Genomic DNA, 57,671 nt, shown 5'->3' with positions numbered 1-57,671 from the left:
TCTTTCCAGCGCTTCTGGGCAATTACCCACGGCAGCACGCCAATCACCGGTACCGCCAGCGCCAGGAAGCCTTTGGTCATCACCCCCATCCCGCAGGCCAGCCCAAGCAGCACATAGCCACCCGCTTTTCCGGCAACGGTTTGGGCCTGTGACGCCAGCCAGAAGCTGCACATCGCCGCCACCAGCCACAGGGTGATGATAGGATCCAGCACCGCATACGTGCCGATGCCATACACCAGGAACAGGGTCAGGAAGATAAGACCGGCGAAAATGGCTGTCCGCTTATCTCGCCAGAGACGCCAGGCCATCCAGATGACCAGCAGCGCCGCTACCCCGGTGGAGAATATGGACCCGGCGCGCACGGCAAGGTTCGTGTGCCCGAACAACAACTGCCCGATACTGTTGATCCAGTAGCCAGCAATCGGTTTTTCAAAATAACGCAGCCCCATAAAATGCGGGACAACCCAGTCTCCGGATGCCAGCATTTCGCGGCTGATTTCCGCATAGCGCGTTTCATCAGGCTGCCAAAGCAGACGGACATCGACCGGAATGAGGTAGTAAACGATAAACAGTGCGAGAAGCGCTAAGCCATAACGGGCTGTTTTCATGGGACCGGACTCACGGTTTGTTGATAGCCAAGCCAGCCTTCCCGGCCAGCCATTTCATTGCGTACGACTTTACCCACGGGCAGGGTGCTGAGGTCGTCCGGCAGCAGCTCGCTCAACGGGCAGAATTCAATGCCCTCCTGAGCGGCCATCGTCAGCAGTTCATCGAAATCATGCTGATACGCAATCCCTTCCACTTCGGCATGGATGGTATACACCGGCGTACCGGCGTCACGATGGATGCGATCCAGAATGTAGCGATTGAACTCATCAGCCTTCACCTCGCGCCCGACCACTTCATCCCAGGTGGGAAGCGTGACCGGAATTTGCACGGTACCGTAGCGATTTTCGCCTAACAGCGGCAAAAAGGGCCCGGTTCCGCGGCAATCGCTGTTGTAGCGAAACGCGAAGGCTTCTTTGGCTTTCACGACGCGCTGATCCGCACGCCATCCCGCCACGGCGGAGCAGCGCACGGGCTGGCCGGTAATCGCCTCCAGCTCCAGCATTCCACGCTCGACCTCACGGGACAGGCGCGGGATATCCCAGACGCCAGCCCAGGCCTGCCAGGCATGGTGATCCCAGGCATGCAGGCCGACCTCATGTAGCCGGGCCGCCTCACGGATAACGGCTTCATTACCCGCGCCGATGCGTCTGCCGGGCCAGGCGGTGCCGGCCAGCAAAATATCCCAGCCGTAGAGGGATGCTGCGCGCGAGCGCAGCATTTTGAACAGAAATGCCGGTTTAACCAGACGCCATAAATGGCGTCCCATGTTGTCAGGCCCCACGCTGAAGAAAATGCTGGAACGCACACCGTGCTTGCTCAGCAGTTCCAGCAGTTTGGGTACGCCGTCACGCGTTCCCCTGAAGGTGTCGACATCAATGCGTAAACCGACTTTTTTCATGAGTCCTGTTCCGACAGCTCCACGGTGCGCAGGAAGAAATCGAGCGTCTCATCAATGGTCAGCTCCATCTTCACCGTCGGCGTCCAGTTCAGGCAGCGCTTCGCGTTGCGGATGCTTGGCTTACGGTGCTCAACGTCCTGATACCCTTTGCCGTAGTAGCTGCTGCTTTCCACTTCGCGGAAACCGGCAAACGGTGGGAATTTATCGCGCAGCGGATGGCGTTCAAAGCTGGCCAGCAGCATCTCTGCCAGCTCGCGAATGCTCGCTTCGTTGTCCGGGTTACCGATGTTGATGATTTCACCGTTGCAGCGGTTATCTTTGTTTTCGATGATGCGGAACAGCGCTTCGATACCGTCGCTGATATCGGTAAAGCAGCGTTTCTGTTTCCCGCCTTCGATAAGCTTGATTGGCGAGCCTTCCACCAGGTTCAGGATCAGCTGGGTGATCGCACGGGAGCTGCCGATACGCGCCGCGTTCAGGTTATCCAGACGCGGGCCCATCCAGTTGAACGGACGGAACAGGGTAAAGCGCAGGCCCTCTTTCTCACCGTAGGCCCAAATCACGCGGTCCAGCAGCTGTTTGGAGACGGAGTAAATCCAGCGCTGTTTGTTGATCGGCCCGACCACCAGGTTGGAGGTGTCCTCATCGAAGTTCTTATCGGTACACATGCCGTACACTTCGGACGTGGACGGGAAGATGATGCGCTTGTCGTATTTCACGCAGTCACGGATGATCTTCAGGTTCTCTTCGAAGTCCAGCTCGAACACGCGAAGCGGGTTACGGGTGTACTCAATCGGGGTGGCAATGGCGACCAGCGGCAGCACCACGTCGCATTTTTTAATATGGTATTCGATCCACTCGGAATGGATGCTGATGTCCCCTTCCACGAAGTGGAAACGCGGGTTGCCGAGGAAACGACTGATCGCATCTGAGCCAATATCCAGACCGTAGATTTCATAGTTATCGTCTTTGAGCAGACGTTCAGTCAGGTGGTTACCGATAAAACCGTTCACGCCGAGGATCAGCACGCGGGTACGGCGTTTGATGGCAACAACCGGCGCGCTAGTGATCAGCGCCCCGGCCACCAGACCCAGAGACTGCGCCAGCTGCGTGCCCTGAACGTACAGGCCGTTGTCGGTTTGTCCGGTGACGATCTCCAGCGCCTGCTCGCCGCAGCTCACAATCAGCGGAGAGACAGAGACGACGGTGCCCGGTTTGGCGGCAGGGATGTCGTCACGCACGCGGGATTTCCAGACGATAAATTTGCTTACGCCAGCAAAGCTGTACGCGCCCGGCCACGGGTCGGTCACGGCGCGCACCAGGTTGTGCAGCTGGCGAGCGGGCTTGTTCCAGTCCAGACGACCATCTTCCGGCGCGCGGCGGCCAAAGATGCTTGCCTTACTCTCATCCTGCGCGGTCTCGCTGAAGGTGCCGCTGAGGATAGCTGGAAGTGCATCGCGCAGCAGCGCCTGTGCTGTCGCATGCAGCTTTTGATGCAGCTGCAGCGCGGTTTCGTCAGCATCAATAGCGACCTTCTGCTGTGCCACGATAGCGCCCGCATCCGCACGGCGCACCATGCGGTGCAGCGTCACGCCCGTTTCCGTTTCACCGTTCACCAGCGCCCAGTTCAGCGGGGCGCGGCCACGGTAGGCAGGCAGCAGAGAGCCGTGAAGATTAAAGGCGCCTTTTGCGGCCAGACCCAAGATCTCGTCGGAGAGCAGGTTGCGATAGTAGAACGAGAAAATCACGTCAGGCGCGAGCGCGCGGATGCGATCCACCCACAGCGGGTGGTTTACGTCGTCCGGCGCGTAAACCGGGATCCCACGCTCGGCGGCGATACGCGCCACAGAGCCGAAAAAGTTATTCTCTCCGGCCGTGTCCGGATGGGTAAAGATTGCAGCAATGTCATAGCCCGCTTCCAGCAGGGCCAGCGTGCCCGTGCACCCCATATCGTGATAGGCAAATACAACAGCTTTCATGGGTGAATTTCCTCTTGAGATGCTTTGTGTTCCTGACGGACAACACGTTGAATAAAGTAGCGCGGACGCGCGCGAACATCGTTATAAATTCGGCCAATGTATTCACCGAGGAGGCCCATCCCGACAAACTGGGCGCCGATGAACATAAACAGCACGGCAAAGAGCATGAAGACCCCTTCCGCCGCCCACTGCGGGCCAAAGACCAGTCGCAGTACCACCAGCAGGACGGACAGCGCAAACCCGGCCACGGCGATAATGCTGCCGAAAACGCTCAGCAGACGCAGCGGTGTAGTGGTCAGGCAGGTGATGAGGTCATACATCAGGTTGATGAGACGCATAAAGCTATACTTCGATTCCCCGTGCTCGCGCTCGGCGTGCAGAACCGGAATTTCCGTTGCCTTACGGGCAAAGGTGTTGGCGAGGATCGGAATAAAGGTGCTGCGCTCATGGCAATGCAGCATGGCGTCGACAATATGGCGGCGGTAGGCGCGCAGCATGCAGCCGTAATCGCCCATCGCTTTGCCGGTCGTGCGCTGAATCAGTCGGTTAATCGTGCGTGAGGCCAGCTTGCGGAACAGGCTGTCCTGACGGTTCTGGCGAACGGTGCCAACCACGTCATAGCCTTCATCGGCTTTGGCGACCAGGCGCGGGATCTCTTCCGGCGGGTTTTGCAGGTCAGCGTCCAGGGTGATGATCAGATCGCCCGTGACGTGGCTAAACCCCGCCATAATCGCCGAGTGCTGGCCGTAGTTGCGGTTGAGCAGCACGGCCACAATGTGGCTGCCTTCAGCCTGCGCGGCCTCGGTCAGCATCAGCGCGGAATTATCGCTACTGCCGTCATCCACCAGCAGAATTTCGTAAGCCTTGCCCATCGTGTCGCAGGCGGCCGTTGTACGGCGGATCAGTTCGGGCAGGCTCTCCTGCTCGTTATAAACCGGGATGACCACGGAAACTTTTTGTACAGGCGGTGCACTGAACATATCAATGTCCTGCAAGCTGATGGAGTGCGGTAATGACACGGGTTGTGTCGTCATGAGTCATATCCGGGAAAAGAGGGAGGGAACAAATACGCGCGCTATTCCATTCAGAATTCGGGAGCGATACATCAGGAAAACGCTCGCGGTAGTATTTTTGGGTGTGCGCCGCGCGGAAGTGGAGGCCGGTACCGATGCCTTTCTCTTTCAGCGCCGCCATCAGGTTGTCGCGGGAAATTCCACAGCGCGCTTCATCAACGCGAATAATAAACAGGTGCCAGGCGTGCACGTGCGGCCATGACGGAATGGTGAGCGGCTGGAACGGCGTATCGGCAAGCTCCCGCAGGTAGCGTTCGGCGATTTCCTGGCGGCGTCTGTTGGCCTCTTTCAGCTTGCCTAACTGCACCAGCGCCAGCGCGGCGTTGATGTCTGCCAGGTTGTATTTATAGCCCGGCGCGATCACTTCCGCCTGCGGCGCACGACCGTGCGTCTGGCGGTCATAGGCATCTACGCCCAGGCCATGGAATTTCAGACTGCGGATCCGCTGCGCCAGCTGGGCATTATCCGTGACGACTAAGCCCCCTTCCGCGCAGGTCATATTTTTAATGGCGTGGAAGGAAAAAATCGCCGTCCCTTTCCAGCCCACATGACGGTTCTTGTAGTACGTTCCGGCGGCATGGGCCGCATCTTCAATAACCGGAATACCGTGACGTTCGCCGATGGCATGAATAGCGTCGATTTCACACGGCGCACCGGCATAATGAACGGGAATAATGGCTTTGGTACGTGGGGTAATGGCGGCTTCAACGGCTTCTGGCGTCACCATTAATGTATCTTTGTCCACATCGATCATGACAGGCGTGGCACCCAGCAACACGATCATATTCAGCGTGGACACCCAGGTCTGGGAGGGGGTAATGACTTCATCGCCCGGGCCAATATCCAGCGCCATCAGCGTGACGTGCATACCCGCGGTAGCTGAACAGACGGCAATCGCATGCTGATTCCCGGTAAGTTGACAGAATGCCTCTTCAAGTTCCTGATTCTTAGGCCCCGTGGTGATCCAGCCCGACATCAAAACGTCCTGAAGCGCCGCAATTTCCTCAGCGCCCATCGACGGTCGCGAAAAAGGCAGAAAATCACTCATTATTAATTTCCTTGCTGTATTAAAGGCGTCATCTTTTACTGCGCTGTCGTAATGGGCAGCTCAATGGGATCATGCAAGATGGTTATTAAATAAAGACCAAATAAAATTAAGTCGCTATACCCGTTATGTCAACAAACCATCAACTGAAGCAAAAGTAGCGTCGTTTTCTTAGGAAAAAATTAAGACAGGCGAGAAGCAGAAGGGAAACAGCACATAGAAGAGAATAGAAAATCGTTTTACAACAGCAAGATAGTGATTCTAACTATTTTTTTTGTTTTTTGTGGGTGGACTCACAGCGATTACTCTACTATTTCATTTCGTTTACATTAAAATTATAAGAAAAGTAAATGAATACTCAACCAAAATAAAAATCCCGGAGGTTTGGGGGGAATTCCGTCATCCTCCGGGAACTTTCTATTAATATCAATTGTCGCGCATTTAACTGTCGCGCTTAGTTAAGATTAGCAGGAAAATCATTCGGCAATTCACTGGCCGCGCAGGCGATAACGCTTTCATTATTGGCACCGCAGTCGCGCACAAAGGTGATCGTGGCAAATTCATCAATCACTTCAGTTGGATACGCCGGACCCGCATCGCGATAGCTGTTCATCAGCGGAATATGGTCGTTCTGGAAGCAGACGGTTTTTTCCGGGTTGTTCATGACCCAGCGTGGGAAGAAGATGGTGCCGTGGAACAGTTTGTCGCCCAGGTTCACGATCAGGCTGACGTCGGTACCGGTTGGCTCGGTCCAGGAAATTTTATAGATGCTTTCCCCTACCCGCACGATGTAAGCCTGCTGATCTTTCACCCAACGGTTGGCCACGAGACCGCTGTGAATACGGTAATCAAGCGTGGTCTCATTTTTTACATAAATCTCGTAGTTCCAGCCGTTATCGTAAGTATAAACAAGGTGTTTGCCAACGAAGCCGCTTAAGTCGTGTTTGTCGAAGGTGTTCATAAGATGTCTCCTTTGTTTTGATGAGACGATCGTACCCCTTCAAAAAATGAATGAATAACGCTATGTTTTAATCAAATTCATCCAAATTTTAGATAAATTATGCACAAGACGACGCTGGAACAATGGTCTTTACTGGAACGAGTCGTGGAAGCGGGCAGCTTTGCCAAAGCCGCGGAAGAAACCCACCGCAGCCAGTCCTCGGTGAGCTATAACCTGTCGCTGCTGCAGGAGCGGCTGGGCGTGGCGCTGCTGGTCCCCGAGGGGCGACGGGCGGTGTTAACCCCGGCCGGAGAACTGCTTCTCAACCAGGTTAAACCGCTGCTGAAAGCGTTTTCGTACGTTGAGACGCGCGCAGCGACCCTTCGCAACGGGATGCGCACGCGGTTGGATCTGGTGGTGGACTCCATTTTCCCGCGCCGCCGCCTGTTCGCCATCCTGCGTCAGTTCCAGCAGCAGTATCCGCAAACCCAGGTCCGTCTCACCGAGGTGCTGGAAAATACCCGCGCCGACGCCATTAACGACGAAGCCGATGTGATGATCTTAACCCGCCGCCAGGACATTACCGGGCTCGGCGAATGGCTGATGAATATCGACTTTGTTGCCGTGGCCCATCACCAGCATCCCCTCTTTCACCTCGACGCGCCGCTAAATGATGAGATGCTGCGCCCGTGGCCGCTTATCCAGATTGCGGACAGCCAGCCCGCCGCGCGTGCTGCCGGTGAGTCGTGGACCTTCTCCACCATCGATGCCGCCATTGAGGCCGTCGTCTCACAGGTCGGCTACGGCTGGCTGCCAGAGGAACGCATCCAGACCCAGCTGGATCAAGGCGTACTGAAACGCCTGCCGCTGAGCCACGGCGCGCGCAGGGCAACGCCGCTTCACCTGATTGTAAAGCGCACCCTCGCCCCGCTTGATGAGCAGGTTGAGACGCTGTTGCGCCTTTTTAGCCAGGAGCCGTCATCCTCACCTGCTACGCTTTAAGGTCCGAACGTTTAAACGATAAGGAGCAGATGATGAAAATCGACTTTACGGGGAAAGTGGCGCTGGTGACCGCCTCAACCGGCGGGATCGGGTTCGCCATTGCCAGAGGTCTGGCAGAAAGCGGTGCGGAAGTGATCGTCAATGGCCGCAGCACGGAATCGGTGAATAAAGGCATTCAGCAGCTACAGCAGGTGGTTCCGGGCGTGCAGGTGCGCGCCGCGATTGCCGATCTCAGCACGGCGGAAGGGGTCGAATCGCTCCTGAAGGTGGCGAATAACGTCGATATCCTGGTCAACAACGCCGGGATTTACGGTCCGCAGGATTTCTATGCCACCGACGATGAGACCTGGGAGCGCTACTGGCAGACCAACGTGATGTCCGGCGTGCGTCTGTCCCGCGCCCTGCTGCCGGGCATGGTGCAGAAAGGCTGGGGACGCGTGGTGTTTATCTCCTCCGAGTCGGCCTGCAATATCCCGGCGGATATGATCCACTACGGCGTGACCAAAACGGCGCAGCTCTCGCTGGCGCGCGGTCTGGCGAAGTTCGTGGCGGGAAGCGGCGTGACGGTCAACAGCGTACTGCCTGGCCCGACGATGTCAGACGGTTTCGCAGAGATGATGAAAGATGAAATCGAAAAAACCGGCAAGTCGCTGGAGCAGCTGGCGAAAGAGTTTGTGATGGCCAACCGCCCCAGCTCGGTTATCCAGCGCGCGGCCACGGTTGAAGAGGTGGCCAATATGGTGATTTATGTCTGTTCGCCACAGGCCTCCGCCACCTCGGGCGCGGCATTGCGCGTCGACGGCGGCGTCGTGGATGACATCATCTGACGCTAGGCCGCACTGCCTGCGATCCGCCGGGCGGTAATGTAGTGCGCCTGCCAGTAATCATCAGTCAGGGTTGAGACCGTTACCCCCTGGCTGCTTGAGGCATGAATAAACTGGCTATTGCCAATATAAACGCCGACGTGCTTGCGGTTGGGGCCGGTCTGGAAGAAGACCAAATCCCCCGCCTGCAGACGAAATTGCGCGACCTGCACGCCGCGATGGATCTGTTCACTCGTCGTGCGCGGCAAATTAAGATGCGCCGCATCGGTGAACAGGTGCTGCACGAGCGCGGAGCAATCCACCCCGCGATGCGTGGTTCCGCCCCACTGGTACTGGGTGCCTTTCCACTTCTGGTATTGATCGAGAATGCGCGAGCGCAGCGGGCCTGTTTCCGGATGCACCAGCGCAGATTTCGCCGGTGATAGTGCCAGCTCGCTGTTCATCGATAACATCGACGCTGGAAGTTGAAAACTCATTGCAGAAAACGAAGCAAAACTTAACGTGAGGATTGAAATAAGCGATCTAAGTGTCATATCAAGAAAGAAATAGTGAGTGAGTTTTTCCTTACCTGTGGGGCCCAATGGTTCCCCGAAATATCTTGCGATGTGGCGATAATATAGACAGTTCGTTTTTTCACCAATCCTTATCGAGGCCAAAAATGGACTCACTTTGAGATCGCAAGTTCGAGAAAAAAATGGTGGTGGTATAAGGACTGTCGAGGTAAAGCAGGTAAACTGATCCGCAGAATGTGTATTTCAGCTAAGACGTATTTATGACCAATATGATTGCCGACGAGACGGTGGCAAAATCCAGCGTGCTCTCTGTCTTTGACTTTGATGGGACATTAACGCACCACGACAGCTTTATTCCTTTCCTGCGTTTTGCCTTCGGTAAACGTTACTTCGCGGGCCGCCTGGTGCGTATGGCGCTGCCCACGCTCCACTGCGTGCGTCGCAAGCTGACGCGCGATGAGCTGAAGGAAGTGCTGATTAAAACGTTCCTGACGGGCGTGGATGAACACTGGCTGCGCCAGCAGGCGGAAGCCTTTTGCGAAAAATACTGGAACAAGCTGATGCGTCCCGAAGGGGTTCTGGCGGTGGCGGCAGAGGTAAATTCCGGTGCGGAGGTAACCATCTGTTCCGCGTCCCCGGCGCTGGTGCTCCAGCCGTGGGCGGATAAGCTCGGCATTAAGCTGATTGGCACGCAGCTGGAAGTGAAAGACGGCAAGCTGACGGGGCGCATCACGGGCAATAACTGCCGCTGCGCCCAGAAGGTGGCAAGGCTGGAAAAAGTGTATGGCGATCTGAACGCCTATCACCTGCGCGCCTGGGGAGACACCCGCGGCGACCACGAGCTGCTGGCGGCGGCGCAGGATCCGCACTGGCGGCACTTCCATCACCCGCGCAAGCGCCGGAATTCACCGATTAAGGGTTAGGTGCGGTCTGGTGCCTTCACCCCGGCCCTCTCCCACAGGGAGAGGGAGAAAAGCGATGCATCAGGCAGTACGTTTCCCCGGGAACATCACGCTCGCAATAATCCCCAGCGCCAGCACGCCTAATACCACAAACAGGCTGGCCGTCGCGCCAATGCTGTAGCCGTGGTGCCAGAAGTGGTCGGTGGCATTTAACCCCAGCTTGATCGCCACGAAGAATAGCAGCAGCACCACGGCTTTCTCGAGGTGCACCAGATACTGCTTCAGCGCCTCCAGCACGAAGTAAAGCGTACGCAGGCCGAGAATGGCGAACATCATGGCGCTGTAGATAATCAGCGGTTCGCGGCTCACGGCAATAATGGCCGGCACGGAGTCAAACGCGAACATCACGTCAGAAAGCTCGACGACGGCCACGCAAAGCAGCAGCGGCGTCGCATAGCGCTTTGCCTTCTTCACGCGACCAACCATCACGTCCTGGTTTTCCGGCTTCTCCAGCTCCGCATCCACCTCTTTCTGCGTCAGAATAAAGGCGTTGCTGCTGATTTTCGGCCAGACCGGATAAAAGCGCTTCACCAGACGATAGGCGAGATGACCCGAGTAATCTTCCACTTCGTCACTCTCTTCATTGCGTTTGAGCATCATCACCGCCGTCCAGCCGACGACCAGCGCGAAAATCACCTCAACGTACGGCCCCAGGCTTAACAGGCTTGTCCCAATCGCCACAAAGATGCCGCGGAAGACAATCGCCCCCAGCACGCCCCAGTAAAGCACGCGGTGACGGTACTTATCCGGCACGCCGAACCAGGCGAAGATCGCCATCATCACAAACAGGTTATCGACGGAGAGCACCTCTTCCAGCGCGTAGCCGGTGAGGAACAGGCTCGCCATCTCGGCGCCGTGGTGAACATACAGGAATCCGGCGAAGGCCATCGCCATCATGACCCAGAAAATGGACCACATCGCCGCGCTTTTCAGCGAGACAGGTTTATCGTGACGGTGCATAAAGAGGTCGATAAACATCGCCCCAACGGCCATCACCACAAAGACAACAACGGTTTCCGTCGGGAAACCGAGATGAGCAGCAGACATACAAAACCCTTTTGGCAGACAAAACACAACACCATGCAAACTGGCGTAAACCAGGAACAGAAAAGGGCGGGCCGTTAATCAGCCTCTTCGCCCTCAAAATCGCAGCCTTCTGGCCGCGCAAGGAGGGGTACTTTACCTTACCCGACGGGGTTCGTGCATCTGCCGTTTAGGCGCTCATACCGCGCAAACGCTGCAGCACCGCCACCAGAACCGCCACGGACCAGCCCACCATCAACGCGCCCACCAGCCCTTCCACACCGCCGATGAGCCGCCAGTGCTGGGGTAGCGTGACGTCGCCGTATCCTACCGTCGCGTAGCTCACCAGCGAAAAGTAGAAGCTGGTGTTCCAGTCATTAAACGCGTCGATGGCAGAATAAAACGCAGCAAACAGTCCGGCTTCAAGAAGATGGGCGAAGATCATGGAGATGACGATACCGACGTTGCGTAACACAATGCGTACCGCAGAATCGACTTCTAACGTAATGAATTTTAAAACGCCAAACATCCACAGCGAATGGATCACCACGGTGAGGGTAAGCAAAACAATAATACTGAGTAGCTGCATGAAGCGTGCTCGACCAAAAGGAATAAGGCCCCGCGAACGCGGCGGGGCACCTGGTCGAAGCTTAGTTGAAGGGAGAGGAAAAGTTGGTGCAATAATTGCGTTGCGTGATTATTTCTCTGCCAGCGCCTGTGCGCACGCCCAGCCGCTTGCCCATGCCCACTGGAAGTTGTACCCGCCGAGCCAGCCGGTGACGTCCATCACTTCGCCAATAAAATAGAGCCCCGGCACGTTGCGCGCTTCCATGGTGCGGGACGAGAGCTCATTCGTGTCGACCCCGCCCAGCGTCACTTCCGCCGTGCGGTAGCCTTCGGTGCCGTTTGGCTGAACGCGCCAGGCTGTCAGCGTCTCAACCAGCATCTCCTGCTCGCGGCTGTTAAGCTGCTTGAGCGACACGTCGGGGATCTGCCCCAGCACCTGCAAACATTCTACCAGACGTTTTGGCAGCTGCATTGCCAGCGTGTTTTTTAGGCTTTGATTCGGGTGCGCGGTACGCTGCTCGTTAAGGAACGCGTCGGGATCGCAGTCCGGGAGCAGGTTAACCGTGACGAACTCCCCCGGCTGCCAGTAGCTGGAAATTTGCAGTACCGCAGGGCCGGAGAGACCGCGATGGGTAAAGAGCAGATTTTCGCGGAACACGGTGCCGTCTTCGGCGGTAATGACCGAGGGAACGGACACACCAGACAGCGTCTGAAGCTGTTCGAGAAGCGGTTTATGCAGCGTGAACGGCACCAGCCCGGCGCGCGTGGGCAAGACTTTCAGACCAAACTGTTCGGCAATCTTATAGCCAAACGGGGAAGCGCCCAGCCCCGGCATGGACAGGCCGCCGCTGGCGATCACCAGGCTGTCTGCGCTGACGGTTTCACCGTTGAGCTGCAGCGTGTAGCCCTGGTCGTCTCGGGCGACTTCCAGCACCTCAGTGCGCAGGCGCATGACGACGCCGCCCTTCTCGCACTCGGCCACCAGCATATCGACAATCTGCTGCGCGGAGTCGTCGCAGAACAGCTGTCCCAGCGTCTTTTCATGCCACGCGATGCCGTGCTTACCCACCAGGTCGATAAAATCCCACTGGGTGTAACGCGCCAGCGCAGATTTACAAAAATGACGGTTTTGGCTCAAATAGGCCGCGGGTTCAACATACAGATTAGTGAAGTTACAGCGCCCGCCGCCGGACATCAGGATCTTACGGCCTGGCTTTTTACCGTTATCCAGCAGCAGCACGCGACGACCCGCCTGTCCGGCCATTGCCGCACAAAACATACCCGCCGCACCGGCGCCAATTACCACGGCATCAAACCTTTCCACGTCAAAACCCTCTTTGTTAACTGCCGCGGATTGTAAAGTTTCCTCTGTGGTCACACCAGCGTAAAAAGATATTACAAAGCCATTCCCTTGAAATTTAAAGAATATCCTTTCAGGCACTTTTCTCAAATCAGGTGGTATGTCAAAAAAAGTCTATATTTCACTTTGCCCGCCGTGCATTTGTCCTGGATAATGCGCCGCGTTCATGTCCTCAAAATGGCGTAACGTCCTATGCTACATTTGTTTGCCGGCCTGGATTTACATACCGGGCTTTTATTATTGCTTGCTCTGATTTTTGTACTGTTTTACGAAGCGATCAACGGCTTCCACGACACTGCAAACGCAGTAGCGACGGTTATCTACACTCGCGCAATGCGATCGCAGCTTGCGGTTGTTATGGCGGCGGTATTTAACTTTTTTGGTGTCCTCCTGGGCGGACTGAGCGTTGCGTATGCCATTGTGCATATGCTGCCAACGGATCTGCTGCTTAACGTTAGTTCTGGCCATGGCCTCGCTATGGTGTTCTCAATGCTGCTTGCTGCAATTATCTGGAACCTCGGTACCTGGTATTTCGGCCTGCCTGCATCCAGTTCTCACACACTCATCGGCGCGATTATCGGTATCGGGTTAACGAACGCCCTCATGACCGGTACATCGGTTGTTGATGCGTTAAATATCCCGAAAGTACTGGGGATCTTCGCCTCACTCATCGTCTCCCCTATCGTGGGTCTGGTGGTGGCTGGCGGGCTGATCTTCATCCTGCGTCGTTACTGGAGCAATACCAAAAAACGCTCCCGTATTCACCTGACGCCGGCAGAGCGTGAAAAGAAAGACGGCAAGAAAAAGCCCCCATTCTGGACGCGTATTGCCCTGATCATTTCCGCTATCGGCGTGGCTTTCTCACACGGCGCGAACGATGGTCAGAAAGGCATTGGTCTGGTGATGCTGGTACTGATTGGCGTCGCACCGGCGGGATTCGTGGTTAACATGAATGCTTCTGGCTACGAAATCACCCGTACCCGCGATGCGGTCAACAACGTCGAAACCTACTTCCAGCAGCATCCCGATCTGCTGAAGAAGGCAACCGGCGTTGACCAGATTATCCCTTCTCCGGAAGCCGGTGCCGCAACTGCGCCTGGCCAGTTCCACTGCCATCCGGCAAACGCGATTAACGCGCTGGAACGTGCGAAAGGCATGCTGGGCAATATCGAAAGTTATGACAAACTGACCGTTGAGCAGCGTGGTCAGCTGCGTCGCATTATGCTTTGCATCTCTGATGTGACGGATAAAGTGGCGAAGCTGCCTGACGTGAATGCTGACGACCAGCGTCTCCTGAAGAAACTGAAAGGCGATATGCTCAACACCATCGAGTACGCGCCAATCTGGATCATCATGGCCGTCGCGCTGGCGCTCGGTATCGGTACGATGATTGGCTGGCGTCGTGTGGCGACCACCATCGGCGAGAAGATCGGTAAGAAAGGCATGACCTATGCGCAGGGTATGTCCGCGCAGATGACGGCGGCGGTGTCTATCGGTCTGGCGAGCTACACCGGTATGCCTGTATCCACCACCCACGTACTCTCTTCGTCCGTGGCAGGTACCATGATTGTTGACGGTGGCGGCCTGCAGCGCAAAACCGTAACCAACATTCTGATGGCCTGGGTGTTCACCCTTCCGGCCTCTATCCTGCTGTCTGGCGGTTTGTACTGGATCTCGCTGAAGCTGATTTAATCGGTTGAAGGCGACAAAAAGCGGGTCAGGAAACTGACCCGCTTTTTTTATGCTCAGTGCCAAATCATCAATGCAATCATACTGACCACGACCAGCCCGCACAGGGCGCTGGTCAAAATGAACTGACGACGCAGGCGCTCGCAGCGACGAATAAACTCTTCATCGTGATGATCGCGGTAGCGCTGGTAGTAGATGTATCCCACCAGACGCATCTGCTTGCTGGGCTGTCCATGCGAGGTGAAGAACCCTCCACCGTCCACATACTGATAAAGCAACGGATCGCAACCACGAAGTACCACTAACAGCGCACGTAACGATGAGAAGTAGCGCGCCATATTCACTATGCAAACCACGCATAACGCCCAAAACAATGCGACGGTGCTAATCATACATCCTCCCCGGCGTCCGCCCACGAAGCAAGGCTCCTGAGCTACCGCACCCCAATGCCCTGACAGACAGTTCAGTGAAAGAATGACCAAAAGTCGATCCGGTTCGCGTTTTAATATCCGAACGGCTCATTTAATAGTGTAGGAGATCCGTTAATTTTTTTGCCACAAGGTTAATCGTTATCAACACCAAAGCTTGAAAAATATGTTTAACTGGGCCGTAATGAAAGCATCAGACGACGGCTTTCCCATTTAGTCATCGATAACTTAAGGAAGGAGTAACACTATGGCTTACAAACACATTCTCATCGCGGTAGACCTCTCCCCGGAGAGCAAAGTGCTGGTTGATAAAGCGGTATCCATGGCACGCCCTTACAACGCGAAAGTTTCGCTGATTCACGTTGACGTGAATTACTCCGACCTCTACACCGGTCTGATCGACGTGAATCTTGGCGATATGCAGAAACGCATCTCTGAAGAGACTCACCACGCCCTGAGCGAACTGTCCACCAACGCGGGCTATCCTATTACCGAAACCCTGAGCGGCAGCGGCGACCTGGGTCAGGTACTGGTTGATGCGATCAAGAAATACGACATGGACCTGGTGGTTTGCGGTCACCATCAGGACTTCTGGAGCAAGCTGATGTCTTCAGCGCGCCAGCTGATTAACACCGTTCACGTGGATATGCTGATTGTTCCACTGCGTGACGAAGAAGACGAGTAAGTGCGTTAAATTCCCCTCACCCTAACCCTCTCCCACTGGGAGAGGGAATAGATCGAGGACGTAGGCCGGGTAAGGCGAAGCCGCCACCCGGCTTTTTTTTATTCCGGCGTACCCGGATAAATATCAAACCGGTGTCCTTTGGTGGTCACCGCGTTAGTGGTCGCAACGTCCGCCAGCGGCGGCGCGTAGTCCGGGCGCTTTACCACCACCCGTTTCGTTGCAAGCTGACGAGCCGGCTCCAGCAGGCCATCGGCATCCAAATCCGGCCCCACCAGCGACTGAAATACCCGCATCTCTTTCTTCACCAGCGCGCTTTTCTGCTTATGCGGGAACATGGGGTCGAGATAGACCACCTGCGGACGCGGGGTGATATCCGTCAATGCCGTCAGGCTGGAGGCGTGGATCAGCTGTAGTCGTTCCTGCAGCCACGGGCCGATTTCCGGGTCCGCATAGCCCCGCGCTAGCCCATCGTCAAGCAGCGCAGCGACCACCGGATTACGCTCCAGCATCCGCACGTGACAGCCGACAGACGCCAGCACAAAGGCATCACGCCCTAACCCCGCCGTGGCATCGACCACGTCCGGAAGATAGCTCCCTTTGATGCCGACCGCTTTAGCCACCGCCTCGCCGCGACCGCCCCCGAACTTGCGCCGGTGCGCCATCGCGCCGCCGACAAAATCGACAAAAATCCCGCCGAGCTTCGGTTCGTCGCGCTTGCGTAATTCAAGGTGCGCGGTAGTCATCACCAGCGCCATCAGGTTTTCTTCATCGTGCTCCAGCCCCCAGCGGGCCGCCAGAACAGATAAGGCGCCGTCTCCGGCGCCTGTTTCATCCACTAAGCAGATCTTCACGTAACAATCAGCCTTTGATCCCGTAATGCTCAAGCATCGCATCCAGCTGCGGCTCGCGGCCGCGGAAGCGTTTGAACAGCACCATTGGCTCTTCAGACCCGCCGCGGGTCAGGATGTTATCAAGGAACGACTGGCCGGTTTCGCGGTTGAAGATCCCCTCTTCTTCGAAGCGAGAGAAGGCATCTGCCGCCAGCACGTCGGCCCACAGGTAACTGTAGTAACCCGCCGCGTAGCCGCCAGCGAAGATATGGCTGAAGGCGTGCGGGAAGCGGCCCCAGGTTGGTCCAGGAATAACGGCAACCTGCTTTTTAATCTCGCCCAGGGTTTCAAGGATTTTCGCACCCTGCTCCGGGCTAAACTCCGCGTGCAGTCGGAAGTCGAACAGACCGAACTCCAGCTGACGCAGGATGAACATCGCCGCCTGGTAGTTTTTCGCCGCCAGCATTTTATCCAGCAGCGCTTTCGGCAGCGGTTCGCCGGTCTCATAGTGGCCGGAGATAAACGCCAGCGCGTCCGGCTCCCAGCACCAGTTTTCCATAAACTGGCTTGGCAGCTCGACCGCATCCCACGGCACGCCGCTGATACCGGCCACGCCTGCGGTTTCGATGCGGGTTAGCATGTGGTGCAGACCGTGACCGAACTCGTGGAACAGGGTGATCACCTCGTCGTGGGTGAAGAGCGCAGGCTTGCCGCTCACCGGACGGTTAAAGTTACAGGTCAGGTAGGCGACCGGCTTCTGCAGAGAACCGTCGGCTTTACGCATCTGGCCCACGCAGTCGTCCATCCACGCCCCGCCGCGCTTGTTCTCACGCGCGTAGAGATCGAGGTAGAAGCTGCCGCGCAGTTCGTTTTTCTCGTCATACAGCTCGAAGAAGCGCACGTCCGGGTGCCAGACGTCGATATCGGTACGCTCTTTGGCGGTGATGCCATAGATGCGTTTGACCACCTCGAACAGGCCGTTAACGGCTTTGTTTTCCGGGAAGTACGGGCGCAGCTGCTCGTCGCTGATGCTGTAGAGGTGCTGCTTCTGTTTTTCGCTGTACCAGGCGATGTCCCACGGCTGCAGCTCGTCCACGCCGAACTCCGCTTTCGCGAAGGCGCGCAGCTGGGCCAGCTCTTTCTCACCCTGAGGACGGGCGCGTTTCGCCAGATCGGTCAGGAAGTCGAGTACCTGCTGCGGGTTCTCCGCCATTTTGGTGGCGAGGGATTTATCGGCGTAGTTTTCGAAGCCCAGCAGCTGTGCCAGCTCGTGACGCAGGGCAAGGATTTCCGCCATGACCGGGCTATTGTCCCACTTACCGGCATTCGGCCCCTGATCGGAGGCGCGGGTGCTGTACGCGCGGTACATCTCTTCGCGCAGCGCCTGGTTGTCGCAGTAGGTCATTACCGGCAGATAGCTCGGGATATCCAGCGTTAACAGGAAACCGTCCTGCTCTTTCGCCTCGGCCTGGGCTTTTGCCGCCGCCAGCGCGCTTTCCGGCATACCCGCCAGCTCCGCTTCGTCGGTAATCAGCTTCGTCCAGCCCATGGTGGCGTCGAGCACGTTGTTGCTGTACTGGTTGCCCAGCTCGGACAGGCGCGCGGCAATTTCACCGTAGCGGGTCTGCTTCTCTTTTGGCAGGCCAATCCCGGACAGCTCAAAATCACGCAGGGCGTTATCGACCGATTTTTTCTGCGCCGTGTTCAGTTCGGCATAGTGGTCGCCGTCGCGCAGGTCGCGGTAGGCTTTGTAGAGCCCTTCGTGCTGGCCGACCCAGGTGCTGTACTCAGAGAGCAGCGGCAGGGTCTGCTCGTAGGCTTCGCGCAGTTCCGGGCTGTTTTTTACCGAGTTCAGGTGGCTCACCGGGGAGAAGATACGCCCCAGCACGTCGTCCACTTCGGCCAGCGGCTGACACAGATTTTCCCAGGTGTACGGCGCACCCTGCGCTACCACGCTTTCTACCGCCGCGCGGCAGTTGTCCAGCGATTGCGTAACGGCTGGAACCACATGCTCAGGGAGGATTTTAGAAAACGGCGGCAACGAAAAAGGCGTCAGTAATGGATTGGTCATAAACGCTGTCCTGTTGAAATAGGTGAATGAAGCGCGCATCCGGCGCTGTGCATATGGGATCTAGAATGGGGTTAAGTGTAGAGGATTTCAATGCCGAAGGTTGTCGAAAAACGCCCGGTGGCGCTGCGCTTACCGGGCCTACGGGTAATCTGCGCCGTTCTGCTGTAAACTGTGGCAAATCGTCACTTCAGCGGAATATCATTACCCATGCTCAGTTATCGCCACAGCTTCCACGCAGGCAACCACGCCGACGTCCTTAAACACACCGTTCAGAGCCTGATCATTGAATCGCTCAAAGAGAAAGAGAAGCCGTTTCTCTATCTGGACACGCACGCGGGCGCGGGCCGTTATCAGCTGAGCGGCGAGCATGCCGAGCGTACCGGTGAATATCTGGAAGGGATTGCCCGCATCTGGCAGCAGGACGATCTGCCTGCCGAGCTGGAGCCGTACATCGGCGTGGTGAATCACTTCAACCGCAACGGCCAGCTGCGCTACTACCCGGGCTCGCCGCTGATTGCACGCCAGTTGCTGCGCGAGCAGGACAGCCTCCAGCTGACCGAGCTGCATCCGAGCGACTTCCCGCTGCTGCGTTCTGAATTCCAGAAAGACAGCCGCGCCCGCGTGGAAAAATCCGACGGTTACCAGCAGCTGAAAGCCAAGCTGCCGCCGGTTTCCCGTCGCGGCCTGGTGCTGATCGACCCGCCGTACGAAATCAAAACCGACTATCAGGCGGTGGTGACCGGTATCCATGAAGGCTACAAACGCTTCGCCACCGGGACATACGCCCTGTGGTATCCGGTGGTGCTGCGCGCGCAAATCAAACGCATGATCAAAGACCTGGAAGCGACCGGCATCCGCAAAATCCTGCAGATTGAGCTGGCGGTACGTCCGGACAGCGATCAGCGCGGCATGACCGCCTCCGGGATGATTGTGATCAACCCGCCATGGAAGCTAGAAGCGCAGATGAACAACGTGCTGCCGTGGCTGCATAAAACGCTGGTGCCAGCGGGTACAGGCCACGCCACCGTCAGTTGGATCGTGCCGGAGTAATTGCAGCCATCGGTGGAAACTATTGATTTCAGGTATACAATCGCGGCAATTCACGATTAAGGACAAAAGCTATGACTAAGCATTATGACTACATCGCAATCGGCGGCGGCAGCGGCGGCATCGCCTCCATCAACCGTGCGGCCATGTACGGCCAGAAGTGCGCGCTGATTGAAGCCAAAGCGCTGGGCGGCACCTGCGTGAACGTGGGTTGTGTACCGAAGAAAGTGATGTGGCATGCGGCGCAGATCCGTGAAGCTATCCATATGTATGGCCCGGACTACGGCTTTGACACCACCATCAACCACTTCGACTGGGACAAGCTGATCGCCAGCCGTACCGCCTACATCGACCGTATTCACACCTCGTACGACAACGTGCTGGGTAAAAATAACGTTGACGTCATCCACGGCTTCGCCCGCTTTGTGGACGCGAAAACGATCGAAGTGAACGGCGAGACGATCACCGCCGATCGCATCCTGATCGCCACCGGCGGCCGTCCGAGCCACCCGAACATTCCGGGCGTGGAATACGGCATCGACTCCGACGGTTTCTTCGAGCTGCCTGCCCTGCCTAAGCGCGTTGCCGTTGTCGGCGCGGGTTACATCGCGGTGGAGCTGGCCGGGGTGATTAACGGCCTGGGCGCAGAGGCGCACCTGTTCGTGCGTAAACACGCGCCGCTGCGCAGCTTTGACCCGCTGATCGTCGACACGCTGGTTGAAGTGATGAACGCCGAAGGCCCGACCCTGCACACCAACGCCGTGCCAAAAGCGGTAGTGAAAAATGCGGACGGCAGCCTGACGCTTGAGCTGGAAGATGGCCGCAGCCAGACCGTCGACTGCCTGATCTGGGCGATTGGTCGTGAACCGGCGAACGATAACTTCAACCTCGGCGTGACCGGCGTGAAAACCGACGAAAAAGGCTATATCGTCGTCGATAAATTCCAGAACACCAGCGTACCGGGCATTTATGCGGTCGGCGATAATACCGGTGCGGTTGAGCTGACGCCGGTGGCCGTTGCGGCAGGTCGTCGTCTCTCCGAGCGCCTGTTCAACAACAAGCCGGACGAGCATCTGGATTATAACCTTATCCCAACCGTGGTCTTCAGCCACCCGCCAATCGGCACCGTCGGCTTAACCGAGCCGCAGGCGCGCGAACAGTATGGCGACGACCAGGTGAAAGTGTATAAATCGGCGTTTACCGCGATGTACACCGCCGTCACCTCGCACCGTCAGCCGTGCCGCATGAAGCTGGTCTGCGTGGGCCCGGACGAGAAGATTGTCGGTATCCACGGCATCGGCTTCGGCATGGACGAGATCCTGCAGGGCTTCGCCGTGGCGCTGAAGATGGGCGCAACCAAGAAAGACTTCGACAACACGGTGGCAATCCACCCGACGGCCGCGGAAGAGTTTGTGACCATGCGTTAATCCTGATGCCCCTCCCCGGAGGGGCATTTTTTTTAACATTCATAAATCGTTGCAAAACGAATGCTCCGAAAATAGTGATCTACCGCACATATCCCTCCCCAACTACCGAAGCGAATGTCTACGCTTATAAGACGCCCGGATAAACCTGTCTTTTGAACACACAACCGGAGGTCCCTATCACCATGTTCAACCAGAAACTACAGGCTACCGAGAACATCGAGTTCGAGATTGCAGAAGAGCTGCGCTACGAGACCGATCCCTGCGAGTTGAAACTGGATGAAATGATTGAGGCGGAGCCGGAACCCGAAATGATCGAGGGGCTACCCGCCTCCGATGCGTTGACGCCCGCAGACCGCTATCTTGAACTGTTCGAGCATGTGCAGTCGTCGCGGCTGTTTGCGGACAGTAAAACCTTCCCCGACTGCGCGCCGAAGATGGATCCGCTGGATATCCTGATCCGCTACCGCAAGGTCAGGCGCCACCGGGATTTCGACCTGCGCCAGTTTGTGGAGAACCACTTCTGGATGCCGGAAACGTACGGCACAGAATATGTCTCCGACCCGGGCCTTTCCCTGAAAGAGCACATTGATAACCTGTGGCCGGTGCTGACGCGCGAGCCGCAGGATCATATTCCCTGGTCTTCTCTGCTGGCGCTGCCGCAGGCCTATATCGTCCCCGGCGGGCGATTCAGCGAGACCTACTACTGGGATTCCTATTTCTCCATGCTGGGGCTGGCGGAGAGTGGCCGTAACGATCTGCTCAAATGTATGGCGGACAACTTCGCCTGGCTGATTGAACGCTACGGGCATATCCCCAACGGCAACCGCACCTATTATCTCAGCCGCTCGCAGCCGCCGGTCTTTGCCCTGATGGTGGAGCTGTTCGAGGAGGACGGCGTTCGCGGTGCGAAACGCTATCTGGACCACCTCAAAATGGAGTACGCCTTCTGGATGGACGGCGCGGAGTCGCTGCTGCTTAACCAGGCTTACCGCAGCGCCGTGCGCATGCCGGACGGTTCACTGCTCAACCGCTACTGGGACGACCGTGATACCCCGCGCGACGAATCGTGGATTGAGGACGTGGAAACTGCCCGCCACTCGGGTCGTCCGCCCAACGAGGTGTATCGCGATCTGCGCGCGGGAGCGGCGTCCGGCTGGGATTATTCGTCCCGCTGGCTGCGCGATCCGTCGCGGCTCGCCAGCATCCGCACGACGCAGTTTATCCCCATCGATCTGAACGCCTTCCTGTTCAAGCTGGAAAGCGCTATCGCCAACATTTCGGCGTCGAAAGGAGATAAAGAGACGGCAGAGGCGTTCCGCCAGAAAGCCAACGATCGGCGCGCGGCGGTGAACCGCTATCTGTGGGACGAGGAGAGCGGCTGTTACCGCGATTACGACTGGCGGCGTGAGGAACAGGCGCTGTTCTCGGCAGCCAGCATTGTGCCGCTGTACGTGGGCATGGCGACGCACGAGCAGGCCGAGCGCCTGTCTGATGCGGTCAAAGCGCGGCTGCTGACGCCAGGCGGGATTCTGGCCACCGAGTACGAAACCGGCGAGCAGTGGGATAAACCCAACGGCTGGGCGCCGCTGCAGTGGATGGCGATTCAGGGGTTCAAGCAGTACGGCAACGACTCGCTGGGCGATGAGATCGCCTGGAGCTGGCTGCATACGGTGAACCATTTTTATCAGACGCATCATAAGCTGATTGAGAAGTACCACATCGCCAGCAGTACCCCGCGAGAAGGTGGCGGGGGTGAGTATCCGCTGCAGGATGGTTTCGGCTGGACGAACGGCGTGGTGAGGCGGCTGATTGGGTTGTATGGGGAGCCTTAAGTGGGGTGCGGTCTGGTGCCCTCACCCCGGCCCTCTCCCACAGGGAGAGGGAGAAGAGATCAGCGAATCACCTCATAAATGGCAGTCTGAATGGACTGCCATTTTTTCGAAGCGGCATCCGGCTGTGACTGCGCGCGGCGTGTGGCCATGTCGAGATCGTGCTGCTGGCGTTTCACCACGGCAGGCACGGTGCAGAACGCTTTGAGATACTCTTTACGTACCGAGGTCAGAGACTCGCCGTTCGACATGGCGTGGCTGAGCGTGTTGATGAAACGACGGCACGGCTTCTCTTCCACCATGTTCTGCCGGTAGCGTAACATCAGCTCCAGCACGTCGTCATAGCCTGCCGACATCGCCTCTTCGGTCCAGGAGAGCTTCCAGTCCATGCCGCCCTGCAAAAATAGCAGGGTCACGCGGGTATCGTTGCGGTTAATGGCCGAGCGGAAATTGTTCTCGTCCCAGGTCACCCCCATGCGCGTGAGCGTTTCGCGCGAGGAAGGCGTCTCGCGCATTTCCTGCGGAGGGGCTGCTTCAGCCGCGCTGGCGGTCGCAGGCTGCGGTTTGCTGCTGGTCACCAGCCAGAATCCCCCCGCCACGATGGCAATCACCATGACGCCAACCGCCCCCCATAGCGCACCGGAAATAAGCTGCTCGCGTTGTTCGGGGCTGCGCGGCGCGCGCTGGGTCGGCTTTTCAATGGTGTCACGGACTTCAAACAGATCCCCACCGGTGACCCGATCCATTTTCTGCGCCTTTTCCCAGAAGGTATGCAGTTCGCTGGCATCTACCGCCATAAATCCGGCCGGATTGACGCGCGTTCTCCCCTCTTCAAACGCGCGTTGAACGGGCCGCGCGATCTGCGCGTAATAGTTATCCAGCAGCTGAGTTTGCGCCGAGCTTAGCGTTTTCTGAACGGTGATGCTGTTGCGGATTTGCCGAATGTCGTCGAGGAAGGTTTGCAGCGTTTTGCGCGGTTCAACCAGCAGCGTCAGCATGGACGGGTCGCTGAACAGCGAAGCGTAATAGCGGCTGAACTCTTTTTTATCCACCAGCATCTGCGCCAGTTCGCTGAACATCATGCCGCTCAGAACATCGTTGATCTCGCCAAGCTTCAGCCAGCGCCGTACGCGATCGGCGTTAAACAGAGTCTTCAGATGATTGTTCAGCCGCACCTGATCGGGCCAGGCCTGCTGGATGAGCCCTTTAATCATCAGCTCAATCGCGCGTACCTGCTTTTGCGCCTGCTGCTGCTGCAGTTCGCTTCCCGGCGCCAGGTCCGTGCTGTAGGTCAACAGCGGCTGTTGCAGGCGAAGATGTTCCAGCGCGGTCACAAACCGCATCGCCGCAATAAGCTGGTTTTCACTCACATCCTGTCCGCTTTCATACTGCGGAACGCGCTGCTGCAGCAGGCGCAGCTGGAGGGTAAATTCCGACATCTCGGCATCATTCAGGTTGAGTTTTTTCGCAACGGCTCCCCAGCCGCCCAGAGCTAATCGCGCGCTGTCGAGTTGTTCCAGGAACCAGCGTGGATCTTTGCCCTCAGAAGCATGTACATTCAGAAGAAGCAAAATTTCCACCGACGCATGGCGAATGACCGCCAGACAGTGTTCGAACTGTTCGCGAATATGGTGTGATGTGCTGAGAGTCATTGTTTTCCTTAAGCGACAACGAAGACATCCGGAATGGGCACGAGACGGCCCTTTTTCTTTTTATTTATACGCGGTTAACCATACCTGACTTTCTGTTGAAATAAAGTGACAACCCTAAAATCATTTAAAATGTTTCAGGAGAATCTGAATGCCGGTTTTAATTACCCCTCGCCTTAACTGCTCGCCTCTGCTGGAACAAGACTGGCCCTTTTTTCTGGCGCTCCAGCAGCATCCCGACGTCATGCGCTTTGTGGCGGAGGACCGCCCCGTCGCAGCCATCCGCGAGGCGTTTGATTCGCGCCTGACGCCCTGGGCACCGGGCAGCGCGCACTGGCTTTGTCTCGTCGTACGTGACGCCGCCTCCCAGGCCCCGCTGGGCGTTACCGGGTATATTCATCGGGAGGAGGACTGTGCCGAAGTGGGCTTCCTTTTCGCCCCCGAGGCGCAGGGGAAAGGTTACGGCTTTGAATCCCTGAACGCGCTTTGCGATTACGCTTTTCATCAGGGCGGTATACGTCGACTCACCGCTACCGTCACCGCGGGGAATACTGCTTCAAGACGCCTGCTGGAAAAAGCGCGCTTTCGCCTGGAAGGTGAATTACGCGAGAGTTATTACCTCGCGGGTCGCTGGCAAAATGACTGGTTATTTGGTTTATTACAGCAGGAATACCTGAATAATAATTCCTGATCAACAGCCATTTGGCGGATATTTCTCGAACGCCGTTTCCTCTACAGTGTCGCTATTAAGAGGAAACGAATATGAAAGGTCATGCGCTGAAAATATCTTCTGCCGCCATTGCGTTAATAAAAAAATATCAGGGTCTTTCTCTGGAAAAATATCGTGACGAAAACGGATTATGGGTTATCGGCTATGGCCACGTGCTCCGCGATCGGGCGCATTTTCACGGTCCCATCACGCCTGCCGAGGCAGAAGATTTGCTGCATGACGATATTCAGCGGTGTGAGGCGCTGCTGCGGGAAAGCGTGACACGCCCATTAACCCAACAGCAGCATGATGCGCTGGTTATGATGATATTCAGCTTCGGCGAGATGCCTTCGCTCCCAAACGCGATTTTTCAGGCCGTTGCACGGGTATAGAACAGGGCAGCCTGCGTTCTGTTTTTCACCTCCAGCCGCCGGAAAAGCGCCTCAAGGTGAGCTTTTACCGTGGCCGCACTGATGTTGAGATTGCGTCCAATCTCTTTGTTTGACTCCCCCGCCGCCAGCAATTTCAGCACGTCGCGCTGGCGCTCGCTCAGGCATGATAACGCCTGAGACGACGGCTGTCTGACCCACTCTCCGGGAAAACAGACCATCCCTCTGGACACCGAATCCAGCACGGCGGAAAAGCGCTCCGGGTGGGCATTTCGGGGAATGATGGCCATGACGTTTCGCTGCCGTAACTGCTCAACCCATCTGGCCTCTTTTTTCGCCAGAACCAGAATCACGCGTATCGCCGGAAAGCGTTGCATCATCTCTTCCAGCAAAGCGCTCCCCTCATCATCAATTAAATGCCCGTCAATCATGACGATAGCTGACGGCGAAGCGGAAACCTGCGCCCATAAATCGTCTGCCTGACAGGTCCCTGTCATATCTATTTCCGGAATTAGCGCCTGAAGACTGTGTATCGCTCCGTGAATAAAGAGTGACTGCCTGTCAAACATGATTACTCGCATCGTTTTTCTCCCTCTGAGAATAGCGAAGGGGGATTCTACAGAGGGGTGATTTAAGAAAAAACTCAACGAATGGAGACGTTACAAATCCCCCCGAGTTCTTTATATCTGCCCGTATTTAGACACATTCATATTAAGGATTTCCTTAAGGGGTTCCTTCCCCTTACGCGCGTGCATTACAGGAACATACCGCCTGACACTTCAATACGTTGCGCATTCATCCAGCCCAGCTTATCGCTGAGCAGTGCCGCAACGGCATCGCCAATATCGTCCGGCAGCCCCACCCGCCCCAGCGCCGTCTGCGAGGCCAGCAGCTGATTCAGCTCTGCGTTGTCGCGCACGCGTCCGCCACCAAAGTCGGTTTCAATCGCGCCCGGCGCAATGATATTGACGGCGATCCCGCGCGCGCCCAGCTCCTTCGCCTGATAGCGCGTCAGCACTTCCATCGCCCCCTTCATGGCCGCGTAGGTCCCTGAGCCCGGTTGGGTAAAACGGGCCAGCCCGCTGGAGACGTTGAGGATCCGGCCCCCGTCGTTAAGCAGCGGCAGCAGGCGCTGGGTCAGGAAGAAAGGCCCTTTGAAATGAATGTTCAGCGCCTCATCAAACTGCGCTTCCGTCGTGTCGGTATAGGGCGCATATAAACCCGTTCCGGCATTGTTCAATAAATAGTCAAAGGTATCACGCTGCCAGACGGTTCTAAGGGTTTCCTGAAGCTGTTGGGCAAAATTATCAAAACCCGTGATATCTCCGACGTTGAGCTGTAATGCCGCTGCGTTGACGCCTTTTTGCTGAATTTCATGCACAACGTCCAGCGCTTCCTGCTGGCTACGGTTGTATGTCAGGACGATTCCCGTGCCGTCTGCCGCCAGCTTTAACGCAGCGTTTTTACCCAGACCGCGGCTACCACCCGTCACTAATGCGATACGTTCACTCATCATATACCTCGTTTTGGCTGTTAAGGAGATTGAGAAAGAGCTTATTAGGTGATAGAAAATCAATAAAGATAGGTTAAAGCGCTTCACTGTTTCAGCAGGAACAACAATGAGCTTCCTCTATGGATAAAATTCACGCAATGCAGCTATTTGTCCGCGTCGCGGAACTGGAGAGTTTTTCCCGCGCGGCCGAAACATTAACCCTGCCGAAAGGCAGCGTTTCACGACAAATTCAGGCTCTGGAAAACCGGCTTGGCACCCAGCTATTGCACCGCACCACGCGCCGCGTCAGCCTGACGCAGGACGGCATGGTCTATTACGAGCGGGCAAAAGATCTGCTGGCAAACCTTGATGAACTCGACGGCATGTTTCAGCACGATCCCTCCAGCATCAGCGGCCGTCTGCGCGTGGATATGCCCGTCGGCGTTGCTCGAAATTTAGTCATCCCCAAACTGCCTGCTTTTCTGCAGCACTATCCGGGCATTGAACTGGAACTCAGCAGCAGCGATCGCCTGGTGGATGTGATCCGTGAAGGGTTTGATTGCGTCGTCCGCGTCGGCGCGCTGAAGGATTCAGGGCTGATTGCCCGTCCGCTGGGCAAGCTGTCGGTGATTAACTGCGCCAGCCCGGATTATCTGGCGCGATTCGGCTACCCGGAAACGCTGGACGATTTAGGCTCGCACGCCGTCATCCACTACGCCGCGATGCTGGGAACCCGCCCGCAGGGCTTTGAGTTTTATAACGGCAGTGCGACGCAGTGGATAAAAACGGGCGGGGTGTTAACCGTCAACAGCACGGAAACTTACCAGGCTGCCTGCCTCGCCGGGCTGGGCATTATTCAGGTTCCGCGGGTTGGGGTGCGCGATTTGCTGCGCGCGAAGAAACTGATTGAGATCCTCCCGCAATACCGGGCCGAACCGATGCCCGTCTCCCTGATTTATCCCCACCGCCGCAACCTCTCCCGACGGGTCCATCTGTTCATGGAGTGGCTGACCGAACTCACAAAAGCTTACGTGGACTAGTCGCAAGCTATAATTCAAAAACACATCCAGCTCAACGAAAAGGAAAATGCGCGTGACGCCGGAAAACAATCCGCAACGACCCACCCAACATTTAGAGTATGAGCCCGTCAAAAAGATGGAAACCGGACCTGAAGAGGCCGCCTCGCCAGGCACCGCCAGCAAAGCGCTGGGGACCGTCACCGGCCTTGCCGCAAGAATTCAGCAGTTTCCCATGGTTGCGCATTTGATACGCGCGACCGAGCGCTTTAATGACCGTATGGGAAACCAGTTTGGTGCCGCCATCACCTATTTTTCCTTCCTGTCGATGATCCCGATCCTGATGGTATCGTTTGCGGCGGCAGGTTTTGTGCTCGCGTCGCACCCGACGCTGCTGCAGGATATCTTCAATAAGATCCTGAATAACGTCAGTGACCCGACCCTGGCCAGCACGCTCAAAAGCACTATCAATACCGCCGTTCAGCAGCGTACCACCGTCGGCATCGTCGGTTTGCTGATTGCCCTTTACTCCGGCGTTAACTGGATGGGCAACCTGCGCGAGGCCATTCGCGCCCAGTCGCGCGATGTCTGGGAGCGTAAGCCGCAGGACCAGGAGAAAATTTGGGTTAAGTATCTCCGCGATTTTGTTTCGCTGATTGGCCTGCTTATCGCGCTCATCGTGACGCTTTCCATTACCTCCGTGGCGGGCTCGGCGCAGCAGATGATCATCTCCGCGCTTTACCTTGATTACATCGAATGGCTGAAGCCCGCCTGGCGCGGCATTGGTCTGGCCATTTCCATCTTCGCCAACTACCTGCTGTTCTTCTGGATCTTCTGGCGCTTGCCCCGCCATCGTCCGCGCAAGAAGGCGCTGATCCGCGGCACATTGATTGCGGCGATCGGCTTTGAAGTCATCAAAATCGTGATGACTTACACCTTACCGTCACTGGTTAAATCCCCTTCCGGCGCGGCCTTTGGCTCGGTGCTGGGGCTGATGGCGTTCTTCTACTTCTTCGCGCGTTTAACCCTGTTCTGCGCGGCGTGGATTGCCACCGCCGAGTACAAAGACGACCCGCGAATGCCGGGCAAAACGCACAGGTAACCCCACTCTCGGGCTGAAATTTCAGCCCGATTCATCATTTCAGCATATAAATCCAGTCCGTAACTTTTATTTAACCGAAAACCAGTTTAATTGACTGATATTTAAAATCTGTGAAGCATTTCATAGACGTGTTTTGGCTGGCCTGAAAATTATCCGCTTTTTGTTGCTTTTATCACCAGCGCGCGGCTTTGTTACAGATTGAAATGTCGCTTTTGCTGTGCGTAATATGACCTTTCGTTCGACAAAAATAAGAAAATATTATGCAAGCAACAGCCACCACACTCGACTCGGGAACGGAAAACGTTCCGGTAAACTCGCGCAATAAAGTTGTCGTCGCATCGCTGATTGGCACCGCCATTGAGTTCTTCGACTTTTATATTTATGCCACCGCCGCGGTCATCGTCTTCCCGCATATTTTCTTCCCGCAGGGGGATCCGACGGCGGCCACGCTGCAGTCTCTGGCGACCTTTGCCATCGCGTTTGTTGCGCGTCCGATTGGTTCTGCGCTGTTTGGACACTTTGGCGATCGCATTGGCCGCAAAGTCACCCTGGTGGCCTCGCTGCTGACGATGGGCATCTCCACCGTAGCCATCGGTCTGCTGCCGACCTATGAAACCATCGGCATTCTGGCGCCGGTCCTGCTGGCGCTGGCGCGTTTTGGTCAGGGTCTGGGCCTGGGCGGTGAATGGGGCGGCGCGGCGCTGCTGGCCACCGAGAACGCTCCGGCGCGCAAGCGCGCGCTGTATGGCTCATTCCCGCAGCTTGGCGCACCGATTGGCTTCTTCTTTGCCAACGGGACGTTCCTGCTGCTCTCCTGGCTGCTGACGGATGAGCAGTTCATGAGCTGGGGCTGGCGTATTCCGTTTGTCTTCTCTGCCGTACTGGTGCTGATTGGCCTGTATGTGCGCGTCTCCCTGCACGAAACGCCGGTCTTTGCCAAAGTCGCGGCAGCGAAAAAACAGGTAAAAGTACCGCTGGGAACGCTGCTGACCAAACACGTCCGCGTGACCGTGCTGGGCACGTTTATCATGCTGGCAACCTATACGCTGTTCTACATCATGACCGTCTACTCCATGACGTACAGCACCGCTGCCGCGCCGGTGGGGCTGGGTCTGCCGCGTAACGAAGTGCTGTGGATGCTGATGATGGCGGTGATCGGCTTCGGTGTGATGGTGCCGATTGCGGGCCTGCTGGCGGATAAGTTTGGTCGCCGCTCAAGCATGATTGTGATCACCACGCTGATCATTCTGTTTGCCCTTTTCGTCTTCCCGCCGCTGCTGGGTTCAGGAAGCCCGGCGCTGGTGATGGCCTATCTGCTGATTGGCCTGAGCCTGATGGGGCTGACCTTCGGCCCGATGGGCGCGCTGCTGCCGGAGCTGTTCCCGACGGAAGTGCGTTATACGGGCGCGTCGTTCTCCTACAACGTTGCCTCAATTCTGGGCGCATCCGTTGCGCCGTATATCGCTACCTGGCTGCAGGCGAACTACGGTCTGTTCTACGTGGGCGTCTATCTGGCGGCCATGGCGGCGCTGACGCTGATTGCGCTGCTGCTGACGCACGAAACTAAGCACCAGGCTCTGTAATTCACTGCGGCCTGATGCCCTCACCCCGGCCCTCTCCCACAGGGAGAGGGAGGAAGTCCCGTAGGCCGGGTAAGCGCTGCGCCACCCGGCGAAACAGGCCGCACCTTACTTCTTCATCTGCGACAAAATATTCCGGCACTGATTCGCTTCGCCTTCTGACGGCGAAATCAATGCCAGCAGCGCTGCGGCTGGGGTGACCAGCGTCGCAAGCGCCGCAGCCACTGCGCCACGCGCAATCAACGGTCCGGGCTTCACGCCCGCCTGCGGATTTTTGAAGGTCCCACGCACGTAAAGCGGCGAGCGCAGGGTGATGATACGAATCCCCTTACTTTCCGGGTCAATCGTCAAATCAAGCTGCTCCGAGGCCATGCTGGCGGTACCGGTCACGTTGACCACCGCGTTTTCCGTGTCAAAGGCAAAAATCTGCGGGCGCGCCACGCCGTTAACCAGATCCAGATTGGCCGCCGCGCAGTTCACCCGCACCTCATCATCACCGAAGATCTGCCCGATAACGAAATTACCCACGTTCAGCCCCAGGATCTCCATCAGGTTGCGGCTCACCAGCCCGTCGTTCATCAGTAGCTTCAGGTTACCATTGCCGCTGCCGAGCAGCGCCGCCACAGAGTTCCCCACGCCGCGAATGTCGGCATCACCGTTCATTTCACCGAGGGTTTTCTGCATCAATTCTACGTTCGGCATCAACTCTTTCAGCTTCAATCGACGCGCCTGGATCTCCGCCCGTCCCTGCATCGGCTTCTTATCCCCTTCCAGGTGAATGTTCGAGGAGATCGTCCCGCCCGCCATGCCGAACTTCAGCGGCTGCAGGCGCAGGTCGGCGTTTTTAAGGAGGATATGGGTCGAAAGATTGCTGATCGGCAGCGTGCTGCCATGTTCAATTTTTCCGCCTTTGAAGCGCACATCCGCATCCATCACGTTCCATTTATCCGTCTCAAAGCGCTCATGAGGCAGCACTTTCCCGGCAGGCTGAGGATCTTTCTTCACCTCTTTTGACTTCGTGCCTTTACCGGAGTCGATACCTATCAGCGGGCCTAAGTCGGCCAGACGCAGCTGACGGGACTCAACCTCCCCTTCCAGTTTCGGGCGCGGTTTTCCGGTGGTGTAGGTTAGCGTGCCGTGGATGTCGCTGTCGCCGATCCGGCCGTTGAAATCCCGGTAGTCAAAAACGGACGATTTTTCGGTGTCGATTTTGGCGACCAGATGCCCGTCCGTTTCGAACGGTGGGGTATCCGGCAGCAGTACGCCGGTCAGTTCATACAGCTCGCCCAGCGAATCACCGGCAAATTTGAGCTGAAGGTCGACGCCACCCATATTCATCGGATCGTTGACCGTGCCCACGAACGCCACGCGGGTGTTACCGGAACGGAAGTCCGCCTGCACCGGGAACGGCGTGCCTTCGCTCCGTAGCGCCAGCATGCCGCCTATTTTCCCTTTACCGCTGAGAGGCTGATCGTTGTAGCGCCCTTTTGCCGTCAGGCCGAAGACATAATCACCTACGCTTGCCGCGTCGCCTTTTGCTTTCGTGCCCGTGACCTCGCTAAACGGCAGCGGTTTGCCCAGCGGATCGACCAGGATCTCCACATCAGCCTTGCTGACCTTATCGTCGATGGCGATCCGTCCGCGATCGAAAAGAATATTGTCGAGACGGAATGACCAGGAAGACGGCTGGGCATTCGGATCTTTTTCGCTGTCGCTGGCAAGGTTAAACGTCCAGTTGTTATTTTTTTCTGAGAGTCGGATCAGGCGCGCATCGGGCTGCTGAAGTTTGATCCACGGCAGATAGACCGTTTTGGTGAGGAGCGCCAGCGGAGCCAGCGTGGCTTCAACGCGCGGCAGGTGGATCATTGTGACGTCCGGGATATCCGGCGGGTTGCCGAGGATGATGTCGTCGGCATGGACGTGTGGCCAGGGGATCCAGCTTCGCCAGCCTGGCTCCTCTTTCTGACGCTCCCACACCACCCCTAAATCACCGCGTATGGCGAAGGGGCGGTTCAGTTCGGTTGAGACTTTCTGGTTGATGGTCGGCTTGAGACGGTTCCAGTCAAACGTCGCAATAATGATGGCGACGACCACGATCAACAACAAGAAAATCCCTGCTGTCCAGGAGATTACCCTGGTTGTTCTCGTCATTTTTATCCCCTTTCCTGATGACCTGTTCTGTAAAACTATAGTCCAGACAAAGGGAAGCGGGCTTATCAGAGGGTCGTTATAACGCTATCGAGGCGATCCATGGGTACCGGGCGAGAGAGATAATAGCCTTGCGCCGCCGCTGCGGGAGAGTTTTGCACATCACGCCACTCTTCCAGTGTTTCCACACCTTCAACAATCACGCCCTGGCAATAGCGGTTCATCAGCTGTAATAACAGCGTAAACAGATTCCGCCCTTCCTGGGTCTGACGCAGCATAATGAACAGATCGCGGGCCACTTTAATGTAGTCGTAGCGCACTTCACTCAGGGCGGAGAAGTTCGCCATCCCGGTGCCAAAGTCATCCAGCCACAGCGGGCCGTATTCGCATATCGACGCAAACGAGGAATCCTGCGGCAGGCGGACATGCTCCACCAGCTCAAAACGCATCCACGGCAGAGTGGCGATCAGCTCCTGCAATTTCGCGTTCTGGCGCAGCGCCAGCAGGGTTGGGCCATCGACGTTCACCGAGGCGAGGATATCGTGCCGTTCGAAAAAGGACTGCTTCGTCGCCAGCATGCGAAGCTGCTCTTCCAGCACGTCCAGGCGCTGGCGAACGGCAACTTCGGCAAAATAGCGATCCGGCGCGATGCGCTGAGTAGGGTTTGAGGGGTGCGTAACGACGGTCAAAATCTCAATTGCCATCAGTCGACCATCTGTTCGGTAGATCGGCTGATAGGTGTACGCACGCTCACATTGCAGCCAGTAGCGATGCTCCTGCAAGTTCTCAATACTTGCCTCAGGCGTAGTGCTCAGCCGCTGGATAACCTGCTCTGACTTCATTTCAGATGTCCTGTTGTTGGGATAGCCTTTCTGGACTCGTCACAGGATTATCGGCGCGACAATTGAGAACTTTATGTTCAATTCACCGGGAAAATGAAATTAAGATGACAGAAATGCGCGGGAACACGCGCTGGCTCAAATAAAATAATGGAACGTTGTTTTAATATAGTTGACCGGTTAATTCACTCAGCGCACACTGCTGATAATTCTTCTGTTCAGGTTCACGACTATGTCCAAAAAAATTGCCGTGATTGGCGAATGCATGATTGAGCTGTCACAAAAAGGCGCGGAAGTCAGCCGCGGATTTGGTGGCGATACGTTAAACACGTCCGTTTATATTGCCCGTCAGGTCGCGCCTGACGCGCTTACCGTGAACTACGTTACCGCCCTAGGTACGGACAGCTTCAGCCAGCAAATGCTGGAGGCCTGGCAGAGTGAACATGTTGAAACGTCGCTGATTCAGCGCATGGAAAACCGCCTCCCGGGGCTTTATTACATCGAAACCGACAGTACAGGCGAACGCACGTTTTATTACTGGCGTAACGAAGCCGCGGCCAAATTCTGGCTGGAGAGCGACGCGGCCGCAGCCATCTGCGAAGAGCTGGCGACATTTGACTACCTCTATCTGAGCGGCATTAGCCTGGCGATTTTAAGCCCCGCCAGCCGAGAAAAGCTGCTCTCGCTGCTGCGCGAATGCCGTGCAAACGGCGGGAAGGTTATTTTCGATAACAACTACCGCCCGCGCCTGTGGGCCAGCCGCGAAGAGACGCAGCAGGTCTATCAACAGATGCTGCAGTGCACCGACATCGCCTTCCTGACGCTCGACGATGAAGACGCCCTGTGGGGTGAGAAACCTGTAGAGGACGTGATTGCACGCACGCAGGCGGCAGGCGTGAGCGAAGTGGTGATTAAGCGCGGTGCAGAGTCGTGCCTGGTCGCGGTGGCGGGTGAATCGCTGGTTGACGTTCCGGCGGTGAAGCTTGCCAAAGAGAAAGTGATTGATACCACGGCGGCAGGCGATTCATTCAGCGCGGGCTATCTGGCGATACGTCTGACGGGTGGAACGCCGGAAGCGGCGGCACAGCGTGGGCACCTGACGGCCAGCACGGTGATTCAGTATCGCGGGGCGATTATTCCGCGTGAGGCGATGCCTGTTTAAGTAGGGTGCGGGCTGATGCCCTCACCCTAACCCTCTCCCACAGGGAGAGGGAATGTTCAGGCATTACTGCCCCTGCGGAATATCCGTCGCGTCCGGATGTAAATCATCAGCCGTGGCGGCCTGCGCCGGCTGCGGCGCGGTAGCCATAATGGAATCCCAGGTCTTCTGCAGTTCCTTCATGTCATATTCCGGCTCGCCCTTCGGCTGCAGGAGTATCAACGCCATCTCCTGCGACAGCTGCTGACGGAGGTCCTGATTGAGCATGTCGACGGTCAGACCGTTCAGGAAGTCCTGACGAAGCTTCTGGTACTGTTCCGGCGCAATGTCGACCACCTGATTCTGCAAAGAGCGAATACGCTGGCTGATCAGAATGTCGGTATCGGCGCGAGCGTAGGTCGCAAACAGCTTCTGCAGCTCGAGTTTTTTCTGCGCCACGAGCGCGTTGAATTCCTCTTCGGAAAGCCCCTCTTTACGCACTTTTGCCAGCTCTTTTGCGACCACACCCAGATTGGCATTCAGCTTATCGCCCGGCGATTCAACGTTGATGGCGCATTGCGCACGCTGGAACAGCACGCGGCAGTCAAAGCCAAGACCAATATTCTTCACGTTGTTCTTGCTCAGCGTCTGCTGAACGTGCCAGAACAGCGCTTCACGCGCCAGATCGGCACGCCAGTAGCGCAACATCGCCGCGGACTCGCGGATTGGCTGCCAGGCGTTATCCCACATGATGGAGAGGCGATCCTGACGCACGGCATCCGTCATAATGCTGACAGGCTCTGCACGCAGCGGAGAAAGCGTCGGAACAGGGGCTGGCGTTTCACGCTTGCCTTTCAAATCACCAAACGCTTTGTTGATCTGCTCCACCACCGCGCGGCTGTCCACGTTACCCACCACGATCAGCGTCATCGCGTCCGGGGTGTACCACTTCTGGTAGAACGATTTAACCTGTTCGGCGTCCACCGGCTGTTTCAGCGGTTCGGCCGGATCGTGTCCCAGTAACGTTGAGCCCTTCAGGCGGTAACGCCACCAGCCCTCTTTGGTATCCCCAGGCCAGGTCGCCACCATGTCGCTGTTGCTCAGCGCATAGTTGACGGTGTCCGGCGTAATCGCCAGATTGCCAGAGGCATCGGAGAGATACGTAAGCGCTTCTTTAAGCAGGTCATTACGGTTGTTTGGCAGGCTCAGGTTAAACATGGTGTAGTCATACGAGAGAACGGCCGGGGGGAGCGGGCGTTTCGGATCGATGGCCTGCTGCCAAAGCGAACGCACCTGAACCGCTTGCAGGCTGCCGCTCTGCGTGAGCGCCAGCCGGGGAATGAAATGGCTAAAACCGGTTTGCTGAGTGCTTTCCGAGAGGGAACCGGTATTAATAGACAGACGGATTTCAATACGATCGCTGGGACGTTGCGGAGTGGCTAACACCTGCCACTGAAAACCGTTCGCTAATGTCCCTTGTTGCCAGGCCGGGTCTGGCTGGAGCGCATCTGCCTGCACATAACTGGCTGCTGCCATCATCAGCAAACCGCCGGTTAAGAGTCGAATTTTTGTGCCCTGCATGTGAACCCCTGATCAACATTCCTGGTTAAAAAAGAGTGTTTCGCGACGCGCTTCACTCTTAAAGATGACGATGAAAACACGTCGATTAGACCGCGCGTTCGGCAAAACGTCACGGTCCGAAGTGAAATATACCCAAAAAAAATCTTGTCGAATTATGACAGGTACGAACAGTTATTATGCGCAGGAGCCCGCATCCCGACAAGGGAATACGGGCATTTGTGACAAGATTAAGAGGATAAGCCAGGATTTTTGCTGTCAGTTGAACGGTTATTCAGAGTATCGTCGAGCTTTTTGTGATCCAGCTCTTTCACCCATTTCGCCACCACCACCGTTGCCACGCCGTTACCCACCAGGTTGGTTAACGCACGCGCCTCTGACATGAAGCGGTCAATACCCAGAATCAACGCCAGACCCGCCACCGGCAGGTGACCCACGGCGGAAATAGTGGCAGCCAGCACGATAAAGCCGCTGCCCGTCACGCCTGCTGCCCCTTTAGAGGAGAGCAGGAGCACCACCAGCAGGGTAATCTGATGGAAAATATCCATATGGCTGTTGGTCGCCTGAGCGATAAACACGGCCGCCATCGTCAGGTATATCGAGGTGCCGTCCAGGTTGAAGGAGTAGCCCGTCGGGATCACCAGCCCGACCACCGATTTACGGCATCCCAGCTTTTCCATCTTGTCGAGCATGCGCGGCAGCGCCGATTCTGAAGAGGAGGTCCCCAGAACAATCAGCAGCTCTTCGCGGATGTAACGGATGAATTTGAAGATGTTGAAACCTGTCGCGCGGGCGATGGACCCCAGCACCACGACCACGAAAAGGATACAGGTGATATAGAAGCAGATAATCAGCTGACCCAGCTGCACCAGCGTACCGACGCCATACTTACCGATGGTGAAGGCCATCGCACCGAAAGCACCGATCGGCGCCAGGCGCATGATCATATTGATGATGCCGAAGATGACCTGCGAGAAGCTTTCGATCACGTTAAAGATAAGCTGGCCTTTGCTACCCAGACGGTGCAGGGCAAAGCCAAACAACACGGCGAACAGCAGAACCTGCAGGATGTTTCCGCTGGCGAACGCGCCAATGACGCTGCCCGGAATCACGTCCAGCAGGAAGGCCACCACGCCCTGATCCTTCGCCTGCTCGGCATACACCGCGACCGCTTTGGCATCCAGCGTTGACGGGTCGACGTTCATCCCCGCGCCAGGCTGCACCACGTTGACGATGATCAGACCAATAATCAGCGCAAGGGTACTGACCACTTCAAAATAGAGAAGCGCCACTGCACCGGTACGACCTACCGCCTTCATGCTTTCCATGCCAGCGATACCCGTCACGACGGTACAGAAGATCACCGGAGCGATGACCATTTTGATGAGCTTAACGAACGCGTCGCCAAGCGGTTTCATTTGCGCGCCCAGTTCAGGGTAATAGTGACCCAGCAGAATACCGATGGCGATGGCTGTCAGGACCTGGAAATAAAGACTTTTGAAGAGTGAGGTTTTCATAAGGTGTCCTTGGGAAGAAAAACCACAGGTTTTGTAAGGTTATGGTTAACCTGCGGCTTTAAAATAACACCCACATAACAGGACAGAAATAAACTCAGTTCAAATTTGAAACACAAATGTTAAGAACTTTGAGCTGGCTCGCACAAGCCAGCAACAAAATTACACTTTTGCGTGGTTGTCAGCGCCGGAAAGGTATCGTTGTTCAAAGACATCCGAAGGAACAGCAGGGGCAAAAAGGAAGCCCTGTCCGCTCTCCACGCCCGCCTCTGCCAGCCAGGCGCGTTGCGCTTCGGTTTCAATCCCTTCGGCAATAAGATCGAGGTTGAGGCTGCGCGCCATCTGGATAATCGCCTGCACCATGCTGCTGTCGCCCGGCAGACCGTCGACAAAGGCTTTGTCAATTTTGAGCACGTCCACCGGAAGGGTTTTCATGTGCTGAAGCTGGCGCAGCCCGGCGTATCCCATGCCAAAATCGTCCAGCGCAATGCGAATCCCGGCATTACGCAGCGGCTTCAGGATTGCGACCGCCTCGTTGGGATCGTCAATGCGTCGGCTCTCAGTCACTTCCAGGGTTAACGTATCAGGCTTGATTCGGTAACGATGGATCAGCTCCAGCATCTCTGAAACCATGGTCGGGTGCATAAGCTGCAGGGCAGACAAATTGACCGACAGCGGCAGCGTCACGCCGCGCTCCTGCCAGGCCGCAAGCTGACGGCAGGACTCCTCCAGCACCCAGTAGCCGACGGTAACCATCAGGCCGCAGGACTCAATGCGCTCAATCAGCCCTTCCGGCAGCTCCCATGAACCATCCGGCTGCTGCACGCGCAGCAGCGCCTCGGCGCTTTTCACTTCTCCCGTCAGCAAATTCACCTGCGGCTGCAGCCAGAGGGCAAACTGGCGGTTATCCAGCGCGGTCAGGATGTCGCTTTCTTCCGTCAGGCGCTGCTGCGCCTTTTCCATCTGCTCCGGGTCGAAGAACTGGATCTGGTTTTTCCCTTTGCGCCGAGCGGTAAACGCCGCCGAGAACGCGCGACGATAAAGCTGTTCCGCCGTTAAATCACCATAGTACATGGCGATACCGATGCTGGCGCTCGGGCGAAGCTGGATACCCTGAATGGGCAACCGCTCATTAATGACAGTGAGTACTTGCTGACCTAATGTGATCGCATGCCAGGGCTCTTTTACGCCATTGGCAATCACCACCAGATCGTAACCGCTGACCTGGGTCAGCACCATGCGCGGGGCAAGGACAGACTTCACTTTTTCCACCAGGGTCAGCAGCAGCATTTCGCGCTGGCTCTCCTGAAGCACGCCAGCCGTGTCCTGCAGGGTTTCACAGGCGATTGCCATCAGCGCCGTGGTTTGCTGACGGGCAACGGTCTGCTCCAGCATCGCCATCAGGAAGGCTTTATTGGGAAGCTCCGACACCGGGAAGCGCGTGGCGCTGCTGTTTAGCTCATCCTGCTGACGCTGGATGCGCTGCTGGTTGAGGTTGTAGCTGCGCACCAGCATACCTATCTCATCGTCATGATGCAGACGCGGCAGCGCAAGCTGATGCCCCATCTGATCCTGCGGCGCAAGCGTATTCAGCTCGTGGGCGATGCGGCGCAGCGGATGAACGATCAGTCGGTTAATGCACCAGGTGAGCGCCACGCTGAGGATCAGCGTCATAAGTAAGCAAGTGGTCACTAACGTAACCACCCAGCTCATGACGAATTTATACATGCGGTAGGAGTCCGCCTGTAAAACCAGGTAGGCCAGCGGCTGCGGATTCGCAGGGCGTTCGAGTGAATAAACGGGCAGCGAAATTTGCACCGGCAGTTCAAACAGGCGCATCACCATCATCGGGACGGGACGCTCCGGAATAAAGCTCATCCGCAGCGCCTGAAACTGGTTGGGCAAGACGACGTCGGCGCGGCTAACGACGCCGGCAGGCTGAATGCGTTTTAAAATGGTTTCCGCTTCGGGAATATCCCCTTTCAGGATAGAAGCAGAAAGCGGGCCGCGCACCGAGCGGGCGATACTTTCTAACTGCGAAGCCGTGTTATAGCGATTCTGCTGTACGGAATGAAACAGCAAAATTACGCAGAAGAGCAGTACAAACAGCATGGTGACGGCAGAGACCATCGCCATCTGTTTGATTGTTAAGGAACGGCTGACACGCAAAATGACTCTCCACAAAACTCGAAGCGCAGGGCGCGCCAGGGTGTAAACCTGGCGCGCCTGAGTATACCCGATTGCCGCGCTATTAAGAGAGACTTACAAATGGATTAAGGAAAATCCGATTACCAGTCCGCGTACGGGATGAGCGGCTGCGGCGGTAAGTCCATATCGCCCTGCCAGCCTGCAGCAGAGTAACGCACATAAATGAGCGCATGGCTTGGGGTATAGTCTTTCGCTTGCTGGATATCCACGCCCATGCCCACAAACCAGTTGGACGTGACGCGGCGTTCGATAATGGCCCGCGCGGTATAACCCGTGCCTGAGGAGCTGCTGCCGGTTTCCATCGCGCCCCGGTCGGTATAGCGGTCTGGCTCATCGGTCGGGATCAGATTCTGAATCGGGTAGCGCAGCTCGTCTTTGGTTTTGGAGTGAGACCAGGACACCGAGCCACCCAGCTCCCAGGACCAGTTCTCCGTGCGTTTACGCCAGGTCACCGGCAGTGCGAAGGAGACATACTCCTGCGGGCTGTAGTAGCCGCCCTGACCCAGGGTATAGCCGCTCAGGTCTTTGTCGTAGTGCCAGAGCATATTGGAGACGCCGACCGTCAGGCGCTCATTGTTTTTATTAATGAGCTTGTAGTAGTAACCCGTCATCCAGCGGACGCGCCAGTTATCTTCCACATTTTTACCCGTCAGCGTTTCCGCGTTCAGGCTGGACCAGACGCCGTTCGCTTCTCCTTTGTCATAGCTCACGCTTACGCCGCCACCGGTGGCACGTACGCCGCCCCAGGTGGTGCCGGTGTTGGTATCTTTTTGTCCGGCAAAGGCCAGCAGAGAGCTGGAGATTGGGCGGCGATGGGCGTTAACGGTATAGCCGACAGGCCCCAGGTCGCTGCTGTAGCTGATGCCACCCACCACGTCGACGACGTCAAAGCCCATTGGCGTGGTGCCAATATCCATCGCCCAGGTTTTATTCTGCCAGCCGACGGCAACGCTTGCGCCATTGTCGGACTGATGGGTATTGCCGCTACACGGCGTTGCAGAACAGGTACCCCAGTTCGGATCGTACTTCCCGTCTTTCGTCGCAAACGAACCGGCATCCATATTGACCAGATCGCTTCTGAAGAACATGCGTCCGTCAGAGAGCGGGGCATCCACCTGCAGCATGGTGGTATGCGCTTTCAGGTCGGAATAGCCGCCCGTGCCGCTGGAGCCCCAGTAGTCGTGCTGCAGCGTGACATTAACATCCTGCTGACGGTACAAGTCACCGGCATCACTGCGCACGCCGCGCTTCAGCCAGTCGTCCTTTTCATCGTTACGCGTCAGACGGGTGAAACTGTCGTTATCGGCCGGACGGGTCGTCGTGACGCCGGAAGACACCATCGCATCTTTATAGGTTTCCAGCGCCTGCTGAGGCTGCCCGTTTTGCGCCTGGAAACGCGCGGCATCACGTAACACCAGCGCGTTTTCCATGGAGCCGGGCTGCGATTTAGCCTGCGGAATGATTTTATTGAAGGTCTGTTCTGCGGCAGCGGAATCGCCCAGGCCTGCCTGCGCCATCGCGATCCGGCGCTGCATGTTGAGCGACTGCGGCTGGCCGTTTTGCGCGGCGGGCAGTTTCGCCAGCTCTGCACGCGCGGCATCTTTGTTACCCTGCGCACTATAAATCTCGGTCAGGCCGAGGATCGCGTCTTCGTTCTGCGGCTCACGCTGCAGAACGCCGTTGTACGCCGTTTTCGCCGACGCCAGATCGCCACGCTGCTGCGCCCAGTCCGCCAGCGTCAGGTCGATGCGGGTGGAGGTTGGCTGCTGGCGCAGAAGGTTTTCCGCCTCCTGCTCTTTGCCGCTGTCGCGCAGACGGTTGGCGTTTTCCAGCACCTGGTTGCTTTGCAGACGGTCGGCAAGCTCCTGAATATTGCCGTTCCACTGGCTGCGCGGCAGCGTGTCCAGATGCGCCAGCGCGGCGCGGTCCTGATCGTTTCCGGAAAGATAGAGCCCGCTGGCGTATACCTGATCCGGGTCGGACGGTTTCTGGCTGGCAAGCTGACGCATCAGGGTATCCGCCTGGCTGCGCTGACCAGCGCTGTAGAGATCGCGCGAGAGACGATAGGTTATCCACACGTCGCCCGGAGAGAGCGCCAGACGACGACGCTGAATCTCTGCCGCCTGAGCGTATTTCCCCTGATTCTCCAGCTGTTCTGCCTGGGCGGAGAGCTGCTCGTTGGTCAGACTGCGTTCAATATCATCAATGCTCCGGCGCTGGCTGGCGGAGAGAGACTGGATAAACTGCGAGGCCTTCTCCGGGGACTGCGCGCGGTAGATATTGGCCAGGCCGCGGACCGCATTGCTGTTGCCGCTGTCCATACGCAGCGCCTGGCGATAATAACGTTCCGCCGCGTCGTTATCTTTACGCGCCGCGGCGGCATCGCCCAGCCCCAGCACGGCATAACTGTCGGTATTGTCGATACCGCGAGCCTGCTGATAGTAACGCTCCGCCTGCGCCGGGTTATTCGCCTTCAGCGCCGCATCGCCCTGCTGGATCAGCAGCCAGTAACGGTTAACCTTGAGCAAACTGTCCCATTTACCCCGGTTATCGCTCTGGGGATCGAGGGCAATCGCCTTTTCAAACTGCGCCACCGCGCGTGCGCGGTCGCCTTTCTGGGAATAGGCCTGGCCGAGGGCGCCCACCGCTTCACTGTCGGCATGGTTGGCGCTGACGGCTTTTTGCAGCTCAGCCACCGCCTTACTTCCCTGCCCGGCATCCACCGCCGCCAGCCCTTCCGCTTTCGCGCGGAACGCCGGGTCAGCGAGCTGTTTTTGCTGCGCTTCAAGCTGGGCACGCGCCGCCGCGACGCTATCACCGTCGCTGAATACGCTCAGGTATTTTTGCAGCGCACTGACGCTGGCGCTGCTGGCAGGCTGGCCTTTGATTTGGTCATACCACATATCAGATGCCTGGCTACGGCCATTGGTAGATTTGGCCATCTCCTGCAACACCGCAAAGCCTTCGTCACGGCGTCCGCTCTGGAACAAAAGCTGGGACAGCGTCGCCTGCAGCTGTGTATTTCCGGGGCTGCTGGTATTTATTTTCTTGAGCTGGTTAATGGCTGCATTCCGGCGAGCGGGGTCTTTCGCCACGACGTTCCAGTATTCCGTCGCCACGTCGCCCCCCGGCGGGTTGCCGTCAAACAGCTTGTCGTAGGCGGCAATCGCCTCCTGGGTGTGTCCCGTGGTGGCGAGCAGTCGCGCCTGCTGGAGCTGCTGGCGGCCATCCGGCGTGGAAAGCAGCATCGTGTTGCGAGATGACTGGTATGCACTTGAGCCCGGCGCGATCCCTTTCAGACGATCCAGTTCTTTTTGTGCGCCAGCGTTATCGCCCTGGCGCAGCAGGTAGCGAAAGCGTGCGGCAATGACGTCAGGGTTGTTCGGGTCAATCAGCTCAAGACGATAGAGCGACTGACGAACCAAATCCTCACGCTGTGTCGATTCGCCCAGCCGAACCTGCTCCAGCAGCTGTTTCTGCTGCGGTGAGTTGGCGGCCTGGGCCCACGGCATAAGCGCCAGGCCAAGCGATAAAGTGAGTAGATTTACTGTGAACTTGCGCATTCCTGGCCCCAATCCGGTATTAATTCACCTTTTGCGGTGAAGCGAAAACGATGCTGATCCCATCCTTGCCCAAAGAGAGTCAGCACGTAGCTGTAATAGGCATTGTTATCGGGAAAATGGTCCGCAACGCGCTGGCGCTGAACCGCCTGGGCATCACGTTGTTGTAAAAACGGCAGCATGGCGGCAGAAAACCCGACCGGGCCATTCCCGGTGCGTTTACCGGTCGCCACATCCACTTTCTCCGGCGGCACACCCCGTTTCATTGTCTTTGCCGCCATCGGCTGGAAGCGCGTCAGCAGCCGGGCTTTCTGAGGATCTTTATCACTCATCATTCCAACCCAGAGATAAACGCGGATGGCGTCGTAACCGCCCACAAGCGATTTATCCTGCTGTAACCGCCAGCCTCTGTTTTTCTGATACTGCACCCAGTCCGGCGAAAAACCTTTCGGCGCGCTCTCCAGCAGCAGACGCAAATTGGTTTCACGAAGCTGGGTCCACGGGGTACCCAAACGCGTGAAATAACTCGCTAACTGCGGAGGAAGATAGCTGGGGTTAAAGCGCCAGACGTGTTCATCGGCAAAACCGACTTTACCGGGAAGCAGCATTGCGCCGAGCCCCGGCACTTTCACCACTTCCTCGCTGGCAATGCGTTTCAGCAGCGCCTTGCCCGTGCGGGTATAGTCCGGATGTTTCCACAACCGACCCGCTTCGAGCAGTGACCAGGCGATCCAGACATCGGCGTCAGAGGCGGAGTTAGTATCAATCACCGCCCACGTCTCTTTATCTTTCTGACCCCATAGCCAGGCAGGCAGGTGGTCGTTGAGATTGCCGCTGGCAAGATTATCGCGCGTCCAGGTCAGCAGCTGGTCAAACGCGTTGCGATCGTTCGCCGCCAGGGCAAAGAACAAGGCGTAGCTTTGCCCTTCCGACGTCGTAATTTTGCGCGTGTCGCTGGGATCAACGACACGCCCGCCCTCGCTGATGTAATCCTTTTTAAACTGCTCCCAGGCAGGCCAGGTACAGGCGGCGCGAAGAGGAAGCGCCGCCAGCATCAACGCTGCAAATGCACACCAGCGAAAGGCTTTCATCACATCTTACTCATCCGGGTTCAGGCGACGACGGCTGATGATACGCAGCAGACGCCACAGCACCCATGCCAGCAAGACCACGCTGACCGCCGCCAGGATGGCGAGCAGAACCGGATGGTTAGACATTGCATACCACAGGCGTTCAAACCACGGCAGATGGCCCACGTAGTACACATCGCCCACGCGCAGGCTATTGACGCCGGACTCACGGATCACCGACACGGAGCCAAACATCGCGGCACGTTTACCGCTGTCGTTCATGGCCGTATTGAGCAGTTCATACCCGCGCGGGCTGTCCGCCAGGAGAGCCACCACGCTGCGCTGGTCGTTGTATGGGGACTGGAAGCCCACCACCGCGGCCATTGCCCCCTGAGACGTGACCGTCGTCTGCGCGCTGGCCTGACGATCGTTCGCATCCGGCATAATGCTCGGGAACTCGGTCTGGCGCAGCGGCGTGTTAACCCAGGACTGGGCCGCTTTCACCAGCAGATCGATACGTTTGTCATCCTTCAGCTTGTCCGGAATGGTACCGATCACCAGAATGTCAGCGTCTTTGTTCTGAATCTGGCTGCCATCGTCCGTCAACGTGACGTTAATCGCCGGTAATCCCGTCTGTCCCCCAACGGTCGCCATGGTGTCCAGCAGGGTCGTGACCTGCCCTTCGCTTGGCGCTTTTGGCATCACCACAATGGAGTCAGAAAGATCGGCCATGCGGCTGAACGGGAAGCCCGCGTTAGCAAAGGCGCGCAGATCAGGCATCGCCAGGAAGTGATAGTACTTCGAGAAGTCGATGGTCGACTCATCGCCAATCACAACGTGGTTCTGTACGGGCTGGAAGGTAATGCAGTTTTCCGCCGAGCCGCCAGGCATCGGGTTCATGTACTGGAAGTCAAAGCGCAGCTGGTTTATCGCACCCAGCTTCAGTGCCGGAATGGAGACATCCGTTTTACCGTCCAGCAGCCCCTGCAACACCGGCAGGCGAAGCATCAGGCGGTTAGTATCCTGCGTGCTTTGCAGGCTGAACGATTGCAGGAACTGGTTGTTCAGGCTGATATCCATGCGCGAGCTGTCTTTGGTCGCTGGCGCGGTATAACGGTAGTTCAGATTGATATCAATGCCGTTGGTACGCAGCAGGTACAGATCCGGCGGCAGATTCAGTGACAGGCTAATCGGCGCGGGCTCAAGCCCCGTCGCCTGCAGCTGTTCTTCATAGGTTTTCAGCTCGCCAAATGTCACCGCACGGTCGGTACGCACCCAGTTTGGCGCATCGTAAGGTTTACGCGCCAGCAGCGGTTTGACCTCATCCACCACCACGCTGTTACCGCGGAAAAGGACGTTGCCCTGGGCAATGGCTTTTGCTGCCTGCACCAGATCTTTATCGTCGCGGCCAAACACCACCAGCAGCTTCACGTACGGGTTTTCCGGATGGCTTATCATCTCAACGGTCGGCGCTTTGACGTCCGGATGATCGAGCAGGAAGGCCGGACGTTTCGCGTTGGTCGCAAACACAATGGCATTTCTGTCCGGCAGCTTGTCATACATCGCCGGGAAGCTCTGACCACGCCAGCCGGCACGTGAACCAAACCAGGACGCCACAATGGTGGCCGCCAGCTGCTCGGTCACGTCCGGGGACGATGCAAACACCATCGGCAGCGTGAGCGGACGGTTATCACGCGGATCAAAGAACGGAACCGGGAATGCCGAGAGATCGTTTTTCAGCGCCAGCGACTGGTAGGTCATCTGCAGCGAGGAGTTACGCCCGACGTCCATCCACAGCGTGTTGCTGGCCGGGTTTTCGCAGACGTCGCGGTAGTGACCGACAAACTCCAGGCGGATGCGGTTAAAGTCGGTGATGAACAGCGGGTTGATCGGCACCTGAGCCTGGGTTTTCTTGCCCAGCTGCTCTTTCGTGACAGGCAGAACGTCCATCAACTCATCATTCAGGTAGACCTTCAGCTGAGACTGTGTCGGCAGCAGAGACGGTGACGGGGTGTATTCAAGGTTCAGCACCGCATTAGAGACGACCTCATCGCTGCGCATGCCAAACTCAATGCCGCCGTTAGGGTTGATGCCGCGCAGCACCATACTGCCCGGAGGCGGTGCGATTTGCGCGAAGGTCAGCTTCACGTCCCGTGACGGCGCATTGTCCGCGACGACGGGCGCATTCGCCCCCCGGACGCCCGGCATCACCTGCCCGATAACCTGGCCGTCTGCTGGCAGGGTGTTCCCCTCCGTTGGCTGGTTTGGCGTGATATTTTCTGTTTGACCAGGTGCCGCGGTGACAACCGGATCGGTTGCTTGCGCGACGACAGGTACCGTTGGCGCAGGCGTTGCCGCTGCGTTACCAGGAGCTGCGTTAGCCATTGTTGCGGGGATAACATTCATCCCCATTGCCACTGCACATAACCAGGAAAGTTTTGTTTTCATCGCGTTATCATCATTGTTGAGCCATAACCGGGTCCGCCTGCTTCGCCTCATCCCGCTCAGGGCGACGAGGAATGAACGACACGACCCAGGAAACCAGCGAAGTAAGTGACCGGAATATTAATTTCACCGACGACGGGGCAAATTCTGCAAGGTGACGATAGCCACGGAACCCCAGCTTCAGAATATCCAGCAGGCTTTCCAGTGGTTTATCTTCCGGGAAGCTGTCCTGCCAGAGAGCCCACGTATCCGCGCGGGCAAACGTACACTGCACAAAATCGATATGTTGCTTTTTGGTCAACGGCATCAGCTGCAGACCGACTTCATTGCCCGCCACGCGAACCACCTGCGTCGGGAAGACATACTCCTGCTGACCGCGCTTAAGCAGCAGGTTAACTTTTTGCCCTTCCAGCACCTTCGCCTGGCCGTTGATTTTGATCCCCAGACCACCGTCAGAGAAGTCGTGCACGGTACAGGAGAAGAGGTGGCCATCTTCACGGGCGATCGCCGCAGGCATGCAGATTTCAACGCGATGCGCACGACGAACCTGTTTGCTCTCCACCGACACCGCTACCGCGCCGCCGAGGATAATCAGGTTGTAGAAGACCCAGGCCATACTGACGAAGACGGTCAGGATTTCGTTTTCCGGGCCGTAGAAGTAACGCCAGATACCGGCGATGACGCCAACGATATTCAGCAATACCAGGAAGATATACGGACGGGAGATCACCCAGTCGACGTACTCTTCTTCCACCAGGCCGCCCTTCGCGGTGACGTTGAATTTCCCTTTATGCGGGTTAATCAGCGCCACCATCGTCGGCGGCGCGATGTACCAGGCCAGCACCGTTTCGTAGATTTCACTCCAGAAGGAATGGCGGTATTTACCCTGTATCTTCGAGTTCGTCAGGCTCGCGTGGATCATGTGCGGCAGAACAAACAGCGCAATCATCAGCGCCGGGGCGTAAATGATATAAGCGTGAAGGAGCAGGAACGCCAGCGGCGCGGTCAGGAAGATTAGCCGCGGGATACCGGATAAGAAGTGGAACATGGCGTTGACGTAGCAGAGACGTTGCGCCAGCTTGAGCCCTTTCCCTATCAGTGGGTTATCGAGACGGAAAATCTGCACCATCCCGCGCGCCCAGCGAATACGCTGACCAATGTGCGCCGACAGTGACTCCGTTGCCAGACCGGCAGCCTGCGGAATACGCATATAGGCTGAGGTATAGCCACGACGGTGCAGGCGCAGAGAGGTGTGCGCATCTTCAGTGACCGTTTCGACGGCGATTCCGCCAATTTCATCCAGCGGTTTGCGGCGGATAACCGCACAGGAGCCGCAGAAGAAGGTGGCATCCCACATGTCGTTTCCGTCCTGCACCAGGCCATAGAACAGCGTGCCTTCGTTCGGGGTTTTACGGAAACGGCCAAGGTTACGTTCAAACGGATCCGGCGAGAAGAAGTGGTGCGGCGTCTGCATCATCGCCAGCTCTTTCTCCTTCAGGAACCAGCCCATGGTCATCTGCAGAAACGAGCGCGTCGGCACGTGGTCACAGTCAAAGATCGAGACAAACTCCCCTGTGGCGTACTTCAACGCGTTGTTGATGTTCCCGGCTTTCGCATGTTCGTGAGTCGGGCGGGCGATGTACTCGACGCCGACCTCCTCTGCAAACTGGCGGAATGCCGGGCGGTTGCCGTCATCCAGGATCCAGACCTTGAGCTTGTCTTTCGGCCAGTCGATGCCCAGCGCGGCATAAATGGTGTTTTTCACCACGCTCAGATCTTCGTTGTAGGTCGGTACAAAGAGATCAACAGACGGCCACTGCGCGGTGTTTTTAGGCAGCGGAACCGGCTGGCGGTTGAGCGGCCAAATGACCTGGAAATAGCCCAGCACCAGCACGATCCAGGCGTAGGTTTCTGCAAACAGCAGCACCAGGCCGCACACCAGGCTGACCGGGTCGTCCCAGTTCAGGGTTGAGGTATAACGCCACCAGATGTAGCGACAGGAGACGGTCAACGACAACACAATCAGCATCAGCGCCGAGAAACGTCCCGGAATACGGCGGACCAGCAGCGCCACGCCCCACAGCAGGATCAGGAAGGTGAACTGCGCCAGAGGGTTGAAAGGTTGCGTAATACAGACCAGCGCCAGAATGAGCGAGAACACGACGATCACGCCGAGGATAAAACGCCGCAAGCCCGGGTGGAGATGCCCGAGCTCTTTGTGGTTATCCAGATGGCTGGTCTTATCGCTTACGCTGTTGGGCAGTCTGTCCAGCCATTGGTGGTAGCGTTCACGTAACTGCTGCACGCGGGAGAAGCTGCGCCAGTGCGGCGTTATTCTCTCTGAGCGGGATGAGGTGGCCACCAGCCAGATGGCCTGAATAAGATAACGCGCCGGATCCAAAGGACGCGGCCGGTCGGGATTAATGTGCGGATAGAGCTCACTGTGCCGGGCACGTATGCGCTGCCAGCGCGGGTGTTCGAGGGGAATAAACATCCAGGCCAGAATCATCCAGAAACAGCCGAGCGCGGCGCTAAATGCCGAAGCACCGTGCCGGCGGAAATGCCGATAGCGTTCGCTCAAACGCGAACTGACCGGCGGGATGAGTAACCAGCTGGCGAGACGACTCATACAGAACTCCCTGCATGCTCCGCCCTGTTGGCGAAGTTCAGCAGACACCAGTTAGCCAGCGTCAGGATCTCTTCTGCCGCCAGTGAATCACTACGGTATTCGCCGAGCGGTTGCTTAGACGCAAGGCATTCCGCCATTCCCTCATCACGATGGATGACAATGGGAAGCAGACGGCGCTGGCTTTGCAGCCAGACCTGATACAGATCGTCCTGGATCTGGCTGCCAATGCGCAAATCGTTAATCAGGATATGGCCATTTTGAGGTAGCCCCTGCTGATGCAGGCGGATATGGCAGTTCGCATCGACGTTGACGATCGAGAGCACATGATCGCACTGGGCGATAAGCTGTCGGGTCAGCGTGCCGGCGCCGTGTGGCAGATCCAGCAGGATCCACTTGTAATGCCCCTTTTCTTTCAGGGTCTGCAGCGCCAGCGTGAACTGCGAAAACAGGCGCTGATACGCGGCTTCATTCTCGCGTTCCGTGGTGGTCAGTTGACCAAACGGCAGCAGATCGAGCTGGGAGGTATAGCGCATCCCTGCATCCTGCCAGTCTTTATCATCAAGCAGCGCGCGGGCCCAGCCCTCTTCACGAGTGAAGTCGACGTTAAACGACATACGCAGCAAATTATCGGCGCAGGCGTCAATAACCAGCACCGATTCACCTAAAAGCTGTAATGACCACGCCAGCGCCGCGGTAACAGATGTGGTACCCACACCGCCACGGACACCCTGTAATCCGAGTATGGCCATCAATGGCTCCCTTATTGTTGATTGGCGAATTCAGCTAATAACGGCCAGCGTTTAATAGCCGCGGCCAACTGTTCCCGCTGGGAAATATCGGTGTAATCTATTTCAGGTAAAGAAAAGGCCTGCGTCAGCGCCAGAAAATCGTTTTGGAATGTGTAACCCAGGGTCGAGTCGACTGGGGTTCCGGGTTCGTTATTATCCATTCTTTTTCCATCCCTTTGCGTAGAATCGCCAGATCAGAAGTAGCGAGGCGTCCTGCCCTATGAAATTTCATTTACATGCTAAATCTGATGTTCTTTAATTTCAATGTTAGGTTTATTTCTACGCTTTCGCTAGTAAACTGAGATACAGATAAATTAGACGAAAAGAGGGACACCGTGGACTCCATATTTTCTATTGGCATCCAGTCATTATGGGACGAATTGAGCCACATGCCAGTCGGAGGAGTCTGGTGGATTAATACGGACCGTAATGAAGATGCTATCAGTCTGGTAAACCAGACAATTGCTGCTCAGGATAAGGATTCCCGCGTGGCCGTCATTAGCATGGGTGAAGAGCCCAGAAAAATTATCGCGCTTGAAAGTGGTCGCGGTCCCCAGACGGTGCGATTATTTTCCATGACATCGGAAGCCGATAGTCTATACTTTTTGTCCCGCGACGTTCAGTGCTCTATTGATCCGGATCACTATTTAGTGATTCTGAAATGTGCAAATAACGTCCTGCAAAATATGCCTGCTGAAAAACTGCTGCCGTGGCTGGAAAAAATCAATAAATGGGCAAAATTTCAAAATTGCACGCTATTGATAGTCAATCCCGGCAGTAATAATGACAAGCTGTTTTCACTTTTAATGGGCGAATATCGCTCCCTGTTTGGTCTGGCAAGCATTCGTGACCAGGCGGGCAGCTATCTCTACGATATTGCCTTCTGGTGTAATGAAAAAGGCGTGAGCGCCAGACAACAGCTTACGCTGAAACATATCGAGGGCGAGTGGCACCTGGCGAAGCAGGAAGAAACCGTGGTGCAGCCGCGCAGTGATGAAAAGCGCATCCTGAGCCATATCGCGGTTTTAGAGGGAGCACCTGCCCTGTCGGAAAACTGGTCACTGTTTGAATCTAACGAAGCCCTTTTCCATGAAACCCGCACAACCCAGGCGGCAACCATTATTTTCTCGCTGATGCAGAATAACCAGATTGAGACGCTGGCAAGGCAAATCCACACCTTACGCCGCCAGCGCGGCAGTGCGTTGAAAATCATCGTGCGCGAAAATAATACCAGCCTGCGCGCCACCGATGAGCGCCTGCTTCTGGGCTGCGGCGCCAATATGGTTATTCCATGGAATGCGCCGTTGTCACGCTGCCTGACGCTTATCGAAAGCGTTCAGGGCCAGCAGTTTAGCCGCCATGTGCCGGAAGATATTTCCACGCTGCTCTCCATGACGCAGCCGATGAAGCTGCGTGGATACCAAAAATGGGACACCTTCTGCGACGCCGTCGGCAACATGATGAGCAACACACTTCTTCCTGCTGACGGAAAAGGGGTCATGGTCGCCCTGCGTCCTGTACCGGGTATTCGCGTTGAACAGGCACTCACCCTATGTCGCCCGAACCGTACAGGGGACATCATGACCATCGGCGACAATCGCCTGGTGCTGTTTTTGTCCTTCTGCCGGGTAAACGATCTCGATACGGCGCTTAACCACATCTTCCCCCTGCCTACCGGGGACATTTTCTCGAACCGTATGATTTGGTTCGAAGATAATACGATCGGCGCGGAGCTGGTGCAGATGCGTGCGCTCCAGCCTGAACAATGGGTTAAGCCGCTCGCTATCAAGAGCGATGCCAAACCGATCCTCAATGCCAGACATGATGGACACGTCTGGCGTCGGGTTCCGGAACCCCTTCGCTTATTAACAGACAACGCGGAGAACGCATCATCATGAATATCAGCGATATCATTCAACTGGTTATATTCTGTGCGCTGATCTTTTTCCCGCTTGGCTACTATGCGCGCCATTCCATACGCCGTATCCGTGATACGGCCAGAGTGCTGTTTATAAAACCTCGCTACGTAAAACCAGCCGGAACACTGACACGGGCATCACACGTCAAGGCAGACCGAAAACATGACTAATTCTACCTATACCGCTTCGGCACCCTCGCCGCTCTGGCAATACTGGCGCGGCCTTTCCGGCTGGAACTTCTACTTTCTGGTGAAGTTTGGTCTGCTGTGGGCAGGCTATCTGAATTTCCATCCCCTTCTCAACCTCGTGTTTATGGCCTTCCTGCTGATGCCGCTGCCGAATATCAGGCTGCATCGCTTACGTCACTGGGTAGCCATCCCTCTCGGCTTTGCGCTGTTCTGGCATGATACCTGGCTACCGGGGCCGGACAGCATTATGAGCCAGGGGTCGCAGGTGGCGGGCTTTAGCGCCAGCTATGTCCTCGATCTGACCGAGCGCTTTATTAACTGGCAGATGATTGGCGCGGTATTTGTGCTGCTGGTTGCCTGGCTGTTCCTGTCACAGTGGATCCGCGTCACGGTGTTTGTCGTCGCGATTATGGTCTGGCTTAACGTGCTGACGCTGGCTGGGCCAAGCTTTTCGCTGTGGCCTGCCGGTCAACCGACCACCACGGTGACCACCACAGGGGGAAGCGCAGCGGCAACCGTCACAACGGCAGGCGATACGCCTGTGGTGGGTGATATCCCAACCCAGACCGCACCGCCGACCTCAACCAACCTGAACGCCTGGCTCTCCAGTTTCTATACCGCGGAAGACAAGCGACAGACTAAATTCCCGGATGCGCTGCCGGCGGATGCTCAGCCGTTTGAACTGCTGGTGATCAACATCTGCTCTCTCTCCTGGGCCGACGTGGACGCCGCCGGTTTGATGTCTCATCCGCTGTGGTCACACTTCGATATTCAGTTTAAAGATTTCAACTCTGCCACCTCGTACAGCGGCCCGGCGGCGATCCGCCTTCTGCGTGCAAGCTGCGGTCAGACATCGCATAAAAACCTGTATCAACCCGCCGGAAACCAGTGTTATCTGTTCGATAACCTCGCAAAACTGGGCTTTACGCAGCATCTGATGCTGGGGCATAACGGCCAGTTCGGTAGCTTCCTGAAAGAGGTGCGCGAACAGGGTGGCATGCAGGCACCGCTGATGGATCAAACCGGTCTTCCTGTCTCTCTGCTGGGCTTCGACGGTTCGCCTGTTTATGACGATACCGCCGTCCTGCAACGCTGGCTGCAGACCATCGAAAAAGACAGTAATCCACGCAGCGCGACGTTCTTTAATACCCTGCCGCTCCACGACGGTAACCATTTCCCGGGCGTGAGCAAAACGGCAGATTATAAAGTGCGAGCGCAGAAACTCTTCGACGAGCTGGACGCGTTCTTCACGGAGCTGGAAAAATCAGGCCGTAAAGTGATGGTGGTTGTGGTGCCTGAGCACGGTGGTGCGCTGAAAGGTGACAGAATGCAGGTGTCAGGCCTGCGTGATATCCCAAGCCCGTCCATCACCAACGTGCCTGCAGGCATTAAATTCTTTGGTATGAAGGCACCGCATCAGGGCGCACCGATTGAGATTACACAGCCAACCAGCTATCTGGCGATCTCAGAGCTGGTTGCCCGCGCCGTTGACGGGAAGCTGTTTGTGGAAGATAGCGTGAACTGGGATCAGCTGACCAGCAAACTGCCGCAAACGGCGGAGGTTTCCGAGAACGCCAACGCGGTCGTCATTCAATATCAAAACAAACCGTACGTTCGCCTGAACGGCGGGGATTGGGTACCGTATCCGCAGTAACACGGTATGACGTCCCTCTCCCCATCGGGGAGAGGGACAATGTCGACATTATTGCTGGGCGATCCACACCAGCATTTTCAGACTTGCCGAATAGTAGTCGTCTTTAGAGGTAATTTCGGGTTCTCCGGAAGGCTGTCCCATCGTTAAATCACGCACGGCCAACAGGCCGCCTTCCATCATGTAGGGCGCATATTCGTTGGTCGTGACGTTAACCCAGGCGGGAGTTTGTTCCCGGGGGAACTGACCGAACCAGGCCTTCCACGGCGTCAGCAGCGGGCTTTGCTTATCAGACCAGGCAAGGTATAGCGGAATACGAATCGCGTCATAGCTCATCCGCGGCGGCCAGCCTTTAGCCGGGGCCAGCTTGCCGCCAGATGCCAGTGAAACCCAGTCAGCGGGCAGATTCGCTTTGCCAGAGCCCATTTTCCCCAGCAGACGTTTCCCGTCCTTAATCAAATCGCGCCAGACCGGCAAATGACTGCGTCCGGCGAAGGCCTGCCAGGCCGGAAACACGAAATAGGAAGGATTAAGGACCACTTCACCCTCAAGCTTAAATCCCTGGACGCCGGGCAGCATCACGCGGTAGCCCGCATAGCGGATCACGCTGTGGTCAATCAGTGCTTTTGTAATGGCATCCGATGCGGCGCTGTAGCGCTTGTCATGCCAGCGGGCATCGGCTTTGAGCAACGCCCAGGCAATCAGCACATCACCATCTGCAGCGTTGTTTTTGTCGGCGACCGGGTTGGACTCTGCGGGGTTATAGCGCCAGTAGAATAACCCATTTTCTTTGTTCTTCAGCTGACTGTCTGTCCATTGCCAGAGCTTATCGAACGTGGCTTTATCGTCGTTGGCCACCGCCATCAGCATGGCAAAACCCTGGCCTTCCGTATGCGACACGCCGCCATTGCCGGTATCGACAATGCGACCTTCCGGTTTGAAAAAGCGGGCCTTGTAACTCTCCCAGGCCCGATCCGCATGAGAGAGAGGCGAGAACAGCAGACTCATCATGACGGCCAGCGTCGCGCAGACGGGTTTTCGCATAATTAACTCAATCCGGTTATTCGGCACTTCGCAGTGAAATCTCACCGCCCATCCAGGGTTTGATCACGCCATCCTGCTCCAGGAGCAGCGCGCCCTGTGCGTCAATACCGCGGGAAGTCCCGTAGATCTCTTTATCACCAATCAGCAATTTCACCGGGCGGTCGATGAAGTTATCCAGCTTTTCCCAACGAGACAGGAACGGTGCCAGCCCTTCCTGTTCAAAAAGCGTGAGTGAGCTGCGCAACTCTTTAATCATACGCACGGAAAGGGTGTTACGATCGATGACGATCCCCGCCTCCTGGAGGTTAGTCCAGGCCTGATTCACCACATCATTTTGTACATTGCGCATCACCATATTGAGGCCTGCGCCAATGACGATCTGTGCCGCATCGCCCGTTTTTCCCGTCAGTTCGACAAGAATACCCGCAAGTTTACGATCGTTGAGGTACAGGTCATTAGGCCATTTAACCCGTACATTATCCGCTCCCAGATCGTGCAGCACTTCCGCCATGACGATGCCGATGACCAGACTCAGGCCAATGGCAGCGGCCGGGCCCTGATCGAGTCGCCAGTACATGGACAGATAGAGGTTAGCGCCAAATGGCGAAAACCATTTGCGTCCGCGACGGCCACGACCGGCCTGTTGATATTCAGCAACGCAGGCATCGCCTGATTTTAGCTCAGGCAGACGATCCAGAAGGTACTGGTTCGTCGAATCAATCACCGGCAGCACCGCAACATTGCCGTGTCCAATCTGGCTGCGGATCGCTTCTTCATTCAGCAATTGAATAGGCTCCGGCAGGCTGTAGCCTTTTCCGGGAACCGTGAACACATCAACACCCCAGTCGCGAAGCGTCTGAATATGCTTGTTAATGGCGGCACGGCTCATGCCAAGCTGTTCACCCAGCTGCTCGCCAGAATGAAACTCACCGTCAGCAAGGATGCTAATCAGGGTTAAGGGGATAGTATTGTCTTTCACGCGATGGCCTCCACGGCATTGACTTCACCTGTGCGGCCAATGAAGCGAACTTCTGGCTCCAGCCAGACGTTAAACTTTTCGCCCACACGCTGACGAACATAATGAGCCAGCTGTACAACATCATCGCTGGTCGCATCGCGTTGATTAATCAGTACCAGGGCCTGCAGTTGGTGAACGGCGGCACCGCCTACTGAAGCGCCTTTTAGCTGGCATTGATCGATGAGCCACCCCGCGGCCAGCTTCACGCTGCCATCCGCCTGAGGATAATGTGGCGCTGCTGGCCATCCTTCAAGAAAGACTTTTGCATTTTCGCTGCTGATAACCGGGTTTTTGAAGAAACTCCCAGCGTTTCCGTTTACTTTTGGATCGGGAAGTTTGGTCATTCGCATATGGCAAACCGAGTCAAAGACGTCGCGGGCGGTAACGGTAGTCGGATCGAGACGCGTTAAATCCCCGTAGGTCAGCACCGGCTGCCAGTTCTTCGACAGGCGCAGACCCACGGCGACAATCACGTAGCGGTCCTGATATTCATGTTTGAAGATACTGTCACGATAGCCAAATCGGCACTGTTCTGCCGTTAAACGCTTAGCCGTTCCGGTCGCCAGTTCGATGCAGTCGACATATTCACAGACATGTTTCAGTTCGATGCCGTAGGCGCCGATGTTTTGAATAGGTGACGATCCGGCGCAGCCTGGAATAAGCGCAAGGTTTTCCAGACCCGGCATCCCTTTTTCGAGGGTAAATTGCACCAGCTGATGCCAGTTTTCTCCGGCCCCCACGTGCACGTGCCAGCTGTCGGCACGCTCTTCCACATCAATGCCCATGATGCGGTTAACGATCACCGTTCCCGCAAAATCATCGAGAAACAGGACATTACTTCCTTCGCCCAGAATCAGTACGGGTTCGTTATTTTCTGTCGCGTTTTGCCATGCATCCAGCAGCTGCTGTGCAGTATCGGCACGTACAATTTGATTAGCATTGCGTTGAATGCCAAAGGTATTCCAGGGCTTAAGGGAGTGGTTCATAGACGCTATCCTGATGCAAAAACGCAGGTAGTTTACCGTATAAGCAGGGCGTTGGGGGATTAGTTTGTGCAGCGTATAAACGCAAAAAGGCCATCCTTTCGGATGGCCTCTTCACTTAATTGATGCCTGGCAGTTCCCTACTCTCACATGGGGAGACCCCACACTACCATCGGCGCTACGGCGTTTCACTTCTGAGTTCGGCATGGGGTCA

The 57,671-nt window shown here is 56.7% G+C and carries 47 protein-coding genes and 1 rRNA gene (1 of these 48 running past the window's edge); 17 read left to right on the top strand and 31 right to left on the bottom strand.

Features of this window, described 5'->3' with window-relative positions; genetic code table 11:
- The 6 genes from arnT to KIF87_RS14340 form a co-directional block, all read right to left on the bottom strand.
- On the bottom strand, positions 1–608 hold the 5' portion of the coding sequence (gene arnT, locus KIF87_RS14365) for a lipid IV(A) 4-amino-4-deoxy-L-arabinosyltransferase (RefSeq protein WP_213329089.1). It extends 1,048 nt beyond the left edge of the window; 608 of the gene's 1,656 nt are visible here — the first part of the coding sequence; the start codon lies at positions 606–608; the stop codon falls past the left edge of the window.
- Entirely contained in the window at positions 605–1,507 is a 903-nt protein-coding gene (gene arnD, locus KIF87_RS14360; protein ID WP_032662162.1) for a 4-deoxy-4-formamido-L-arabinose-phosphoundecaprenol deformylase, read from the bottom strand. Before arnD ends, arnT begins: the two co-directional genes overlap by 4 nt.
- Positions 1,504–3,486 carry a bifunctional UDP-4-amino-4-deoxy-L-arabinose formyltransferase/UDP-glucuronic acid oxidase ArnA gene (gene arnA, locus KIF87_RS14355; protein ID WP_213329088.1) on the bottom strand — a complete coding sequence of 661 codons (1,983 nt, stop codon included), beginning with the start codon at positions 3,484–3,486 and terminating at the stop codon, positions 1,504–1,506. Before arnA ends, arnD begins: the two co-directional genes overlap by 4 nt.
- Entirely contained in the window at positions 3,483–4,466 is a 984-nt protein-coding gene (gene arnC, locus KIF87_RS14350; protein ID WP_023333737.1) for an undecaprenyl-phosphate 4-deoxy-4-formamido-L-arabinose transferase, read from the bottom strand. The genes arnA and arnC overlap by 4 nt, the downstream gene beginning before the upstream one ends.
- Before the next feature lies 1 nt (position 4,467).
- On the bottom strand, positions 4,468–5,607 hold the full coding sequence (gene arnB / locus KIF87_RS14345; RefSeq protein ID WP_023309541.1) for a UDP-4-amino-4-deoxy-L-arabinose aminotransferase: 1,140 nt from the start codon (positions 5,605–5,607) through the stop codon (positions 4,468–4,470).
- 451 nt (positions 5,608–6,058) lie between these two features.
- Positions 6,059–6,565 carry a phenolic acid decarboxylase gene (locus KIF87_RS14340; protein WP_024908855.1) on the bottom strand — a complete coding sequence of 169 codons (507 nt, stop codon included), beginning with the start codon at positions 6,563–6,565 and terminating at the stop codon, positions 6,059–6,061.
- 99 nt (positions 6,566–6,664) lie between these two features.
- Between KIF87_RS14340 and KIF87_RS14335 the strand changes: the two genes are divergently transcribed.
- Together KIF87_RS14335 and KIF87_RS14330 are read left to right on the top strand one after the other, a co-directional pair.
- On the top strand, positions 6,665–7,546 hold the full coding sequence (locus KIF87_RS14335; RefSeq protein WP_213329087.1) for a LysR family transcriptional regulator: 882 nt from the start codon (positions 6,665–6,667) through the stop codon (positions 7,544–7,546).
- A gap of 32 nt (positions 7,547–7,578) precedes the next feature.
- Entirely contained in the window at positions 7,579–8,373 is a 795-nt protein-coding gene (locus KIF87_RS14330; protein ID WP_021242161.1) for an SDR family NAD(P)-dependent oxidoreductase, read from the top strand.
- A gap of 2 nt (positions 8,374–8,375) precedes the next feature.
- On the opposite strand, the gene KIF87_RS14325 is transcribed toward KIF87_RS14330, so the two are convergent.
- Positions 8,376–8,846 carry an NlpC/P60 family protein gene (locus KIF87_RS14325; protein WP_249665911.1) on the bottom strand — a complete coding sequence of 157 codons (471 nt, stop codon included), beginning with the start codon at positions 8,844–8,846 and terminating at the stop codon, positions 8,376–8,378.
- Between the two features lie 296 nt (positions 8,847–9,142).
- Here KIF87_RS14325 and KIF87_RS14320 point away from each other — a divergent pair, with 296 nt between their 5' ends.
- Complete coding sequence (locus KIF87_RS14320; protein WP_014885577.1) at positions 9,143–9,805, top strand: HAD family hydrolase; 663 nt, start codon at positions 9,143–9,145, stop codon at positions 9,803–9,805.
- Between the two features lie 60 nt (positions 9,806–9,865).
- Here KIF87_RS14320 and KIF87_RS14315 read toward each other — a convergent pair whose 3' ends face one another.
- The 3 genes from KIF87_RS14315 to KIF87_RS14305 form a co-directional block, all read right to left on the bottom strand.
- Positions 9,866–10,891, bottom strand: a complete 1,026-nt coding sequence (locus tag KIF87_RS14315; protein WP_213329085.1) for a TerC/Alx family metal homeostasis membrane protein — start codon at positions 10,889–10,891, stop codon at positions 9,866–9,868.
- Positions 10,892–11,057: 166 nt separating this feature from the next.
- Positions 11,058–11,456, bottom strand: coding sequence for a potassium channel family protein (locus KIF87_RS14310; protein WP_213329084.1), 399 nt, complete (start codon positions 11,454–11,456; stop codon positions 11,058–11,060).
- 108 nt (positions 11,457–11,564) lie between these two features.
- The gene (locus KIF87_RS14305) at positions 11,565–12,758 is read right to left on the bottom strand and encodes a BaiN/RdsA family NAD(P)/FAD-dependent oxidoreductase (protein ID WP_213329083.1); all 1,194 of its coding nucleotides are present in this window, start codon (positions 12,756–12,758) and stop codon (positions 11,565–11,567) included.
- Between the two features lie 228 nt (positions 12,759–12,986).
- Between KIF87_RS14305 and pitA the strand changes: the two genes are divergently transcribed.
- Complete coding sequence (pitA, locus tag KIF87_RS14300; protein WP_213329082.1) at positions 12,987–14,486, top strand: inorganic phosphate transporter PitA; 1,500 nt, start codon at positions 12,987–12,989, stop codon at positions 14,484–14,486.
- Between the two features lie 53 nt (positions 14,487–14,539).
- On the opposite strand, the gene uspB is transcribed toward pitA, so the two are convergent.
- Positions 14,540–14,875, bottom strand: a complete 336-nt coding sequence (gene uspB / locus KIF87_RS14295; RefSeq protein ID WP_003861224.1) for a universal stress protein UspB — start codon at positions 14,873–14,875, stop codon at positions 14,540–14,542.
- A 283-nt stretch (positions 14,876–15,158) separates the two neighbouring features.
- Between uspB and uspA the strand changes: the two genes are divergently transcribed.
- A complete protein-coding gene (gene uspA / locus KIF87_RS14290; protein ID WP_003861223.1) occupies positions 15,159–15,596 on the top strand; it encodes a universal stress protein UspA in 438 nt (145 codons plus the stop codon).
- Positions 15,597–15,694: 98 nt separating this feature from the next.
- On the opposite strand, the gene rsmJ is transcribed toward uspA, so the two are convergent.
- Together rsmJ and prlC are read right to left on the bottom strand one after the other, a co-directional pair.
- Positions 15,695–16,447, bottom strand: a complete 753-nt coding sequence (gene rsmJ, locus KIF87_RS14285; protein ID WP_213329081.1) for a 16S rRNA (guanine(1516)-N(2))-methyltransferase RsmJ — start codon at positions 16,445–16,447, stop codon at positions 15,695–15,697.
- A 7-nt stretch (positions 16,448–16,454) separates the two neighbouring features.
- A complete protein-coding gene (gene prlC / locus KIF87_RS14280; RefSeq protein ID WP_213329080.1) occupies positions 16,455–18,497 on the bottom strand; it encodes an oligopeptidase A in 2,043 nt (680 codons plus the stop codon).
- Positions 18,498–18,704: 207 nt separating this feature from the next.
- On the opposite strand from prlC, the gene KIF87_RS14275 reads away from it, so the two are divergent.
- The 3 genes from KIF87_RS14275 (at position 18,705) to KIF87_RS14265 (ending at position 22,803) form a co-directional block, all read left to right on the top strand.
- Positions 18,705–19,547: a 23S rRNA (adenine(2030)-N(6))-methyltransferase RlmJ gene (locus KIF87_RS14275; RefSeq protein ID WP_023333753.1), complete on the top strand. Its 843-nt coding sequence runs from the start codon at positions 18,705–18,707 to the stop codon at positions 19,545–19,547.
- A 71-nt stretch (positions 19,548–19,618) separates the two neighbouring features.
- Entirely contained in the window at positions 19,619–20,971 is a 1,353-nt protein-coding gene (gorA, locus tag KIF87_RS14270) for a glutathione-disulfide reductase (RefSeq protein ID WP_213329079.1), read from the top strand.
- 182 nt (positions 20,972–21,153) lie between these two features.
- A complete protein-coding gene (locus tag KIF87_RS14265; RefSeq protein ID WP_159515086.1) occupies positions 21,154–22,803 on the top strand; it encodes an alpha,alpha-trehalase in 1,650 nt (549 codons plus the stop codon).
- Positions 22,804–22,862: 59 nt separating this feature from the next.
- Here KIF87_RS14265 and KIF87_RS14260 read toward each other — a convergent pair whose 3' ends face one another.
- The gene (locus KIF87_RS14260) at positions 22,863–24,452 is read right to left on the bottom strand and encodes an STY4199 family HEPN domain-containing protein (RefSeq protein ID WP_213329078.1); all 1,590 of its coding nucleotides are present in this window, start codon (positions 24,450–24,452) and stop codon (positions 22,863–22,865) included.
- Positions 24,453–24,600: 148 nt separating this feature from the next.
- On the opposite strand from KIF87_RS14260, the gene KIF87_RS14255 reads away from it, so the two are divergent.
- Positions 24,601–25,140 (top strand): GNAT family N-acetyltransferase, encoded by a 540-nt coding sequence (locus KIF87_RS14255; protein WP_213329077.1) that lies wholly within the window; start codon positions 24,601–24,603, stop codon positions 25,138–25,140.
- 71 nt (positions 25,141–25,211) lie between these two features.
- Positions 25,212–25,550, top strand: a complete 339-nt coding sequence (locus KIF87_RS14250; protein WP_213329076.1) for a lysozyme — start codon at positions 25,212–25,214, stop codon at positions 25,548–25,550.
- Here the strand turns inward: KIF87_RS14250 and KIF87_RS14245 are convergent.
- Positions 25,529–26,128 (bottom strand): response regulator transcription factor, encoded by a 600-nt coding sequence (locus tag KIF87_RS14245; RefSeq protein WP_213329075.1) that lies wholly within the window; start codon positions 26,126–26,128, stop codon positions 25,529–25,531. The two genes, KIF87_RS14250 and KIF87_RS14245, sit on opposite strands and share 22 nt — an antisense overlap.
- A 173-nt stretch (positions 26,129–26,301) precedes the next feature.
- Complete coding sequence (locus KIF87_RS14240) at positions 26,302–27,060, bottom strand: SDR family NAD(P)-dependent oxidoreductase (protein ID WP_213329139.1); 759 nt, start codon at positions 27,058–27,060, stop codon at positions 26,302–26,304.
- Between the two features lie 119 nt (positions 27,061–27,179).
- Between KIF87_RS14240 and KIF87_RS14235 the strand changes: the two genes are divergently transcribed.
- The 3 genes from KIF87_RS14235 (at position 27,180) to KIF87_RS14225 (ending at position 30,740) form a co-directional block, all read left to right on the top strand.
- Positions 27,180–28,079, top strand: coding sequence for a LysR family transcriptional regulator (locus tag KIF87_RS14235; RefSeq protein ID WP_213329074.1), 900 nt, complete (start codon positions 27,180–27,182; stop codon positions 28,077–28,079).
- 52 nt (positions 28,080–28,131) lie between these two features.
- Positions 28,132–29,157, top strand: coding sequence for an inner membrane protein YhjD (gene yhjD, locus KIF87_RS14230; protein ID WP_213329073.1), 1,026 nt, complete (start codon positions 28,132–28,134; stop codon positions 29,155–29,157).
- Between the two features lie 260 nt (positions 29,158–29,417).
- The gene (locus KIF87_RS14225; RefSeq protein WP_023333763.1) at positions 29,418–30,740 is read left to right on the top strand and encodes an MFS transporter; all 1,323 of its coding nucleotides are present in this window, start codon (positions 29,418–29,420) and stop codon (positions 30,738–30,740) included.
- Positions 30,741–30,845: 105 nt separating this feature from the next.
- Here KIF87_RS14225 and KIF87_RS14220 read toward each other — a convergent pair whose 3' ends face one another.
- Together KIF87_RS14220 and pdeH are read right to left on the bottom strand one after the other, a co-directional pair.
- Positions 30,846–32,888 carry an AsmA family protein gene (locus KIF87_RS14220; RefSeq protein ID WP_213329072.1) on the bottom strand — a complete coding sequence of 681 codons (2,043 nt, stop codon included), beginning with the start codon at positions 32,886–32,888 and terminating at the stop codon, positions 30,846–30,848.
- 65 nt (positions 32,889–32,953) lie between these two features.
- Positions 32,954–33,727 (bottom strand): cyclic-guanylate-specific phosphodiesterase, encoded by a 774-nt coding sequence (pdeH, locus tag KIF87_RS14215; RefSeq protein ID WP_121426179.1) that lies wholly within the window; start codon positions 33,725–33,727, stop codon positions 32,954–32,956.
- A gap of 229 nt (positions 33,728–33,956) precedes the next feature.
- On the opposite strand from pdeH, the gene kdgK reads away from it, so the two are divergent.
- The gene (gene kdgK / locus KIF87_RS14210; protein WP_213329071.1) at positions 33,957–34,886 is read left to right on the top strand and encodes a 2-dehydro-3-deoxygluconokinase; all 930 of its coding nucleotides are present in this window, start codon (positions 33,957–33,959) and stop codon (positions 34,884–34,886) included.
- 63 nt (positions 34,887–34,949) lie between these two features.
- Here kdgK and KIF87_RS14205 read toward each other — a convergent pair whose 3' ends face one another.
- The 9 genes from KIF87_RS14205 to bcsR form a co-directional block, all read right to left on the bottom strand.
- Positions 34,950–36,443 (bottom strand): M16 family metallopeptidase, encoded by a 1,494-nt coding sequence (locus tag KIF87_RS14205; RefSeq protein ID WP_213329070.1) that lies wholly within the window; start codon positions 36,441–36,443, stop codon positions 34,950–34,952.
- A gap of 227 nt (positions 36,444–36,670) precedes the next feature.
- Entirely contained in the window at positions 36,671–37,957 is a 1,287-nt protein-coding gene (locus KIF87_RS14200) for a dicarboxylate/amino acid:cation symporter (protein ID WP_023333768.1), read from the bottom strand.
- 159 nt (positions 37,958–38,116) lie between these two features.
- A complete protein-coding gene (hmsP, locus tag KIF87_RS14195; protein ID WP_213329069.1) occupies positions 38,117–40,123 on the bottom strand; it encodes a biofilm formation regulator HmsP in 2,007 nt (668 codons plus the stop codon).
- A gap of 119 nt (positions 40,124–40,242) precedes the next feature.
- A complete protein-coding gene (gene bcsC / locus KIF87_RS14190; RefSeq protein WP_213329068.1) occupies positions 40,243–43,725 on the bottom strand; it encodes a cellulose synthase complex outer membrane protein BcsC in 3,483 nt (1,160 codons plus the stop codon).
- Entirely contained in the window at positions 43,707–44,813 is a 1,107-nt protein-coding gene (gene bcsZ / locus KIF87_RS14185) for a cellulose synthase complex periplasmic endoglucanase BcsZ (RefSeq protein WP_213329138.1), read from the bottom strand. The genes bcsC and bcsZ overlap by 19 nt, the downstream gene beginning before the upstream one ends.
- A 6-nt stretch (positions 44,814–44,819) precedes the next feature.
- Complete coding sequence (bcsB, locus tag KIF87_RS14180; protein ID WP_213329067.1) at positions 44,820–47,240, bottom strand: cellulose biosynthesis cyclic di-GMP-binding regulatory protein BcsB; 2,421 nt, start codon at positions 47,238–47,240, stop codon at positions 44,820–44,822.
- A 10-nt stretch (positions 47,241–47,250) separates the two neighbouring features.
- Positions 47,251–49,866, bottom strand: a complete 2,616-nt coding sequence (gene bcsA, locus KIF87_RS14175; protein ID WP_213329066.1) for a UDP-forming cellulose synthase catalytic subunit — start codon at positions 49,864–49,866, stop codon at positions 47,251–47,253.
- A complete protein-coding gene (gene bcsQ, locus KIF87_RS14170) occupies positions 49,863–50,615 on the bottom strand; it encodes a cellulose biosynthesis protein BcsQ (protein WP_213329065.1) in 753 nt (250 codons plus the stop codon). Before bcsQ ends, bcsA begins: the two co-directional genes overlap by 4 nt.
- An 11-nt stretch (positions 50,616–50,626) precedes the next feature.
- The gene (bcsR, locus tag KIF87_RS14165) at positions 50,627–50,815 is read right to left on the bottom strand and encodes a cellulose biosynthesis protein BcsR (RefSeq protein WP_121426188.1); all 189 of its coding nucleotides are present in this window, start codon (positions 50,813–50,815) and stop codon (positions 50,627–50,629) included.
- 174 nt (positions 50,816–50,989) lie between these two features.
- Here bcsR and bcsE point away from each other — a divergent pair, with 174 nt between their 5' ends.
- From bcsE to bcsG, 3 genes are read left to right on the top strand one after another with little or no spacing between them, the layout of a single operon-like run.
- Positions 50,990–52,552 (top strand): cellulose biosynthesis c-di-GMP-binding protein BcsE, encoded by a 1,563-nt coding sequence (gene bcsE / locus KIF87_RS14160; protein WP_213329064.1) that lies wholly within the window; start codon positions 50,990–50,992, stop codon positions 52,550–52,552.
- The gene (bcsF, locus tag KIF87_RS14155) at positions 52,546–52,743 is read left to right on the top strand and encodes a cellulose biosynthesis protein BcsF (RefSeq protein ID WP_024908822.1); all 198 of its coding nucleotides are present in this window, start codon (positions 52,546–52,548) and stop codon (positions 52,741–52,743) included. The genes bcsE and bcsF overlap by 7 nt, the downstream gene beginning before the upstream one ends.
- Positions 52,736–54,415 (top strand): cellulose biosynthesis protein BcsG, encoded by a 1,680-nt coding sequence (gene bcsG, locus KIF87_RS14150; protein ID WP_213329063.1) that lies wholly within the window; start codon positions 52,736–52,738, stop codon positions 54,413–54,415. The genes bcsF and bcsG overlap by 8 nt, the downstream gene beginning before the upstream one ends.
- 48 nt (positions 54,416–54,463) lie before the next feature.
- Here the strand turns inward: bcsG and KIF87_RS14145 are convergent, their stop codons facing one another.
- The 4 genes from KIF87_RS14145 to rrf all read right to left on the bottom strand — a co-directional run.
- Entirely contained in the window at positions 54,464–55,456 is a 993-nt protein-coding gene (locus tag KIF87_RS14145) for a family 8 glycosyl hydrolase (protein WP_213329062.1), read from the bottom strand.
- Positions 55,457–55,472: 16 nt separating this feature from the next.
- Entirely contained in the window at positions 55,473–56,435 is a 963-nt protein-coding gene (birA, locus tag KIF87_RS14140) for a bifunctional biotin--[acetyl-CoA-carboxylase] ligase/biotin operon repressor BirA (RefSeq protein WP_213329061.1), read from the bottom strand.
- On the bottom strand, positions 56,432–57,460 hold the full coding sequence (murB, locus tag KIF87_RS14135) for a UDP-N-acetylmuramate dehydrogenase (protein WP_213329060.1): 1,029 nt from the start codon (positions 57,458–57,460) through the stop codon (positions 56,432–56,434). The genes birA and murB overlap by 4 nt, the downstream gene beginning before the upstream one ends.
- A 124-nt stretch (positions 57,461–57,584) precedes the next feature.
- Positions 57,585–57,671: ribosomal RNA gene (rrf, locus tag KIF87_RS14130) — 5S ribosomal RNA — on the bottom strand; the annotation flags it as partial.

The organism is Enterobacter sp. 120016 (assembly GCF_018383635.1).
Lineage (GTDB): Bacteria > Pseudomonadota > Gammaproteobacteria > Enterobacterales > Enterobacteriaceae > Enterobacter > Enterobacter asburiae_D.
The sequence above is the reverse complement of the archived record's forward strand: the minus strand, read 5'-3'. Positions and strand labels throughout refer to the sequence as shown.

Bases quoted from the DNA above. Each gene is read 5' to 3' on its own strand.
- arnD (WP_032662162.1), bottom strand. From the start codon at position 1,507: ATGAAAAAAGTCGGTTTACGCATTGATGTCGACACCTTCAGGGGAACG.
- arnA (WP_213329088.1), bottom strand. From the start codon at position 3,486: ATGAAAGCTGTTGTATTTGCCTATCACGATATGGGGTGCACGGGCACG.
- arnC (WP_023333737.1), bottom strand. From the start codon at position 4,466: ATGTTCAGTGCACCGCCTGTACAAAAAGTTTCCGTGGTCATCCCGGTT.
- arnB (WP_023309541.1), bottom strand. From the start codon at position 5,607: ATGAGTGATTTTCTGCCTTTTTCGCGACCGTCGATGGGCGCTGAGGAA.
- KIF87_RS14340 (WP_024908855.1), bottom strand. From the start codon at position 6,565: ATGAACACCTTCGACAAACACGACTTAAGCGGCTTCGTTGGCAAACAC.
- KIF87_RS14335 (WP_213329087.1), top strand. From the start codon at position 6,665: ATGCACAAGACGACGCTGGAACAATGGTCTTTACTGGAACGAGTCGTG.
- KIF87_RS14330 (WP_021242161.1), top strand. From the start codon at position 7,579: ATGAAAATCGACTTTACGGGGAAAGTGGCGCTGGTGACCGCCTCAACC.
- KIF87_RS14325 (WP_249665911.1), bottom strand. From the start codon at position 8,846: ATGAGTTTTCAACTTCCAGCGTCGATGTTATCGATGAACAGCGAGCTG.
- KIF87_RS14320 (WP_014885577.1), top strand. From the start codon at position 9,143: ATGACCAATATGATTGCCGACGAGACGGTGGCAAAATCCAGCGTGCTC.
- KIF87_RS14315 (WP_213329085.1), bottom strand. From the start codon at position 10,891: ATGTCTGCTGCTCATCTCGGTTTCCCGACGGAAACCGTTGTTGTCTTT.
- KIF87_RS14310 (WP_213329084.1), bottom strand. From the start codon at position 11,456: ATGCAGCTACTCAGTATTATTGTTTTGCTTACCCTCACCGTGGTGATC.
- pitA (WP_213329082.1), top strand. From the start codon at position 12,987: ATGCTACATTTGTTTGCCGGCCTGGATTTACATACCGGGCTTTTATTA.
- uspB (WP_003861224.1), bottom strand. From the start codon at position 14,875: ATGATTAGCACCGTCGCATTGTTTTGGGCGTTATGCGTGGTTTGCATA.
- uspA (WP_003861223.1), top strand. From the start codon at position 15,159: ATGGCTTACAAACACATTCTCATCGCGGTAGACCTCTCCCCGGAGAGC.
- prlC (WP_213329080.1), bottom strand. From the start codon at position 18,497: ATGACCAATCCATTACTGACGCCTTTTTCGTTGCCGCCGTTTTCTAAA.
- KIF87_RS14275 (WP_023333753.1), top strand. From the start codon at position 18,705: ATGCTCAGTTATCGCCACAGCTTCCACGCAGGCAACCACGCCGACGTC.
- gorA (WP_213329079.1), top strand. From the start codon at position 19,619: ATGACTAAGCATTATGACTACATCGCAATCGGCGGCGGCAGCGGCGGC.
- KIF87_RS14265 (WP_159515086.1), top strand. From the start codon at position 21,154: ATGTTCAACCAGAAACTACAGGCTACCGAGAACATCGAGTTCGAGATT.
- KIF87_RS14260 (WP_213329078.1), bottom strand. From the start codon at position 24,452: ATGACTCTCAGCACATCACACCATATTCGCGAACAGTTCGAACACTGT.
- KIF87_RS14255 (WP_213329077.1), top strand. From the start codon at position 24,601: ATGCCGGTTTTAATTACCCCTCGCCTTAACTGCTCGCCTCTGCTGGAA.
- KIF87_RS14250 (WP_213329076.1), top strand. From the start codon at position 25,212: ATGAAAGGTCATGCGCTGAAAATATCTTCTGCCGCCATTGCGTTAATA.
- KIF87_RS14245 (WP_213329075.1), bottom strand. From the start codon at position 26,128: ATGCGAGTAATCATGTTTGACAGGCAGTCACTCTTTATTCACGGAGCG.
- KIF87_RS14240 (WP_213329139.1), bottom strand. From the start codon at position 27,060: ATGAGTGAACGTATCGCATTAGTGACGGGTGGTAGCCGCGGTCTGGGT.
- KIF87_RS14235 (WP_213329074.1), top strand. From the start codon at position 27,180: ATGGATAAAATTCACGCAATGCAGCTATTTGTCCGCGTCGCGGAACTG.
- KIF87_RS14225 (WP_023333763.1), top strand. From the start codon at position 29,418: ATGCAAGCAACAGCCACCACACTCGACTCGGGAACGGAAAACGTTCCG.
- KIF87_RS14220 (WP_213329072.1), bottom strand. From the start codon at position 32,888: ATGACGAGAACAACCAGGGTAATCTCCTGGACAGCAGGGATTTTCTTG.
- pdeH (WP_121426179.1), bottom strand. From the start codon at position 33,727: ATGAAGTCAGAGCAGGTTATCCAGCGGCTGAGCACTACGCCTGAGGCA.
- kdgK (WP_213329071.1), top strand. From the start codon at position 33,957: ATGTCCAAAAAAATTGCCGTGATTGGCGAATGCATGATTGAGCTGTCA.
- KIF87_RS14205 (WP_213329070.1), bottom strand. From the start codon at position 36,443: ATGCAGGGCACAAAAATTCGACTCTTAACCGGCGGTTTGCTGATGATG.
- KIF87_RS14200 (WP_023333768.1), bottom strand. From the start codon at position 37,957: ATGAAAACCTCACTCTTCAAAAGTCTTTATTTCCAGGTCCTGACAGCC.
- bcsC (WP_213329068.1), bottom strand. From the start codon at position 43,725: ATGCGCAAGTTCACAGTAAATCTACTCACTTTATCGCTTGGCCTGGCG.
- bcsZ (WP_213329138.1), bottom strand. From the start codon at position 44,813: ATGAAAGCCTTTCGCTGGTGTGCATTTGCAGCGTTGATGCTGGCGGCG.
- bcsB (WP_213329067.1), bottom strand. From the start codon at position 47,240: ATGAAAACAAAACTTTCCTGGTTATGTGCAGTGGCAATGGGGATGAAT.
- bcsA (WP_213329066.1), bottom strand. From the start codon at position 49,866: ATGAGTCGTCTCGCCAGCTGGTTACTCATCCCGCCGGTCAGTTCGCGT.
- bcsQ (WP_213329065.1), bottom strand. From the start codon at position 50,615: ATGGCCATACTCGGATTACAGGGTGTCCGTGGCGGTGTGGGTACCACA.
- bcsR (WP_121426188.1), bottom strand. From the start codon at position 50,815: ATGGATAATAACGAACCCGGAACCCCAGTCGACTCGACCCTGGGTTAC.
- bcsG (WP_213329063.1), top strand. From the start codon at position 52,736: ATGACTAATTCTACCTATACCGCTTCGGCACCCTCGCCGCTCTGGCAA.
- KIF87_RS14145 (WP_213329062.1), bottom strand. From the start codon at position 55,456: ATGCGAAAACCCGTCTGCGCGACGCTGGCCGTCATGATGAGTCTGCTG.
- murB (WP_213329060.1), bottom strand. From the start codon at position 57,460: ATGAACCACTCCCTTAAGCCCTGGAATACCTTTGGCATTCAACGCAAT.